The organism is Nonomuraea guangzhouensis, from assembly GCF_019396345.1.
Lineage (GTDB): Bacteria > Actinomycetota > Actinomycetes > Streptosporangiales > Streptosporangiaceae > Nonomuraea > Nonomuraea guangzhouensis.
In genome coordinates this window covers 56,300-113,478 of record NZ_JAHKRM010000029.1, presented here as the reverse complement: position 1 = coordinate 113,478, position 57,179 = coordinate 56,300, and the positions used below count along the sequence as shown (strand labels likewise).

Annotated in this window: 50 protein-coding genes (2 of these 50 running past the window's edge); 19 read left to right on the top strand and 31 right to left on the bottom strand. The window is 70.5% G+C overall.

Annotation, left to right across the window (positions count from 1 at the left end):
• Positions 1-524, top strand: partial view of an ABC transporter ATP-binding protein gene (locus KME78_RS46165; protein WP_219536303.1) — the 3' end only. It extends 613 nt beyond the left edge of the window; the window shows 524 of its 1,137 coding nt (coding positions 614-1,137); its start codon lies off the left edge, out of view; the stop codon is at positions 522-524.
• On the top strand, positions 521-1,303 hold the full coding sequence (locus tag KME78_RS46160) for a FadR/GntR family transcriptional regulator (RefSeq protein WP_219536302.1): 783 nt from the start codon (positions 521-523) through the stop codon (positions 1,301-1,303). The genes KME78_RS46165 and KME78_RS46160 overlap by 4 nt, the downstream gene beginning before the upstream one ends.
• A 53-nt stretch (positions 1,304-1,356) precedes the next feature.
• On the opposite strand, the gene KME78_RS46155 is transcribed toward KME78_RS46160, so the two are convergent.
• The 3 genes from KME78_RS46155 to KME78_RS46145 all read right to left on the bottom strand — a co-directional run bounded on the left by KME78_RS46155 (position 1,357) and on the right by KME78_RS46145 (position 3,730).
• The gene (locus KME78_RS46155) at positions 1,357-1,641 is read right to left on the bottom strand and encodes a hypothetical protein (protein WP_219536301.1); all 285 of its coding nucleotides are present in this window, start codon (positions 1,639-1,641) and stop codon (positions 1,357-1,359) included.
• A 190-nt stretch (positions 1,642-1,831) separates the two neighbouring features.
• A complete protein-coding gene (locus KME78_RS46150) occupies positions 1,832-2,422 on the bottom strand; it encodes a hypothetical protein (RefSeq protein WP_219536300.1) in 591 nt (196 codons plus the stop codon).
• Positions 2,423-2,800: 378 nt separating this feature from the next.
• Complete coding sequence (locus KME78_RS46145; RefSeq protein WP_219536299.1) at positions 2,801-3,730, bottom strand: dihydrodipicolinate synthase family protein; 930 nt, start codon at positions 3,728-3,730, stop codon at positions 2,801-2,803.
• Between the two features lie 538 nt (positions 3,731-4,268).
• Between KME78_RS46145 and KME78_RS46140 the strand changes: the two genes are divergently transcribed.
• On the top strand, positions 4,269-5,174 hold the full coding sequence (locus tag KME78_RS46140) for a hypothetical protein (RefSeq protein WP_219536298.1): 906 nt from the start codon (positions 4,269-4,271) through the stop codon (positions 5,172-5,174).
• 12 nt (positions 5,175-5,186) lie between these two features.
• Here the strand turns inward: KME78_RS46140 and KME78_RS46135 are convergent, their stop codons facing one another.
• The 4 genes from KME78_RS46135 to KME78_RS46120 form a co-directional block, all read right to left on the bottom strand.
• Positions 5,187-5,384, bottom strand: a complete 198-nt coding sequence (locus tag KME78_RS46135) for a hypothetical protein (RefSeq protein ID WP_219536297.1) — start codon at positions 5,382-5,384, stop codon at positions 5,187-5,189.
• A 2-nt stretch (positions 5,385-5,386) separates the two neighbouring features.
• A complete protein-coding gene (locus KME78_RS46130) occupies positions 5,387-5,995 on the bottom strand; it encodes a hypothetical protein (protein WP_219536296.1) in 609 nt (202 codons plus the stop codon).
• 84 nt (positions 5,996-6,079) lie between these two features.
• The gene (locus KME78_RS66700) at positions 6,080-10,324 is read right to left on the bottom strand and encodes an AAA family ATPase (RefSeq protein WP_219536295.1); all 4,245 of its coding nucleotides are present in this window, start codon (positions 10,322-10,324) and stop codon (positions 6,080-6,082) included.
• Complete coding sequence (locus KME78_RS46120) at positions 10,325-11,437, bottom strand: exonuclease SbcCD subunit D (protein WP_219536294.1); 1,113 nt, start codon at positions 11,435-11,437, stop codon at positions 10,325-10,327. It lies immediately after the preceding gene.
• A gap of 225 nt (positions 11,438-11,662) precedes the next feature.
• Here KME78_RS46120 and KME78_RS46115 point away from each other — a divergent pair, with 225 nt between their 5' ends.
• Positions 11,663-13,036, top strand: coding sequence for an alpha/beta hydrolase family protein (locus tag KME78_RS46115; RefSeq protein ID WP_246653391.1), 1,374 nt, complete (start codon positions 11,663-11,665; stop codon positions 13,034-13,036).
• On the opposite strand, the gene KME78_RS46110 is transcribed toward KME78_RS46115, so the two are convergent.
• Both KME78_RS46110 and KME78_RS46105 read right to left on the bottom strand, forming a co-directional pair.
• On the bottom strand, positions 13,009-13,944 hold the full coding sequence (locus tag KME78_RS46110) for an alpha/beta hydrolase (RefSeq protein WP_246653390.1): 936 nt from the start codon (positions 13,942-13,944) through the stop codon (positions 13,009-13,011). The genes KME78_RS46115 and KME78_RS46110 overlap by 28 nt on opposite strands.
• 1 nt (position 13,945) lies before the next feature.
• Entirely contained in the window at positions 13,946-14,806 is an 861-nt protein-coding gene (locus KME78_RS46105; RefSeq protein ID WP_219536291.1) for a crotonase/enoyl-CoA hydratase family protein, read from the bottom strand.
• 120 nt (positions 14,807-14,926) lie between these two features.
• Between KME78_RS46105 and KME78_RS46100 the strand changes: the two genes are divergently transcribed.
• On the top strand, positions 14,927-16,390 hold the full coding sequence (locus KME78_RS46100) for an LCP family protein (RefSeq protein ID WP_308127385.1): 1,464 nt from the start codon (positions 14,927-14,929) through the stop codon (positions 16,388-16,390).
• Here the strand turns inward: KME78_RS46100 and KME78_RS46095 are convergent.
• From KME78_RS46095 to KME78_RS46080, 4 genes are read right to left on the bottom strand one after another with little or no spacing between them, the layout of a single operon-like run.
• Entirely contained in the window at positions 16,365-17,321 is a 957-nt protein-coding gene (locus tag KME78_RS46095; protein ID WP_219536290.1) for an asparaginase, read from the bottom strand. The genes KME78_RS46100 and KME78_RS46095 overlap by 26 nt on opposite strands.
• Positions 17,314-18,141, bottom strand: coding sequence for an amino acid ABC transporter permease (locus KME78_RS46090; RefSeq protein ID WP_219536289.1), 828 nt, complete (start codon positions 18,139-18,141; stop codon positions 17,314-17,316). Before KME78_RS46090 ends, KME78_RS46095 begins: the two co-directional genes overlap by 8 nt.
• Complete coding sequence (locus KME78_RS46085) at positions 18,138-18,782, bottom strand: amino acid ABC transporter permease (RefSeq protein WP_219536288.1); 645 nt, start codon at positions 18,780-18,782, stop codon at positions 18,138-18,140. The genes KME78_RS46090 and KME78_RS46085 overlap by 4 nt, the downstream gene beginning before the upstream one ends.
• On the bottom strand, positions 18,782-19,699 hold the full coding sequence (locus KME78_RS46080) for a glutamate ABC transporter substrate-binding protein (protein ID WP_246653389.1): 918 nt from the start codon (positions 19,697-19,699) through the stop codon (positions 18,782-18,784). Before KME78_RS46080 ends, KME78_RS46085 begins: the two co-directional genes overlap by 1 nt.
• Positions 19,700-19,805: 106 nt before the next feature.
• Here KME78_RS46080 and KME78_RS46075 point away from each other — a divergent pair, with 106 nt between their 5' ends.
• Positions 19,806-20,942: an ROK family protein gene (locus KME78_RS46075; RefSeq protein ID WP_246653388.1), complete on the top strand. Its 1,137-nt coding sequence runs from the start codon at positions 19,806-19,808 to the stop codon at positions 20,940-20,942.
• A gap of 278 nt (positions 20,943-21,220) precedes the next feature.
• Here the strand turns inward: KME78_RS46075 and tnpA are convergent, their stop codons facing one another.
• On the bottom strand, positions 21,221-21,637 hold the full coding sequence (gene tnpA, locus KME78_RS46070; protein WP_219536286.1) for an IS200/IS605 family transposase: 417 nt from the start codon (positions 21,635-21,637) through the stop codon (positions 21,221-21,223).
• Between the two features lie 66 nt (positions 21,638-21,703).
• Between tnpA and KME78_RS46065 the strand changes: the two genes are divergently transcribed.
• Both KME78_RS46065 and KME78_RS46060 read left to right on the top strand, forming a co-directional pair.
• A complete protein-coding gene (locus tag KME78_RS46065) occupies positions 21,704-23,038 on the top strand; it encodes an RNA-guided endonuclease InsQ/TnpB family protein (RefSeq protein ID WP_246653387.1) in 1,335 nt (444 codons plus the stop codon).
• Positions 23,039-23,600: 562 nt separating this feature from the next.
• On the top strand, positions 23,601-24,239 hold the full coding sequence (locus tag KME78_RS46060; RefSeq protein ID WP_219536285.1) for a class I SAM-dependent methyltransferase: 639 nt from the start codon (positions 23,601-23,603) through the stop codon (positions 24,237-24,239).
• 239 nt (positions 24,240-24,478) lie between these two features.
• Here the strand turns inward: KME78_RS46060 and KME78_RS46055 are convergent, their stop codons facing one another.
• Genes KME78_RS46055 through KME78_RS46045 form a run of 3 tightly spaced genes read right to left on the bottom strand, consistent with a single transcriptional unit; the run spans position 24,479 to position 26,858 of the window.
• Positions 24,479-24,757 carry a hypothetical protein gene (locus tag KME78_RS46055; RefSeq protein ID WP_219536284.1) on the bottom strand — a complete coding sequence of 93 codons (279 nt, stop codon included), beginning with the start codon at positions 24,755-24,757 and terminating at the stop codon, positions 24,479-24,481.
• Positions 24,754-25,317 (bottom strand): SigE family RNA polymerase sigma factor, encoded by a 564-nt coding sequence (locus KME78_RS46050; protein ID WP_372455089.1) that lies wholly within the window; start codon positions 25,315-25,317, stop codon positions 24,754-24,756. Before KME78_RS46050 ends, KME78_RS46055 begins: the two co-directional genes overlap by 4 nt.
• A complete protein-coding gene (locus KME78_RS46045; protein WP_246653386.1) occupies positions 25,314-26,858 on the bottom strand; it encodes a sodium:solute symporter family protein in 1,545 nt (514 codons plus the stop codon). Before KME78_RS46045 ends, KME78_RS46050 begins: the two co-directional genes overlap by 4 nt.
• 93 nt (positions 26,859-26,951) lie before the next feature.
• Here KME78_RS46045 and KME78_RS46040 point away from each other — a divergent pair, with 93 nt between their 5' ends.
• The 3 genes from KME78_RS46040 (at position 26,952) to KME78_RS46030 (ending at position 29,614) form a co-directional block, all read left to right on the top strand.
• Positions 26,952-27,197: a DUF3311 domain-containing protein gene (locus KME78_RS46040; RefSeq protein WP_219536283.1), complete on the top strand. Its 246-nt coding sequence runs from the start codon at positions 26,952-26,954 to the stop codon at positions 27,195-27,197.
• A gap of 75 nt (positions 27,198-27,272) precedes the next feature.
• Complete coding sequence (locus KME78_RS46035; RefSeq protein ID WP_219536282.1) at positions 27,273-29,429, top strand: carbon starvation CstA family protein; 2,157 nt, start codon at positions 27,273-27,275, stop codon at positions 29,427-29,429.
• Positions 29,426-29,614: a YbdD/YjiX family protein gene (locus tag KME78_RS46030; RefSeq protein ID WP_308127384.1), complete on the top strand. Its 189-nt coding sequence runs from the start codon at positions 29,426-29,428 to the stop codon at positions 29,612-29,614. Before KME78_RS46035 ends, KME78_RS46030 begins: the two co-directional genes overlap by 4 nt.
• A 111-nt stretch (positions 29,615-29,725) precedes the next feature.
• On the opposite strand, the gene KME78_RS46025 is transcribed toward KME78_RS46030, so the two are convergent.
• The 4 genes from KME78_RS46025 to KME78_RS46010 all read right to left on the bottom strand — a co-directional run bounded on the left by KME78_RS46025 (position 29,726) and on the right by KME78_RS46010 (position 35,038).
• Positions 29,726-31,546, bottom strand: coding sequence for a class I SAM-dependent methyltransferase (locus KME78_RS46025; RefSeq protein WP_219536281.1), 1,821 nt, complete (start codon positions 31,544-31,546; stop codon positions 29,726-29,728).
• 315 nt (positions 31,547-31,861) lie between these two features.
• Positions 31,862-32,866: an enolase C-terminal domain-like protein gene (locus KME78_RS46020; RefSeq protein WP_219536280.1), complete on the bottom strand. Its 1,005-nt coding sequence runs from the start codon at positions 32,864-32,866 to the stop codon at positions 31,862-31,864.
• 12 nt (positions 32,867-32,878) lie between these two features.
• Positions 32,879-34,252: an MFS transporter gene (locus tag KME78_RS46015; protein WP_246653385.1), complete on the bottom strand. Its 1,374-nt coding sequence runs from the start codon at positions 34,250-34,252 to the stop codon at positions 32,879-32,881.
• A gap of 63 nt (positions 34,253-34,315) precedes the next feature.
• Positions 34,316-35,038, bottom strand: a complete 723-nt coding sequence (locus KME78_RS46010) for a TetR/AcrR family transcriptional regulator (protein WP_219536279.1) — start codon at positions 35,036-35,038, stop codon at positions 34,316-34,318.
• A 100-nt stretch (positions 35,039-35,138) separates the two neighbouring features.
• On the opposite strand from KME78_RS46010, the gene KME78_RS46005 reads away from it, so the two are divergent.
• Complete coding sequence (locus tag KME78_RS46005; RefSeq protein WP_219536278.1) at positions 35,139-36,584, top strand: MFS transporter; 1,446 nt, start codon at positions 35,139-35,141, stop codon at positions 36,582-36,584.
• A 46-nt stretch (positions 36,585-36,630) separates the two neighbouring features.
• Here KME78_RS46005 and KME78_RS46000 read toward each other — a convergent pair whose 3' ends face one another.
• The 5 genes from KME78_RS46000 to KME78_RS65265 are packed head-to-tail and all read right to left on the bottom strand — an operon-like array spanning position 36,631 to position 44,610.
• Positions 36,631-37,794: a VWA domain-containing protein gene (locus KME78_RS46000; protein ID WP_219536277.1), complete on the bottom strand. Its 1,164-nt coding sequence runs from the start codon at positions 37,792-37,794 to the stop codon at positions 36,631-36,633.
• Positions 37,787-40,309, bottom strand: coding sequence for a DUF5682 family protein (locus KME78_RS45995; protein WP_219536276.1), 2,523 nt, complete (start codon positions 40,307-40,309; stop codon positions 37,787-37,789). Before KME78_RS45995 ends, KME78_RS46000 begins: the two co-directional genes overlap by 8 nt.
• A 46-nt stretch (positions 40,310-40,355) precedes the next feature.
• On the bottom strand, positions 40,356-41,420 hold the full coding sequence (locus KME78_RS45990; protein ID WP_219536275.1) for an ATP-binding protein: 1,065 nt from the start codon (positions 41,418-41,420) through the stop codon (positions 40,356-40,358).
• Positions 41,417-42,751 carry a DUF5691 domain-containing protein gene (locus KME78_RS45985; RefSeq protein ID WP_308127383.1) on the bottom strand — a complete coding sequence of 445 codons (1,335 nt, stop codon included), beginning with the start codon at positions 42,749-42,751 and terminating at the stop codon, positions 41,417-41,419. The genes KME78_RS45990 and KME78_RS45985 overlap by 4 nt, the downstream gene beginning before the upstream one ends.
• The gene (locus KME78_RS65265; protein ID WP_308127382.1) at positions 42,748-44,610 is read right to left on the bottom strand and encodes an SWIM zinc finger family protein; all 1,863 of its coding nucleotides are present in this window, start codon (positions 44,608-44,610) and stop codon (positions 42,748-42,750) included. Before KME78_RS65265 ends, KME78_RS45985 begins: the two co-directional genes overlap by 4 nt.
• A 210-nt stretch (positions 44,611-44,820) precedes the next feature.
• Between KME78_RS65265 and KME78_RS65260 the strand changes: the two genes are divergently transcribed.
• From KME78_RS65260 to KME78_RS45965, 3 genes are all read left to right on the top strand, one after another.
• A complete protein-coding gene (locus KME78_RS65260) occupies positions 44,821-45,378 on the top strand; it encodes a cupin domain-containing protein (RefSeq protein WP_308127381.1) in 558 nt (185 codons plus the stop codon).
• Between the two features lie 58 nt (positions 45,379-45,436).
• Complete coding sequence (locus tag KME78_RS45970; RefSeq protein ID WP_219536274.1) at positions 45,437-45,994, top strand: NUDIX domain-containing protein; 558 nt, start codon at positions 45,437-45,439, stop codon at positions 45,992-45,994.
• A 150-nt stretch (positions 45,995-46,144) separates the two neighbouring features.
• Positions 46,145-46,816, top strand: coding sequence for a response regulator (locus KME78_RS45965; protein WP_246653384.1), 672 nt, complete (start codon positions 46,145-46,147; stop codon positions 46,814-46,816).
• Here the strand turns inward: KME78_RS45965 and KME78_RS45960 are convergent.
• The 5 genes from KME78_RS45960 to KME78_RS45940 all read right to left on the bottom strand — a co-directional run bounded on the left by KME78_RS45960 (position 46,813) and on the right by KME78_RS45940 (position 52,797).
• Positions 46,813-47,940 (bottom strand): MFS transporter, encoded by a 1,128-nt coding sequence (locus tag KME78_RS45960; RefSeq protein ID WP_219536272.1) that lies wholly within the window; start codon positions 47,938-47,940, stop codon positions 46,813-46,815. The two genes, KME78_RS45965 and KME78_RS45960, sit on opposite strands and share 4 nt — an antisense overlap.
• The gene (locus KME78_RS45955; protein WP_219536271.1) at positions 47,937-48,701 is read right to left on the bottom strand and encodes an SDR family NAD(P)-dependent oxidoreductase; all 765 of its coding nucleotides are present in this window, start codon (positions 48,699-48,701) and stop codon (positions 47,937-47,939) included. Before KME78_RS45955 ends, KME78_RS45960 begins: the two co-directional genes overlap by 4 nt.
• Positions 48,702-48,714: 13 nt before the next feature.
• Positions 48,715-49,512, bottom strand: a complete 798-nt coding sequence (locus tag KME78_RS45950; RefSeq protein ID WP_219536270.1) for a family 3 encapsulin nanocompartment shell protein — start codon at positions 49,510-49,512, stop codon at positions 48,715-48,717.
• 27 nt (positions 49,513-49,539) lie between these two features.
• Positions 49,540-51,324 (bottom strand): carbamoyltransferase family protein, encoded by a 1,785-nt coding sequence (locus tag KME78_RS45945; RefSeq protein WP_219536269.1) that lies wholly within the window; start codon positions 51,322-51,324, stop codon positions 49,540-49,542.
• A gap of 117 nt (positions 51,325-51,441) precedes the next feature.
• On the bottom strand, positions 51,442-52,797 hold the full coding sequence (locus tag KME78_RS45940; RefSeq protein ID WP_219536268.1) for an FAD-binding oxidoreductase: 1,356 nt from the start codon (positions 52,795-52,797) through the stop codon (positions 51,442-51,444).
• 160 nt (positions 52,798-52,957) lie between these two features.
• Between KME78_RS45940 and KME78_RS45935 the strand changes: the two genes are divergently transcribed.
• The 4 genes in view from KME78_RS45935 to KME78_RS45920 are tightly spaced (at most 8 nt apart) and all read left to right on the top strand, a layout consistent with a single transcriptional unit that may run on beyond the window.
• Positions 52,958-54,238: a DegT/DnrJ/EryC1/StrS family aminotransferase gene (locus tag KME78_RS45935; RefSeq protein ID WP_308127380.1), complete on the top strand. Its 1,281-nt coding sequence runs from the start codon at positions 52,958-52,960 to the stop codon at positions 54,236-54,238.
• Between the two features lie 8 nt (positions 54,239-54,246).
• A complete protein-coding gene (locus KME78_RS45930; protein WP_308127379.1) occupies positions 54,247-55,143 on the top strand; it encodes a sulfotransferase in 897 nt (298 codons plus the stop codon).
• Between the two features lie 8 nt (positions 55,144-55,151).
• Positions 55,152-56,714, top strand: coding sequence for an AMP-binding protein (locus KME78_RS45925; protein WP_219536266.1), 1,563 nt, complete (start codon positions 55,152-55,154; stop codon positions 56,712-56,714).
• Positions 56,715-56,716: 2 nt separating this feature from the next.
• Positions 56,717-57,179, top strand: partial view of an acyl-CoA dehydrogenase family protein gene (locus KME78_RS45920; RefSeq protein WP_219536265.1) — the 5' portion only. The gene runs 677 nt beyond the window's last position; the window shows 463 of its 1,140 coding nt (coding positions 1-463); it begins with the start codon at positions 56,717-56,719; the stop codon falls past the right edge of the window.

The window sequence follows — 57,179 nt, the reverse complement described above, 5'->3', positions numbered from 1 at the left end:
TGGCGGTGCTCAACGAGGGCGAGTTCGCGCAGATCGGCACCCCGAGCGAGATCTACGAGAGGCCGGCCACCGTGTTCGTCGCCACGTTCCTCGGCAGCCCCCGGATGAACCTGCTCGACGCCACCGCGCACCCGTACGAGGACGAAGTGGAGCTGACCAGCGGCGAGCTGAAGTGGCGGCTGCCGCGCAAGGGCCTGCCGGCGGACCTCCCGGAGTCGGTGCGGATCGGCTTCCGGCCCGAGTCGGTCCACGCCCGCGTCGACGACGGGACGCCCGCCTGTCCGCTGGCGGCGACCGTGTCGTACCGGGAGAACCTCGGCAACGAGAGCATCCTCCACCTGCGCGACAGCACCGGACGGCCCATCGTCGCCCGTCTCCCGCCCCGCACCGGACCGCGCGACGGAGAGCACGCGACCTTCCAGGTGCCGCTCACCGATCTTCACCTCTTCGGCCCGGATGGGCGGGCGTGCTGGCACGGCATCGAACTCGCCGCCGACGGCCAGCCGCTACCGTGGTCGGCATGACCGCTGGGCGTGCGTCGGCGACGAACCTGAGTACGCTCATCGCCGTACTCGAGAACCGGATCCTGACCGGAGGCTGGGCCCCCGGGGTCCGGCTGCCGTCCGAACGCGACCTGGCGACCGAGTTCGCCGTCAGCCGTCCCGTCATCCGGGAGACGCTCAAGGCCCTGCAGGAACGCGGGCTCGTCGAGGTCTCGCCGAAACGCGGCAGCTTCGTCCGCCACTACACTGCCGAGAACCTGATGCGGCCGATGAACCTCGCGGCCCGCGCGGCGGGCGTCACCGCCCGGCAGCTCATGCGCGCCCGCGTCATGCTGGAGACCGAGGCCGCCGGCCTGGCCGCGACCAACGCCACCAAACAAGACCGCACCGACCTGCTCCGCATCCACCAGCTCTTCGCCCAGCCGGGCAACCTGCACGCCAGGGCCCGCGTCGACCTCACCTTCCACGAGACCATCGCCAGGGCCTCCGGCAACCCGGTCATCCACATGATGTTCACCGCGATCCAGGACCTCACCTACGGCCTGATGCTGCGCAGCCTCAGCGACCGCGAGGTCCGCGCCGCCGGCGAACCCCTGCACACCGTGATCCTGGAGCACATCCTCGACCGCGACCCCGACGGCGCCCGCGAAGCGATGCGCCGCCACCTCGACCTCGCCGAGGAGCTCTACGGCCCAGACCTGGACACCAACCTGGCCGAAGTCGTCGAACACCAGCTCGCGGCGCCCTTGGCCGAGACCCCGTTCGGCGACAACATACCGGCGGACCCCACACTCGTCTGAAGCGCACCGGGAGTGGCAAGTGCCCCAGGGCCGCGTGAGGCGGCCCTGAAGCCTCACCGTGTGACCCGCAAGGCCCATTCGACCGAGTCGGGGGCCTGAACACGGATCATCAGCGCCTTCTTGGACTTGAGATCGAGCTTGTTCAGGGTGGGAGTGAGCGACTTCGCCAAACAGGTGAACGGCATGTTCACCACCGACTCCACGATGATCTCCGCCTTACCCGCCCCCCGGCAGTCGAACAGCACCCAGACGCTCCCCTTACCGCCGGGGATGACGCCGACTTGGCGAGATCCCTTGGCCGGCCCCGCAGCAAGCAGGGACTTGGTGCCTGCGTCCATGCTCGGCACCCGCAGCGAACCGGTACTCGCTTCAGTCTGAGACGGACCGGTCTGGGATGGATTGTCCGGCGAGGCGGCATCCCGTTGCGATGACCGGGCCGTCGGAGGCTCGAAGGTGCAGGAAGCCACCGTGCAGGCCAGGATGAGAGACGCTGTGACGGGCGCCATCTGCCGGATTCTCATGTCCACCTCAATGTTGTACGACGTACCAGCCGACCCTCCATGGAGTCCACGCCTTCACCCCTCTCTGCATGCGTACGGCGCAGATCGTGTACGTGCCGATGGTCTTCTTGCGCCAGACGCCGTACGTGGCGGTTACGGTTTTGCGAGGTTGAGTGGAGACCGAGACGCTGTTGCCCAGAGAGGCGGTCAGGCTCGCGCTCAGGTTGACGCCGGTGCCCAACTCCGCGCCGGCGATGAGCCTGTCCACCTTCACACTGACATTCGCGCTCCAGGTCATGGATACGGTTCCGCTCACGGTCGCGGAAAAGGTCGAAGTGATGACGTTGGGCGTGCCATTGTGGTTGGACTGCCGCGCCCCGATCGCCTTGTGACTGTTGCTGTAGCTCGTTACCTCGTAGTGGTGGTCGCCCCGGTGACACGCTCGCGTCTCGACTGGACCGGCCTTGGCGCGGAACACCTCTGTCTCGTTGTCGTAGCCGACTACGACATCGGGATTCCCGGGGAGTGGCTGTGGATCGTCGGCGTATGCGGGCGAGGCGCCCAGCGCTCCGAGCGTGATGATCGTGGTCGCCCCTAAGAGGGTGCATTTGATTGGCATGGCAGGTAAGCTCCCTTGCGCATCGAATGGTGCCCTCGGACGGGGGATCGTTGGGAAGCGGCTCCCGTCCGGGTGACAGGTGAAGCATCCTTTTCTGGATGGCAGGGGCGACGGTACTCACGCCATACAAGTCAAGCAACTATTACATCTCGCCTAAGCGTGTAGTTATTGACATAAACAACAGGAATAACTTTCTGTTCTGCCAGCGCAGAGCCGCTGATCGATAGCGGATTGCAACTCCCTCAACAGCATGCTTTCGTCATAATGGCCGCGAACGAATCAGGCTTTTCCCCAGTCCGCAAACTTTCGCATATGGGCGTCCATTCGCTCGTCGAAACCGTCATACCCGACGGCTATCGGCGACGGCACCCCGGGGCGCTACGGCGCGGGGAACAACTCCGGCAGGGCGGTCCTGGCGATCGGGCGAAGTCGTTCGGCGTGGTGCTCGTCTACCGAGCGGTAGGGCCAGCGGACCCGGGTGCCTATGTCCGCCCAGCCGCCGACATAGGCCAGGAACTTGTCGAGTGCCGGGTTGGCGTAGCCCTCGGCGGCGAGTGGCTGGATGTGTTCAGCGAAGAACAGGCCGATCCGGCGTTCCACCTCGCGCGCGGCCACCGGGTCGGTGCGCATGAGGTGCTGCCAGGCCATGGCGCCCGTCGGGCTGAACGCCGCGATGTTGGAGTAGGACCCCGCCGCGCCCAGTTCCATGCCGGTGGCCAGGGTGTGCCCGGCCACGAACACCGGCAGGTCGGCCGCCTCGGTCCGCATCTGGCGATACCACCCCGCGTCGCCGCCCGCGACCTTCACCCCGACCAGCGCGGGAATCCGGGCGGCCAGCAGGCCGAAGTCGGCGGGCGTGAGGCGGGTCTTGGCGTGCGGCGGGTTGTACAGCACCAGCGGCACGGGGTCGGCGACCTCGGCGACCCGCTCGAGGAAGGTCACCACCTCGGCCGGCGACGGTGGCGCCCAGTCAGGCAGGATCACCTGGATGGCCCCGGGCCGGAACTCGCGGGCGAGCTCCACCCGCCGCAGGCACGTGGTGACGCTCATGTGACTGGCGCCTATCTGGTACGGCAGGCCGGCGCAACGCTCCGCGAGCAGCTCGTTGACCTGCTGGTATTCCTCGTCGGTCAGCGCGTGGAACTCTCCCGCCGTGCCGTGGGCGTACACGCCGTCCAGGCCCACGGCGGCCAGCCGGTCCAGCTCGTCGGCCAGCCGGGCGAAGTCGATGGAGTCGTCGGGGCGGAGCGGCAGCAGGACGGTGCCCCACGTGCCACCGAGGGTTTTGCGCGTAAGAAAGGACGGCATAGATCGAAATATAGGCACGGAACGGGAACGACCAAACCACTGGCCCCACAGGGTCGGAGCGATCATGAATGCCGGGCGCGGACCCCTGGGCTTCAGGCATGGGGGTAAGCCCGGTGCGGGAGTGCCCGCCAGGGCGCGAGCGTGTATGGGCGGGAACAGGCTACGGCAGCGCATCCCGCTCAGGTAGAGTCGGTCATGGTCGAACACGTGAGTGATAACCAAGCTCGCGAGTGAGGCCACTGCAGTTCCTACCCGCCGCCGGGAGGGCGGATCCCGCGTCACCCAGAACGGGATCACGGGCTGGGGCGTGGAAACCCGCGCAGACGGGGCCAGAAGGTGAACCGCCAAGCAACAGCGTCGCGACCATGTGTGTAGCCGCAAGGTTGGGACGGCTGGAATCCTCCGGAATCATCCGTGGGGAGCGCTTCAACCAGGATGTGGAGTGTGACAGCAGCGGCTGGCCGGGATGAGTCCTGAGGCGCTGAGGCGATGGGTGGACGATGCCGGGCCCGTCGCGACACGGCACGGACACGGTGCCGTGGCGGAGCCCGCCGCCCCGCCGACCGGCTTGACCGTCGAGGACTGCGTGGGCGCGGGCTTTCGGCCGTACGGCAGATACCTGAGGCGTTCCCGCGCGGGCGTCACGTTCCGCGTCTACTTCTCCGCGGACGCGCGGCACCAGGCCGTGCTGCTCGAAGCGCGCGGCACGCTGTTGTGGATCGACGGCCGCCGGGCGCCGATGCCGGTCGATCTCGACGGCGCCGTCAAGCGCGCGTCCCTGGCGCACTGGCTGGAGCATCGCTTCACCACAAGGTCCTTGGGCGACGATCCGGCGCGGGCCCTGTCGATGTGGGCGTGGATGGGCGAGGCCGGGCGCATCGCGGCGCGCGGCCGGGACGGATGGACGCAGCCGTACCCCACGGTACCGGCCGGGATGACACTTGCCGACTATCGGGAGCTCGGCTTCGAGTTCTCGGACGAGCGGTGTGCGTTCAACTACCTCGACGAGACGGGCAAGAGCACGATCCGTCTGGTTTTCTCCCCCGACCTCCGGCATCAGGCCCTGTTGCTTCAGGGACCGAACTGGATCGGCGCGCTGCTCTGGGTCGACGGCGAGCCGGTGCCGGTGCCGTGTGACCCGGACTTGGGTCCCCTGTGCGAGCAGTTCGCCGAATGGCTGGACGACCGCTTCGTCCATGCCGAGGTCGGCGGCCTGTGGGACCATCCGCTGTACGATCCGACCAAGATCAATCTGCTCGGTAACGTACGCGGACTGCTGATCTGGGACGCATCGGAACGGGTCCGGCGCATGGAGCTTCCCCGGCCGACCGAGGCATGGACGAGCCCGATACTGCTGGCGTCGGGCGACTCGTGGCGTATCTATCCGGATGGCGAGGCGTACCGGCAGGATCGCCCCGACCGCGTGCTGCCGATTCCCCGCTGAGACACCGCGCCGTCAGTCTTCCGCGGCCCCGGTCCGATCTTCCGCGGCCTGGATCAGGGCCGCGTCCTGGTAGGCCCGGATAACGGCGGCGACCACGGCGACCAGCGCGACGACCGGCACCAACCGCAGGACGAAGTCACCTGAGATGAAGTAGGCGGGGACCAACTGCGCGACGGCCACGAAGATCCACAGGGACGGCTTACCGGGCACTCTCAAAATCTACTCACCCACAGGTACCAGGGGCCGTCCATGTGCGTGTATCTCGTGTGGCTCTCTTCTGGCGGCGGCCCCTTCGGGCTCCAGGCGAACCCGTAGTGGTCCAGGAAACCGGTGCCACTCACCAGGAACCGCGCCCCGCCCTCGTTCGGCTCGATCTCCGTCAGCGGATAGAGGCCCACCCACGTGTCACCGATCTCCGCGTCCTCTGGCTGCGCGGCGACCGTGCGCGCGAAGTCCTCCAGGCTCGACTCGGACAGCGCGAACCGGGCAGTGGACGGCACATCGAAGTACGTCAGCCCGATCACGGCCACCCCCATGATCGGGGCGGTCACCCAGCGCAGCCAGCGCTCGCGCAACCTGGGACGGCCGTCCGAACGCAGCAGACCCACCCCGAAACGGGCGGTCCACACGATGGTGGTCCCGAGCGCGATCGAGAGCGCCAGCAGCAAGCGGATGAAGTCGCCGCCGCCAGGCAGACTGTAATTGCTCAGTATGATCAGCCCGGCCAGCGCGACCAGTGAATGCAGCACCCATCCCGGGGGGCCGATCAGCACCCGGGTGAGCACCGGTAACGGTGGTGGTGCGGAAGTGATTTCTGACACGCCCGAGAGTACCGCGCCTTGCGGGGAGCGGGAGATCGTCAGCCTACGCCGACCCTCTCGCACGCCATGCGGAGCAGGAGATCGTCAGCCCACGCCGACCGCCGACAGGGTGGATCCGGTGCGCGTCTTGGAGACCCTGAGCTGGGCTGGGACCCGGGAGCGGAGCTCGGCGACGTGGCTGATGATGCCGACCGCCCGGCCTCCGTCACGCAGCCCGTCGAGGATGTCCAGTACGCCGTCGAGCGTGTCCTCGTCGAGCGTGCCGAAGCCCTCGTCCACGAAGAGCGTGCCGATCTCCGCCCCGCCAGCTTCGGCGGTGACGACATCGGCCAGGCCGAGCGCGAGGGCCAGGGACGTGATGAAGCTCTCCCCGCCCGACAGCGTGGCCGGATCGCGATCGACGCCCGTCCACCCGTCCGCCACCCGCAACCCCAGCCCGCCCCCGGAACGCCCTCTGGCCCCGGCCGTCTTCCGCAGGTCGTGCCGGAGCAGGTAGCGTCTGGCCGACATGTGGTCGAGGCGCTCGTTGGCGGCGTCGACCACCTGCCGGAGCCGTTCGCCGAGCACGAACGACGACAGGCTCATGCTCCACTGGTTGTCGCTCGAGGTGCCGCTGGCCAGCGCCGCCAGCCGCTCGGCCAGCCGGTGCCGGTCGGCGGCGGGCTGCCACCGGTCGATGCACTCTGCCAGCTCCGCCCCCAGCTCCGCCACCCGCCGTTCACGCTGTGTGGCCTGGTCGCGGGCCGAGGCCAGTGCTGTGTGCGCCCGCTCGGCCGCATCGCGTGCCGCCTCGGCGGCGGTCAGATCGGGTGCCTCCTGCTGTGCGGCGGCGACCAGTTCGGGATCGGCCAGAGTGCTGGTCACGGCCGCGTGCTGCGCGTCGAGCCGCCGCAGCAACTCCGCCTTGCCGTCCCGCTCGTACTCGGTCCTGGCGGCGCTCTCCACGTCGGCGACGTCGTCGAACCCCGCCTCCAGAGCCGCCCGCCCGGCCGCCTCCACCGCCCTGACCCGCTCGGCCTCGGCGGCGACAGCCGCCTGCGTGGCTTCGAGGGCCTCACGCAGCAGCTCGGCCTCGTCGTTCAGCCTGGACAGGCGGGCTGTGAGCGTCGAGTCGTCGCCGCGCGCGCTGTCGAGCCGCGCGGTCAGGCGGCTGGCGTCGCCGCTGAGCTCCTCGTGTCTGGTACGGCCGGCCGCCAGGCGGGCGCTCACGCGGCGGACTCGCTCCTCCAGCGCCACCCGCTCCTGGCTGAGCCCGGCGGCCTCCCGCGCCAGCCCGGCCTCCAACCCGGCCGACGCCCGAAGCCTCCTCAACTCTTCCTCGGCCGCCGCCAACACGACCGGCGCCAACTCGGGACCGATCTCCGCTCCCCGGCCATCACCGGGAACCGTCCCCTCAGAAGCGGCACCTCCGCCGGCCTGCGCCGAGACATCGGACCCGTCCTCGGCCTCGCCATCGCCGACCGAAACCGACCAGGCAGAGACCGCGCCCCGCTCGCTCCTCGAGGCATCGGATCCGTCCTCCGCCCTGACGTCCGCTCGGGGGTCGGGGTGGACGACGAATGCCCACTCAGGACCGACCTCCGCTCCACCACCGTCGGCCACCTCGCCAGAGGCCACGCCCCGATCGGTCCAACCCTGCGCTGAGCCGTCAGCCCCGTCCTCTGTCCGGAGGTCGACTTGGGAGTCGGGCTGGGCGGACCCCGTGGGTCGGCCGGTGTCAGTGGCGGGGCGACCGGTGTGAGTGGCGGGGCGACCGGCGTCCAGGCCGACGGTGTCAGTGGCGAGGCGACCGGTGCCGGTATCCGGGCGACCGGTGCCGGTGCCCAGGCGGCCGGTGTCGGTGGTGGGGACGTGGGTGTCGAGGAGGCCGCTCTGGATCAGGCGGGTGACGAGGCGGGTGCGTTCGGCTTGGAAGTGGGTGCGGTGGGTGCGGTGGGCCGTGAGGAGTTCGCCGAGGTCGCGGGACTGGTCGCGGACGCGGTCGCGTTCCGTTTCGATGCGGTCCAGTTCAGCGGCCAGGGCGGGCTCGCGTTCGGCGATCGACTCCAGGCGGGTCAGTTGCTCCTGTGCCTGGAGGGTCGCGGACTCCGCGGTGCCGGGGTCGAGGCCGCCGGCGGCTGACACGGCGTCGGTGTGGCGGGATTCGAGGGAGGCGAGTGCGCGTTCGGCCGCCTCACGTTCGGACAGGGCCGCTTCGTGGGCGCTCTCCGCCGCCTGCTCGTCGTCGGCGGAGGGGGCGCTGGGGGCGGGTGAGGCCGGGTGGGGGTGGTGGTCGGAGCCGCACACGGCGCACGGGCTGCCGTCGGACAGGTCGCGGGCCAGCTCGGCGGCCATGCCGTCGATGCGTGCCTGCCGTACGTCCAGCCAGTGTTCGCGCAGGCCCTGCGCCCGGTCCACGAGGGACTGGTGCGCGGCGGCGGCCGATTCCAGCTCGGCGGCGAGGGTCTCACCGCGGTGGGCGGCATCTCGTACGGCCCTGGCGGCTTCCAGGGTCGCGGCGGCTGCGGGGATGGCGGCCGCCTCGGCTCGTACCTCGGACAGGCGGGTGTTGACGTCGGCCAGCCGGGCGGGCAGCTCCGCGTCGGCGGCGGCCACCTCGGCCTCCCGCTGGGTCAGCTCCTCGAGCTCCATGGCCAGCCTGGACAGCTCCCGGTCGACGCCGATCAGCTCGGCCGCCGCGGTCCGTACGGCCTCGGCCGCCGGGATTCTGGCGGCGTCCAGCCGGGCCTGGGCCAGCTTCCGTTCGGCCTCTTCGACGAGCGCGGGCAGGGCGGCGAGGCGGGTGGCGGCTCTCTCGTCCTCGGCGACCAGCCCGGTCAGCTCCTCCTCGACGCGCCGGAGGTCCCGTCGGACCACCAGCAGTCTGGCCTCCTCAGTGAGCAGCTCGGACAGGCGGGCGATCTCCGCCTGCCGGTCCCGCTCCATGGCGCGAAGCCGCTCGGGCTCGACCCGTCCGACCAGACTCGCCCCCCGAGGCGGCGCCGGAGCGTCGCGGTGGGACATGCCCTCCTCGTCTGAGGGTGCGTGGGAGGGATCGGTGAGTGGCCAGTCAACGGGGTAGGCCGCTCGCGTGGGGGTGGAAGCGACTGCGGGCGCGTGGGCGGGCGGGCCTTCGAGCGGCCGATCAACGCGGTACGCGGCGGGCGCGGCGGGGATCTGGGCAGAGGGGGTGGCGGGCGCGTCGTTGGAGGGGGTGGGGGCGGCTGCGGGCGTACGCGTGGAGGTGGGGGTTCTCAGGAGGGGGTGGGCGCGGGCGACGGCGTCGGTGGCCAGGGCGTGGGCCTTGGCGGCGGCTTCGGCGCGCTGGCGGGCGGCTCGGATGAGCGGGAGTACGCGGTCCGCGCGGGCGGCGTCGTCGAGGATGGCCTGGAGCTCGGCGCGTTCTTCGGCTCGCTCGTCGAGGGTGCGGCGCAGTGTCAGGGCCTCGGCGTGGCGGCGCTGGCGGTCGGCCAGCGACGTCGCCTGCTCGAAGCGGGAACGCGCCGAACGCAGCGCGTGCCCCGCCGCCTCGTGTTGGTCGGTGGTACGGACGACGACGGCGCGGGCGGCAGCGAGCAGCGCTCCGGCCCACCCGAGCGGGTCGGTGTCCACGTCGGGCGGCTCTGCGTCGGAGCCGGGCGGGACGGTGGCGTCCGGCGTCGTGATGGCGGTCGGTGTGAGGTCGCCCGCCGCCTCCTCCAGGCGCTGGATCGCGAAGTCCACCTGCTGTCGCAGCTCCTGCTGCTCCCGCCAGGCCGTCTTGCGGTGATCGGCCAGCCAGGACTCCGTCTGGGTGAACACCTTCACGGTGAACAGCCGCTCCAGCAGCCGCCGCCGGTCATCCCCATCCGCCCGCAGGAACCTGGCGAAGTCGCCCTGCGGCAGCATCGCGACCTGGCAGAACTGGTCGGCGTTCATACCGAGCAGCCCGCCCACCAGGTCCCCCGCCTCGTCGGAGCGGGTCGTCAGGCCGTGCCAGGAGGAGCCGACCCGCTCCTCGACGATGACCTTGGCCTTCTCCTCGGTGAATCCGGCCCCGCGCAGCTTGGGCCGCTGCCACACCGGAGAACGCTGGATGCGCAGTAAACGGCCGCGCACCGACACCTCGAGCGCGACCGAGGGCCCCACGGACGGCGGAGCGTGGTCGCAGCGCAGCGCGCGGGCGCTGTTGCGCTGGCCCGGGACCTGGCCGTAGAGGGCGAAGCAGAGGGCGTCGAGGATCGTGGTCTTGCCCGCGCCCGTGGGTCCGTGGACGAGGAAGAGGCCCGCCTCGGTCAGCGCGTCGAAGTCGACCGTCTCCGAACCGGGGAAGGACCCGAAGGCCGTGAGCGAGAGCCGGTGCGGCCGCATCTACGCCATCGTCTCCTTCACCCGGGATGCCTCGATCGCCTGTCTTAGCAGGTCTTCCTCGTCAGGTGCGGCAGGCTCGCCGCGTACCTCCCGGACGAAATCGAGCGCCACGTCCGCCTCGGGCCGCCCGCTGAGCCGTGCGGGCTGGGCGGCGGGAGCGCCGCCTGCGGGCTCGAAGGAGAGGGCCAGGGTGTGGGGGAAGCGGGCGCGCAGCCGGTCCATGGCGGATTTGGGGCGGATCGGGTCGGTCAGGATGACCTGGAGCCAGTGGTCTTCCAAGGCGGCATATTCCGGAAACGTCAGGAGATCCTCCAGCAGGCCGCGCAGGCGGCCGACCGGACGGGGCACGGGCGCGGGTACGAAGTCAACGGTGGCGGAGCCGAGCGTGACCAGCCACGACCCCTTCTTCTGGTTGACCTCCGAGAAGGAGTAGGCCAGGGGCGAGCCGGAGTAGCGGACCGTCTCCGACATCCGCTGGCGGCCGTGCAGGTGGCCGAGCGCGACGTAGTCGACCCCGTCGAACGCCGACAGCGGCACGTGCGCCACCCCGCCCACGCTGATGTCGCGCTCGCTGTCGCTGGCCTCTCCCCCGGTGACGAAGGCGTGGGCCAGGACGACGGATCGGCGGTGTCGTGCGGCGTCGGCTCGTACGTGCGCCATGGCGTGGGACAGCGCGGCGGTGTGACTGCGGTCGGGCAGCTCCCACGGGCCGCGGACCAGCTCGGGCTCCAGGTAGGGGATGCCGTAGAAGGCGACGTCGTCCACGACGATCGGCTCCCAGGCGCGGGACGGGTCGGTGCGCAGGTGGACTCCGGCGGCGTCGATCAGGTCGGCGCCGAACCCGAGCCGCCGCGCCGAGTCGTGGTTGCCGCTGATGAGCACGGTGCGGGCGCCGGTGCCCATCAGGCGGCGCAGCGCGTCGCCGCACAGCGCGACCGCGTCGACCGGCGGCAGGGCGCGGTCGTAGACGTCGCCCGACACCACCACCACGTCGACCCGCTCGGCGCGCACCGTCTCGATCAGGTGATCGATGAACGCGGCCTGGCCTTCGAGCAGACTCTCGCGATGGAACGATCGCCCCAGGTGCCAGTCGGAGGTGTGCAGGATCCGCATTCGCAGGAAGCTAACAGTTCCCACCGACAAATGTGGTCCCCTGGGTCACAGAACACGGGAGTAGGCTGAAAGATCAGCGGGCAAATCACCCACATGGGGAGGCCGATGCGCACTGGCCGTGGCACCTTGAGCGTCGCCGCCGGTTTGGTCCTGGTGGCCCTTGCGTCGGTCGGCTACGTTCTGCCACCCGCGTTCAACCCTCCGCCGCTCCAGGCGGATCATACGATGCAGGCACTTCCGCCGCAGCCCGCGATCGAGCTGCGGCCCGTGGCCGCGGTCGATCCCATACGGCGTCAGGAGATCTCGGTCCCGGCCGAGGGTCAGACGCTGTTCGGAACGGTCCGCGCGCCGACGACGCCGGGACGGCATCCGGCGATGGTGTTCGTGTCGGGGTCGGGCAACGGCTCGCGGACCGAGTTCACGCCGCAGGCGGAGTTCCTGGCCAAGGCGGGCGTGGTGACGCTGGCGTTCGACAAGCGGACGGTCGGCTACAACTTCCGCGACCGGGACTTCGGGCTGCTCGCGGACGACGCGCTGCGCATGGTGGAGTACCTGCGTACGCGTCCGGACGTGGACCCCCTGCGCACCGGGCTGTGGGGGGTCAGCGAGGGCGGCTGGGTGGTGCCCATCGCGGCGGCCAAGAGCCTCGACGTGGGGTTCACGGTGCTGGTGTCGTCGCCGAACGTGTCCCCGCTGCGGCAGGTGGCCTGGGCGCTGAACGAGCAGTTGCAGCGCCTGCACGCGCCGATCGGCGTACGCGACCTGCTGACCAGGGCGATGGGCGGGGTGGGCTTCGACTTCCTGCGCTATGACGCGAGGCCGGCGCTGCGCCAGATCAGGCAGCCGGTGCTGGCGTTCTACGGGACGATGGACCCGTCCATCCCGTTCGTGGAGTCCAGCCAGTCCCTGATCACCTCGCTCAAGGTGGCGGGCAACGACCAGTACACGGTCCGCTTCATGGACAAGGCCGACCACGCCATGCGGATCAACGGCGGCCCGTTCGCGCACGGCTACCTGGAGACGCTGGCGAACTGGATCCTCGGCCTGCCCGGCACGGCGCGGCCCGCCGTGCACGTGGCGGGCGCGACGCCGGTGCAGCGCTTCGAGGCCAGCGACATCCCGGCCGCTCCGTGGTACGCGGGCGGCACTATGCTGGGGCTGACGATCTGCCTGGCCGCCGTCGGCTACGTGGCCGGTCCGGTCGCCGCGATGGTCGTGCGCCTGCGCGGCCGCCGGCAGACTCCGGCCGACACGAACGCCCGGCTCTGGCCGCCGATCAGGCGCCGGCTGCGCCGGATGGCGTGGACCGGGCTGGGGCTGCTGGCCTCGGTGGTGGCGTTCATCACGGTGCTGGTGCTGTTCTCGGTGAACCAGGCGGGGGCCTGGCCCGCCGTGCTGGCCGGCTGGCTGGTGGTGCGCCTGCTGGCCGTACTCATGCTGGTGCAGGAGGTCACGGCGGTCGCGGCGGTCGTGGCGGGGCTGCGTGAGGGCATGCGGCCGAGCCGCTGGCAGCACGTGGCGATCGCGGGCGTCCTCGGCGGCACGGGGCTGCTGCTGGTGGCCGCGGCCTATTACGGGTTGTTCGCCTTCCCCTGGTGATGATCCTGGTAGACGAACGCGGTCAGCCACCGGTCGATCTCGGCGAAGACCTGCTTGCGCACCGGCTCGGCCGACAGCACCAGGTCGTGCATCCCGTCGGGGATGCGGACGCAGGTGACGTGCGGGCCGACGGAGGTGGCCCAGCGGGCGATGTGGCGGGGATCGAGTACGGTGTCCGCCGAGCGGGCTTCGGGGACGAAGTCGCGGATCCGTAGCCCCGTGGCCGAGGCGAGCACGAGCACCGGCACGTCCACGGCCAGCCCGGCGTGCAGCCGCCGCTGCGCCCTGCGGATGGCGGCCAGCCAGGTGGCGTGCACGGAGAAGCCGCCGAGTGGCTTGAGCTCCAGGTCGTAGTCCCATTCGCCCTGTTCGGTGCGGTGCAGGCTCTGGCCGTACGCGACGCTGACGCCCAGCGGCAGCGCCCGGCTGGAGTACGACAGCGGCGTCCTGAGCAGGTCGGCGGCCAGACGGAGCGGCGCGGGCACGTTCAGGTCGAAGAACGGGCTGTTGAGCACGAGCCCCTGCACCAGGCCCCGGCCGCGGACGCGGTCGGCCCACAGGGAGGCGACCAGGCCGCCGGTCGAGTGCGCGTTGATCGTCAGCTCGTCGTGGTCCTGCCTGATGACGCGGACGGCCTCGTCGATCTCGGGGAAGTACTCGGTGACGCTCCTGACCAGGCCCCTGGTCTGGTGCGGCAGCAGCGATCTGCCGTACTTGCGCAGGTCGAGGGCGAAGAAGTCGACGCCGCGGCCGACGTAGTGGTCGGCGAGGTGGTCCTGGAAGAAGTAGTCGGTGAAGCCGTGGAGGTAGAGCACCGCCCTGCGGGAACCGGCTCGTCTGGAGATCAGCGTCGCCACGACGTCGCCTTCGAAGTCGGGCGGCATGGTCAGAACGGTGGTGTCGTACATGTTAGCCACCATAAGGATTTACCGGCCAAGTCGGCACACCGTCCGGCAGGTCCTCGCTGATCTTCATCGGGAACTCGGCCGGCCGTTTCTCCAGGAACGCCGTCACGCCCTCCACGGTGTCGGGCGCGGACCCGAGCTCGGCCATCAGCCGGGAGTCGGCGGCGTGCGCCTCCCACGGCGACGCCGCCGACAGCCCCGACCACATCAGCCGGCGGATCGCGGCGACCGACACGGCGGAGGTGTTGCCGGCGATCTCCCGGCCGAGCGCGTAGGCGGCGGGCAGCAGTTCTTCGGCGGGCAGCACGCGGGACACCAGACCTCCCGCCAGCGCCTCGGAGGCGGGGAACACCCGGCCGGTGGCGGCCCACTCCATGGCCTGCGCGATGCCGACGAGCCTGGGCAGGAACCAGCTCGACGCGGCCTCGGTGACGATCCCCCTGCGGGCGAAGACGAAGCCGAACTTGGCGGTGTCGGCGGCGAGCCTGATGTCCATCGGCAGCGTCATCGTGACGCCCACGCCCACGGCGGGGCCGTTGATGGCGCCGATGACCGGCTTGAGCGACCGGGCGATGCGCAGCGCGACCGTGCCACCACCATCACGCGGTGAACCATCCACCAACTCGCTGGGCTCCCGGTGACTGAAGGTGTCGCCGCCGCCGCTCAGATCGGCCCCGGCGCAGAAGGCCCGGCCCGCGCCGGTGACCACGACGGCGCGTACCTCGTCATCGTCATCCGCGAGGTCAAAAGCCTTTACCAACTCTCCGCGCATCGTAAAGGTGAACGCGTTGAGCCGTTCGGGACGCTTCAATGTGATCGTGGCGATCCGGTCCGTCACGCCGTACTCGATCTGGGAGAAGGACATGTGCCGAATCTTATTCGGCGACTAATGTTCACTCTCCCCTCGAGACATATTTCGTATTCTGTCCATAGGCTGCCGCCTCGACTCGGCCTACGGTGAAGTTCGCGGGGAAACGGGGATGGCGTGAGGCAGGCAATGAAACCGGTGCGGGCGTGGGCGGTTCTCGGCTGGCTGGCGCTCGCCGTGATCGCACCGGGAGCGGCGCATCTGCGCGCCGGATGGCGTAAGACGGGGCTGACACTCCTCGGCTGTTACGCGGCCGGCCTGCTCGCGTTGCTCGCCGTCCGGCTGAGCACCGACAACCTGCTGGGCGAGTTGCAGCAGAACAGCTGGCTGACGGGAGTGGCCGCCGGCGCCGTCGTGCTCGGGGTGGCATGGTTCGCCCTGATCGTCCACTCGTTCATCGTGCTGCGGCCTGGCAGCCTGCCGCAGAGCGGGCAGATTCTGGCGGGCACCTTCGCGGGACTGCTCGCCGTCGTGGTCGTGCTGCCGTTCGGGGTGGGCGCGAACTTCGTCTGGACGTATCGGCAAGCTCTCAATGACATCTTCGTGAACGACGGCAGCGACGACGGCGGCCCCGACCCGCAGGCCGGGGAGAAGGTCCGCCCCGAGGACCCGTGGGCGGGCCGCACCAGGGTGAACATCCTGCTGCTCGGCGGCGACGCCGACGACAACCGGATCGGCGTGCGCACCGACAGCATGAACCTGGCCACCATCGACGTGAAGACCGGCAACACCGTGCTGGTCAGCCTGCCGCGCAACCTGGAGAACGTCCGGTTCCGGCCGGGCACGCCGATGGCCCAGCACTTCCCGAACGGCTTCCGGCTGCCGCCCGATCCGGGCGGTGGCCGCAGCGACCTGCTCAACAGCGTCTGGGAGTACGCCGACGCGCATCCGGAGATCTTCGGCGGCAAGCAGCACCAGGGCCCCCGGGTGCTGATGGACACGATCGGCTACACGCTCGGGCTCAAGGTCGACTGGTACGCGCTGGTCAACATGTGGGGGTTCGCCCGGCTGATCGACGCGATCGGCGGGGTCCGGATCACGGTCGAGCAGGACGTGGTGTTCGGCAAGTACAACGAGGGCCTGGTCAAGGCGGGCACGCGCAAGCTCAAGGGCGCCGACGCGATGTGGTACGCCCGCTCGCGCACCTTCAGCGATGACTTCACCCGGATGCGCCGTCAGCGCTGCGTGATCGGGGCGCTGCTCGACCAGGCCGATCCGGCGACGGTGCTGACCCGGTTCAACAAGATCGCGTTCGCCACCAAGGAGCTGATCAAGACCGACATCCCGCGGCCGATGCTCAAGCACCTGGTGCCGCTGGCGCTGACGGTCAAGAACGCCAAGGTGACGAGCATCCAGTTCGTACCGCCGCTGATCAGCACCGCCTACCCCGACTGGGAGAAGATCCGCACCATCACCGACAAGGCCATCCGCGACTCCGCGGCCAGCCGTCCCGTGGCGGCCACGGCCTCCGCGGCGCCCTCTTCATCGCCGTCGCCGTCGAAGTCCCCATCGAAGGCTCCCAAGAAGCCGAAAGAGAGCGACCCCACCAAGACCCTTACCGAGGGTTGCGGCTCGGCGTGACGATCCGGCCGACCGGCGCGCCACCGCCGAGCACGGCCACGCTCTCGAACGCGGCGGCCGAGGACACCTCGCAGCCCATCTCGCGGAGCACGGACAGAGCGATGACCGTGGTGGCGCGCGGACTGCCGTCGATGACCTTGACCGCGACCGAGTGCCCGGAGTCCGTCGCCACGACCAGCACCCCTTCCGCGCCGCCCTTGGCCAGGGAGCCGGGCAGGGCGCGCATGAGCTCGGTGTTCTGGTGGCCGGTCCCGCCGACGTACTCGGGGTGCTCGCGCATCGCGTCGGCGACCTGGCGGGGCGCGCTGCCCGGCGCGGCGAGCACGAGCGCCTGCACGGCGCGCGCCAGGCCGGTCAGCGAGAGCCCGAACACCGGCGCCCCGCAGCCGTCCACGGCCACGTGGGCGACCTTCTCCCCCGCCAGGTCCTCGGTGATCGAGCGCACCTTGCGCTGCACCGGGTGCTCGGCGGCCAGGTAGGAGTCCACGTCCCACTCGTTGGCCACGGCGGCGGCCAGCATCGCGGCGTGCTTGCCCGAGCAGTTCATCCGCTCGCGGGAGACGCCCTGGCCCTGCCTGATCAGCGCGTGCAGGGTGGCCTCGTCCTCCGGCCAGCTCGCCGGGCAGCCGAGCGCCCCGAAGTCCAGGCCGTAGTCGGCCAGCAGCTCGCCGACCAGCCGTACGTGGAAGTCCTCCCCCGTGTGGCTGCCCGCGGCGATCGCCAGGCTCGGTCCGCTCAGGGCGGCGCCCGCGACCAGGCAGGCGAGCGCCTGGAACGGCTTGCCCGACGAGCGGGGCAGCACCGGCGCGTCCACCCGGCCGAGCGCGACCTCGGGCCGGCCCGACGGGTCGAGGCCGACGGCGCTGCCGTAGTGGACGCTCTCGACGAACCCGGAGCGCACGACCTCGGCGAGGAGGGCGAGTTCAGGCACGGGTGAAACTCCTTCGGGGGATGCCGGGGGCCGCGCGCCGGCGGGCCTCCAGCGTACGGGCCAGTTTGGACAGCGACGCGTTGACCACCAGGTAGACCAGCGCGACGACGAGGTAGGTCTGGATGAGGTACCCGTTGTACGCGGCCAGGACCTTGCCGCTGTAGAGCAGCTCGGCGTAGCTGACGACATATCCGAGTGCCGTGTCCTTGAGCAGCCCCACCGACTGGCTGACGATCGAGGGCAACACCCGGCGGGCGGCCTGCGGCAGCACGATCAGGCGCATGGCCTGCCCGTGGGTGAGGCCGATCGCCAGGCCCGCCTCGCCCTGGCCGCGCTCGATGGAGCGGATCCCGGCGCGGAAGATCTCGGCGAACGCCGCCGCGTTCGACACCGACAGCGGCACCACGAGCTTCCAGAACAGCGGCAGGTCCAGCCCGTACTTCGGCAGCGCGAACAGCACCACGTACACCAGCAGCAGGGCCGGGATGGTCCTGACCACCTCGACGTAGACAGCGGCGGGGACGCGCAGGAACCGGTGGCGCGACAGCCGGCCCAGGGCCAGCACCAGCCCGAGCGCCATCGCCAGCGCGGCCGAGACGACCGCGGCCAGCGCGGTGGACCGCAGCCCTGTCAGGAGATATCGCCACATGGGCCAGGTGGCGTACGGCTGCCAGCGCGCGGCGTCCAGCTGTCCGTTGGCGGCGAACTGCCGGACGGCCAGCGCGAGCAGCGCCAGGGCGGCGAGGGTGCCGACGACGGTCGCGATCCGGATGCGCCGCCGCGCCCGGGGGCCCGGCTCGTCGAACAGGGCGGTACTCATCGCAGGATCACCAGTCGTCGTTCGAGCCGCCCGGTCACGAAGCCGGCGCAGGCGGCGATCAGCGCGTACGCCGCGCCCGCGCCGACGAAGATCGGGATGGGCTGGGCTTCGAGGAGGTTCACCCGGTTCGCCGCCGCGGTCAGGTCGACGACACCGACGGCCGCCGCGAGCGCGGTGTTCATGGTGAGCGCGATGAAGATGTTGCCGATCGGCTGCACCACCGTACGCAGCGCCTGCGGCAGGATGACGTGCCGCAGCGACTGGGCGAACGTCAGCCCGATCGCGCGGGCCGCCTCGCCCTGCCCCTTGGCCACCGAGTTCACGCCGGACCGCAGCGCCTCGCCGATGTAGGCGGCCTCGTACACGGCGATCACCGCGATGGCCGTCACCCGCAGATCGGCCTGGATACCGATCTCCGGCAGGCCGAAGAACGCCAGGACGAGCAGGACCAGCAGCGGCAGGTTCTGGAAGGTCTCCACGTAGGCGGTGCCGAGGGCGCGCAGCACCCGTACCGGGCTCACCCGCAGGGCGGTGACCAGGACGCCCAGCACCGCCGCGCCGAGGAACGACGCGGCGGTGAGCTGGAACGTCACGAGCAGTCCCTGCCACAGCTCGGGCAGGTGGTCGAGGAGGACGGACATCAGGACCCCGGCACGGAACCGATCTGGGGCGGCTGCGGAGCATCACCCACGACGACGGTGCCGATGGAGTTCTTCCAGATCTTCTGCCAGGCCCCGGCGTCCTGCATCTTCTTCAGCCAGGCATTGGTGAAGGTCTTGAACTGGTCGTCACCGTGCTTGAGCCCGATGCCGTACGGGTCGACGGTGAAGGGCTTGGTGACGATCTGGATCGACGGGTCCTTCTTGGCGTCGGCGATCAGCAGCGTCTCGTCCTGGACGTAGGCGACGCCGCGGTCCTGCTTGAGCGCCTGAAGGCATTCCGGGTCGCTGCCGAACGTGATGATCTCGGCCTGCGGCGCGAACTTCTTGATCGCCGGGATGGCCGGCGTGTTCGCACCCGCGAGGACCTTCTTGCCGTTCAGGTCCTCGGGCTTGGCGATGCCCGTCGCGCCCTTCTTCACCGCGATCGTCAGACCGGAGGTGTAGTAGGGCCCGGCGAACGCGACCTGCTTCGCCCGTTCCGGCGTGATCGTGTACGTCTGGAAGACGACGTCCACGGTGCCGTTGGCGAGCAGCGCCTCGCGGGTCTCCGAGGCGGAGTTGACGATCTTCACTTTGGGCTGGCCGATGATGTACTTCGCCAGCGCCTTGCCCAGATCGGCGTCGAAGCCCTCGACCTGGCCGGTGGCCGGGTTCTGCTGGGAGAGCAGCGGCGCGTCCAGCGAGCCGCCGACGATCAGCTCGCCGCGCTGCTTGATCTTCTCCATGGTGGAGCCGGGCAGGATGTCCGCGGCGGCCGCGACAGGTGCCTGCGCGAGCACGTCGTCCTGCGCCTTGGCCTGTTCGGGTACGGCTCCGGGTACGGCGGGGCTGCTCGTCTCGCCGCAGGCCGCCAGGCCTAACAGGGAAACGGCGACGGCAGCGACCAGTCTCTTCATGAGCATCCACTTCCTTCGAAATCGAAGATGAAGCGGAACGTAGTGGGAGATTTCGTACTAAGTCAATACGTTGTCGCAGGAAGTCTGGACATGGTATTCCTCTCACATGGATCAGCGGCTGCCCGTGAGCGGGGCACAGGGGGACCTGCTGCGGCTCGTGGCCACCGGCCAGGCCGAATCCCGGGCCGACCTCGCCCGCTTATCGGGCCTGGCCGCCTCCAGCGTGTCGCTCCGGGTCGAGGAGCTGATCGCGCTGGGCCTGCTCGGCGAGGAGGGCTCGGGCACGTCGCGGGGCGGGCGGCGGCCCAGGCGGCTGCGCCTGTCGCCGTCGGCGGGGGTGCTGGCGGTCGCCGACCTCGGCGCGCACCATGCCCGGCTCGGGCTGCTCGACCTCAGCGGCACCCCGCTCGTGATCGAGGAACGCCCCTGCGAGATCGCCCGGGGCCCGGAGGCCACGCTCGACCTCCTGTCGGACGCCTTCGACGAGTTGCTGGCCGTACATGTGGCCGATGACGTGCCGTTACGCGGGGTGGGCACCGGCATCCCCGGCCCGGTGGACCCGGCGACGCGCCGGGTGGTCACGCCGTCGCGCATGCCGGGCTGGAACAACTTCCCCGTCGCCGAGCACCTGGGGCTCCGCTACGACCTGCCGATCCTCGTCGAGAACGACGCCAACCTGATGGCCGCCGGCGAGGCCAGGCACTGGCCCGGCTGCGACAACCTCATGGTGCTCAAGGCCGGGACCGGCATCGGCTGCGGCGTGATCGTCAACGGCCACCTGCACCGGGGCCGGGGCGCGGCGGGCGACATCAGCCACGTGCGGGTCCGTTCGGACTCCTCCGTCCTGTGCGCCTGCGGCCACCCCGACTGCCTGGAGGCGTACGCCAGCGGTGCCGCCCTCATGTCGGCCCTGGCGGACTCCGGGATCAAGGTGGCGCGACCGGCGGACATCGTGGGCCTGGTGAACGACGCGATCCCCGAGGCCACCAGCCTGGTACGGGGCGCGGGCCGGCGGATCGGCGAGGTCCTCACGGTATTGGTCAACTTCTTCAACCCGGACGTGATCGCGGTGGGCGGCAGCCTGTCGGCCGCGGAGCCGCTGATCACCGCCATCAGGGCTGCCGTGTACGAACGCTGCCTGCCCCTGGCGACCCGCGACCTGGAGATCGCCCCGGCCCGCGCCGGCCGGGACGCCGCCCTCCTGGGCGCCGGAGCGCTTCTGCTGGAGGCGGCGCTGGCTTAGGCGGGGGTTCCAACGAGAACGGCTTCACCCACGTTTGATACCGGGTGAAGGGAGTTTCATGGACCCATATGAGGGCTTCCGCGAGTTCGTACGCCTGCGCCAGCCCGCGCTGATGCGCACCGCGTACCTGCTCACTGACGACAGCCCACAGGCCGAGGACTTGTTACCGAAGGTCCGTAGAAGGCCTCGGCCTTCAGCTCAGGCCGGGAATGAATGCAGTCCCTCTTTGGGGGGTGGCCTGCCGTTGGCGGGGCATTCCGGAGCGTGGAGCCGGAACCTCAGGTGGGGCGGCGCTGTTGATCGATGTACGCCTTGATGATCGATAGTGGCGCTTCGCCGCAGGAGGCGGCGAGGTAACTGGGTGACCAGAAGGGGTCGTGCGTGATGGCGGGGTTGGCCGGGCTGGTGAACTCCTTGCGGAGGTAGTGCGAGGAGACGCCCTTCAGCGAGTTGACGAGTTTGCTGATCGCGACCTTGGGCGGGTAGTGGATGAGCAGGTGGACGTGGTCGTGTTCGCCGTTGAACGCGCGGAGTTCGGCCTCGAAGCTGTCGCACACCTCGATCATGATGTCTTCGCAGCGGCGCAGCATCGCGTCGTTGAACACGTTTGTGCGATATTTGGTGACAAAGACCAGATGGACGTGCATCGCGGTAACCACGTGCCTGCCTCGTCGATATTCCACTTCCTGGCTCATAGACCAGATGATAATGTGTTCGAGTCGGTGAGATGCGAGCGCCCCGTGGGGCAGGGGGTGTTGCGCATGTTGGCGGGCCGGAAGTACCGCCTGGAGTTCGACTTCGGGCAGCGGGCGTTCGCCGAAAGGCTGGGCGGGATCTGCCGGGCGGTGTGGAACACCGGTCTGGAACAACGGCGGGAGTACCGGCGGCGCGGGCAGTGGATCAACTATGAGCAGCAGTGCAAGCAACTCACCGACGCCAAGAAGGACCCGTACTGCGACTGGCTCGCCGACGCCCCCGCCCAAGTGATCCAGCAGACGCTGAAGGACCTGGACCAGGCGTGCCGCAAGCACGGCACCTGGAAGGTCCGTTGGAAGTCGAAGACGAAATGGCGGCCCTCGTTTCGGTTCCCCACCGCCAAACACCTGCCCGTCGAGCAGATCGGCCGCAAGTGGGGGCGGGTGTTCCTGCCCAAGTTCGGGTGGGCGCGGTTTCGGATGTCGCGCCCGCTCGGGGGGAGCGTCAAGTCCGCGACCGTGTCCCGGGACGGCAAGCACTGGTTCATCAGCTTCCTGCTCGACGACGGGATCGCCGAGCGGGAGCGCCACGCGTGCCCTCAATGGGTGGGCGTGGACCGGGGGGTGGTCACGGCCGCCGTGACGTCGGATGAGGAGTTCTTCGACCGCCGCCACGCCGGAACCGGCGGTGTCTCTTCCAGGCAACTGCCAGGGGAGACGAAACAGGACCGCAAGGACGACCTCGGGTATCTCACGCCCGGCGAAGCGGAACGGTATCTACGGCTGCAACGCCAACTCGCCCGCACGAAGAAGGGATCCAAGCGGCGCAAGACGGTCATGGCCGCGATGAGTGAGATCATGCGGCGAGTGCGGTGGCGGCGCGCTGACTTCAACGCCCAAGCCGCGCACCGACTCACCCGCAGGTACGGGCACGTGGTCATCGAAGACCTGAACACCAAGGGCATGAGCGCGGCCGTCAAGCCCAAGCCCGACCCCGACCGGCCGGGCCGGTTCCTGCGCAACGGCACGGCCGCGAAATCCGGGCTCAACAAGGCGATTCTCGACAAGGGCTGGAACGGCCTGGAAGTCGCCCTGCGCTCCAAGGCGCGCTACACCGGCAGCGTCATCCATAAGATCAACCCCGCGTACACGTCTCAGACGTGCCCGGAACCTGCGTGCGGGAAGGTGGACGAGAAGAGCCGCAAGAGCCAAGCGATCTTCTCCTGCACGTCTTGCGGGCACACCGAGCACGCCGACATCGTCGCGGCGCAGAACATCAAAACCAAAGGACAGGCGGCCGGGCTGGTCGTCTCAGGGCGTGGAGACCCACCCGGGTCCGAGAAACGTCAAGCACCCCGTTCCACAGCACGAGCCGCGCAACCGGCACGAGCTGCCGCATAGCGGCACGGGAATCCCCATCCCCTTCAGGGCGGAGAGCATGTCAAAGACCGTGCTGATGCGGACGCCAGGCACGGAAGCCGTTGTCCTGGTGGCAGCCGCCGAGCCGCGCTCGATCAATCGATCCTGTTTCCGAGGACACGACAGGTGCGGGTCACGCGTCCAGAGCGGCCAGGACGGACCGGATAAGAACGCGAGCTGCTTTGCCGTACACCGCAAGCCCTGCCAGGTTGTAAACACTTCGCCGTACATGCCGATCTCGTACGGCTGAGTGATCGTCAGATGGCCTGAGATGAGTTCGACGGTGACATCGGCGTCATCGAACATGAAGAACGCCTCCGTTGGTCAGACGCTAGAGCAGTCGGCACCGAGGGGGATGGTGCCGAGAGACACCGATGGCAGCGCGCTTACGGTAGGCAGGTGGCCGAGGCCGTATCTCTGATCAAGATGGGGTCTTTGACGTGCTCAGCCGTCCTCCCAGCCCGGTCTCCACCGGGCTCCCTCATTGGCCGGCGGCGATCGTACCCACGCCCGTCCCGCGCCTGAACATGGCAGTCTCAGCGGCATGAGCGAGCCGATCTTCCCCACCGCCGGGAGCCCGAGCGACCCGATCGCGGTCACCACCGCCGGTTACGACCGCATCGCCTCTGTGTTCGATGCCCGCACCAAGCGGCCTGACGACGTGTTCGTCCAGCACAGGCAGCGTTTCGCCGACACGATCTCCTCCAGCGGCACGGTGGCCGACCTGGGCTGCGGGCCCGGCCGCGACGCCGCCTGGCTCGCCGGGCTGGGGCACCGGGTGGTCGGGGTGGATCTCTCGCCCGGGATGGCCCGCCTGGCCGCAGCCCGCGGCGTGCCCGTTCTTCTCGGCGACCTGCGCCGGCCACCGCTCGCGCCCGGCTCGCTGACCGGCTTGTGGTCGTCCGCGGCCCTCCTGCACGTGCCCCCGCAGGACACGGAGGACACGCTCCGCACCTGGTCGCAAACCCTACGTCCGGGTGGAGCGCTGGGCCTGAGCACCTCGGCGGGCGACGGCGAGGGCTGGGAGTCCGTGCCGTACGCGACCGAGGTTCGCCGCTGGTTCGTGCACCGCGACCCGCGGGCGCTGCTGAATCTGCTTGCCAGGACCGGCTTCGAGGTCGTCGGGCACGGGCTGCACACCACCTATCGCACGTGGCTCAGCGTGATCGCCGTACGCCGTTGAGGTTAGGCGACCATCACGGGAAACATGAAGAGATTCGCCGCGAGGAAGAGGAGAGCGAAGAGGAGCATTGCACCACGACCATCAATAACGAGTGCGTCGCCACCAACGAGTGTACGGAAACGGTGAATGGCGTCTGCACCAGGACCGAGGACGGTTATCTCAGTACGCCGTCCAGCAAATGCCGCAATGTCTGGGCACGAAAGCGCTGGACCCGCCGCTGCTGAGCCAACGGATGCGCCTCAGGGCCGGACGGCCGGGGCGTGCTCCTGTGTCTGGACCGGGCCATTGAAGATCACCTGAGGGTGGTCCGGCGCCTGGTTCAGCGCCCACAGCCCGATGATGTTGGCCAGCGCGAACACGATGGTCACCAGCGTGGCCAGCACCAGCCGACGCCGCCGCTCGCGCCGTTTCCAGTCCGCCCGGGCCTGCCGGTAGGCGTCGGGCTGCGGCTGCACCTGGGAGGCCAGCACATTCAGCGTCTCGCGCAGCCGCTCCTCACCGACCGAACCCCCTGTCATGACCGTCCCTCCATCGCCCGCGTCAGTGCCGCCATCCCGCGGGCCGTGTGTGACTTGACCGCACCGCAGGAGATGCCCATCGCCGTGGCGATCTCGCTCTCCCGCAGGCCGAGCCAGTATCGCAAGACCAGCGCCTCTCGTTGCCTGGCGGGCAGCCGTTTGAGCGCGGCGACGACCTCCCGCTGATCGTCGCGGAGCAGCGCCTCGCTCTCGGCGGAGACCGCGTCGTCGTCCACCGAGCCGGTGTGCTTGCGCGCGACCTGCAGGTGGCGCACGCGCATCCGGATCAGGTTGACCACGACGCCGCGCAGGTAGGCCAGCGCCGCATCGGCGTCGCGCAGCTTGTTCCAGCGTCGGTAGAGCTGCCAGAACGCCTCCGCGACCACGTCCTCGGCATCGTCGGCGCCGAGGAGCACCGCCAGGCGGAGCATCGGCGTGTAGTGCCCGGCGAACAGTTCGGCCAGCGCCGCGTCCCGGTCCAGGGCACCGAGGGCCCGCATACCGGTCGGCGGGACCGCCGTCGGGTCGGCCACATGGATGGCGGATGGCTCTGGGTTCATACCGGCCTCACGGGCAGGGGACGGGACGGAAGGGAGCGGGCGAAAGGAGTGAGCACCAGCGTTACGACGACATTGACGGCCAGCGCGACGACGCCGGCGTACGCCGGTACCCCCAGGGTGATCACCGCCGAGAACCCGTCCCACACGATCATCAGCGTGCCGGCGACCATGCCCGCCAGCCAGCCGCCGAGCAGCGCCCACCCGTGCGACCAGCGGGTGAACAGCCCCAGCGCCACGGACGGGAAGGTCTGCAGGATCCACACTCCGCCGAGCAGTTGCAGGTTGATGGCGTCCTGGTTGCGCAGCCCCAGCACGAACGCGACGGCACCGACCTTCGTGGTCAGCGAGACCCACTGCGCGACCCGTGTCTGGTACTTGGGCGTGGCGAAGGGGTTGAAGTACTCCACGTAGACGTTGCGGACGAACGCTGTGGCCGCCGCGATCGACATGACCGCCGCCGGCACCAGGGCGCCCACGGCGAGGGCGCCGAACAGCGCACCGGTGAGCGCGGCAGGCATGAGCCGCTGGATGAGCAGCGGCAGCGCGGCCTCGGCGTTGCCCGGCGGCGCCTGCACCCCGGCGGCCAGCGCGATGATCCCCAGCAGGCCGAACAGCCCGAGCACCGCCGTCCATACGGGAAGCGCGATCGTCACCTTCCGCAGGGCTTGCGCGCTGGCCGCGGCGAAAGCGGCGGTGAGCACGTGCGGGTACATCAGCAGCGCCAGCGCCGACCCCAGCGCGAGCGACGCGAACGCCGGGAACATCTCCGGCTCCAGCACCAGCGACGGCGCGCCGGGGCGCCCCGTCAGGTTGCGCTCGGCAGCCTCGAAGATCCACCCGGCTCCGCCCAGCCGGCTCAGCACGACCGCGACCACACCGATCACGGCGCCAAAGATGGCCGCCCCCTTCACCAAGGAGATCACTGCGGGAGCACGCAGGCCATAGCGGTAGGTGGCCGCGGCGAGCACCGCGAAGACCGCGACCAGCGCCAGGTCGCCGGCCCACCCGCGCGGGTAGAGGCCGCCCGCGCTCAGCACGGCGCGGATGCCGACGAGCTGCAGAGCGATGTACGGCATCGTGGCCAGGATGCCGGTGAGCGCGACGACGAGAGCGAGCGGCGCCGAACCGTAGCGGGCCTTGACGTAGTCGGCCACCGTCACGCACCCATGCTGTTTCGCGGCCCGCCACAGCCGGGGCAGCAGCACGAACGCCAGCGGATAGACGATCACCGTGTACGGCAGCGCGAAGAACCCGAGCGCCCCCACCCCGTAGACCAGTCCGGGCACCGCGGCGAAGGTGTAGGCGGTGTAGATGGTGCCGCCGAGCAGGAACCAGGTCACGACCGCGCCGAACCGCCGCCCGGCCAGCGCCCAGTCCTCCAGCGTCGGAAGGTCGTCCACCCGCCGGAACCACCGGGCGGTCAACGCGACCAGGGAGGTCCCCGCGAGCACGGCAAGGAACACCGCGATCATCGCCGGGTTGTTCGTCATAGCCACCGCCATGGCATAGAAGGTCACCTGGAAGTTGCGCACAGGTGCCATTTGGTTGACTCGCAACTTAGGCGAAATTTCGCGTAAACCAAAACATGGGTTCCAGCAACAAGCAGGAAACGTACGAGACGTCCTGGAGGATCCATGACGAGTGACCCGACCAGCACGCCGCGACGGTCCGCACCGGCGCTGCCGGCGCGCATCGCGGCGGGCCTGTGCCTGGTCGCGCCGTTCGTGGCGCTCCTCTGGGTGCCGTCATACGCACGGCAAGGACCGGTCCTGGCCGGCATGCCGTTCTTCTACTGGTACCAGTTCGCCTGGATCCCGGTCAGCATCACGCTGATGATCGTCGCCTATCTCCTGCTCCGTGGCGGCACGCGCCGCCGATAACCCCTGCCATGTCCATACGCGGAAGGCCCGAGGGCCGCCGCGCGATGCCGCACGCCCGAAACCCCGGAGGACAACGTGACGGGTGTCACCAGAGCCAAGCCCAATCTCAGATCCATCCTCGTCTGGACCGGCGTCGCCGTCGCCGGTGCGGTCGCGTGGGGCGTGGTCGCCCTGTCACGCGGCGAGGACATCTCCGCCATCTGGCTTATCGCGGCCGCACTCGGCTCGTACGCGATCGCCTACCGCTTCTACGCCCGCTTCATCGCCCGGCGCGTGCTGAAGGTGGACGACAGGCGCGCGACACCCGCCGAACGGCTGGACGACGGGGTGGACTTCCAGCCCACCGACCGGCGGGTGCTGCTCGGCCATCACTTCGCGGCCATCGCCGGGGCCGGGCCGCTGGTCGGGCCGGTGCTGGCAGCCCAGATGGGCTACCTGCCCGGCACCATGTGGATCATCGTCGGGGTCATCTTCGCCGGCGCGGTCCAGGACATGGTGGTGCTGTTCCTGTCGATGCGCCGCGACGGGCGCAGCCTCGGGCAGATGGCCCGGGACGAGATCGGCCGGGTCGGCGGCACCGCGGCGCTGATCGCGGTGTTCTCCATCATGATCATCCTGCTCGCGGTGCTGGCCATGGTCGTGGTCAACGCGCTGGCCAAGTCGCCATGGGGCACCTTCTCGATCGCGATGACCATCCCGATCGCCGTCTTCATGGGCCTGTACATGCGGGTGCTGCGGCCCGGCCGGGTGGTCGAGACCAGCGTGATCGGCGTGGCGCTGCTGCTGCTCGCCATCGTCGCGGGCGGCTGGGTGCAGAGCTCGCCGCTGGCCGAGATGTTCACGCTCAGCCCGCAGACGCTGGTCATCTGCATGGTGGTGTACGGGTTCTTCGCCTCGGTGCTGCCGGTATGGATGCTGCTCGCGCCGCGCGACTACCTGTCGACGTTCATGAAGCTCGGCACGATCGGCCTGCTCGCGGTGGGCGTGCTGATCGCGGCGCCGGTGCTGCGGACCGAGGCGATCACGAAGTTCGCCGTCACCGGGACGGGGCCGGTCTTCGCGGGGCACCTGTTCCCGTTCGTGTTCATCACGATCGCCTGCGGCGCGCTGTCCGGCTTCCACGCGCTCATCGCCTCAGGGACCACGCCGAAGATGATCCAGAAGGAGTCGCAGGTGCGGCTCATCGGGTACGGGGCCATGCTCATGGAGTCGTTCGTGGCCGTCATGGCACTGGTCGCCGCCTGCATCCTCGACCCGGGCCTGTACTTCGCCCTGAACTCCCCGGCCGGTCTGCTCGGCACGTCCGTCGAGAGCGCGTCGGCGGCCGTGGCCCACCTGGGCTTCACCATCTCGCCGCAGGAGCTCCAGGCCGCCGCCGCCGCAGTGCAGGAGCAGACCCTGGTGGCCCGTACTGGAGGGGCCCCGACGCTGGCGGTCGGTATGTCGGAGATCTTCTCCACGGTCCTCGGCGGTGACGCGATGAAGGCGTTCTGGTACCACTTCGCGATCATGTTCGAGGCGCTGTTCATCCTGACCACCGTGGACGCCGGCACCCGCGTCGGCCGGTTCATGCTGCAGGACACGCTGGGCAACCTCTGGAAGCCACTCGGCCGCGTGGGCTGGAAGCCGGGCCTGTGGGGGGCGAGCGCGGTGGTCGTGCTCGCGTGGGGCTACTTCCTGTGGGCCGGGGTGAACGACCCGCTGGGCGGCATCAACCAGCTCTTCCCGCTGTTCGGCATCGCCAACCAGTTGCTCGCCGCCATCGCGCTCACCGTTGCCACCACCGTGCTGATCAAGAGCGGGCGGCTGAAGTGGGCCTGGGTCACCGGCCTGCCGCTCGCCTGGGACGCGGCGGTCACGCTGACCGCGAGCTGGCAGAAGATCTTCTCCGCCGACCCGAAGATGGGCTTCTTCGCGCAGCGGGCCCGCTTCGCCGACGCCATCGAGCAGGGCAAGGTTCTCGCGCCCGCCAAGGACCTGGACGGCATGCGCGCCGTCGTCGTCAACTCCACGGTGGACGGGGTGCTCGCCGCCCTGTTCGCGATGCTGGTGATCCTGGTCATCGGCAACGCCGCACTGGTGTGCCTGCGGGCCGTACGCTCCCGCGAGCCGCTCCCGACAACGGAGGCGCCGTACGTGGAGTCGCGGCTGGTGGTTCCCGACGGCCTGTTCTCCTCCGAGGGGCAGGAGTTGGTGGGCGCCGGCATCGAGGGGAGGCCGGACCGGTCGTGACACTGACCCGCCTGCTTCGTCTCGCCCGGTGGTACCTGCGGGAACTCACCGGCGAGAGCCGTTACGACCGCTACGCCGAACGTCACCACCGTACCCACCCGGGCTCGCCCGCCCTATCGAGACGCGAGTACGAGCGGCAGCGCACCTCCCGCCTCGACGAGAACCCCGGCGCCCGCTGTTGCTGAGGAGAACTGGGGCGATCATGTTCCGGCATGATCACCCCAGGCTCGCTGACCAACCCCCACTTCAGCGCCGAACGCGACCGCACATGGAGATCGTCCAACGGGCGGTCGGTTCTATGTCCGACCACCAGCGACAGGTGCGGGGTCAGGAGGCGGCGGGCGGCGGAAGGTGGCGCGGCAGCGGTGGCGTTCCGGGTCGCGGAGGTCCTCGATCTGGTCCGCGATCAGGCCGTCCGATGCGAAGGACGCGATCTCGGACGGGGTCAGGGGCCACGGCGGGGCGAACACCGGGCCGCCCTCCTCGCGGGCCGAGGCGATCACCAGGAGCGTGCCACCCGGCCGGACGAAGCCGGCGACCGAGGCGATGGCCGGTGCGTGGAGGTGTTCCGGAAGGGCTTGGACGGTCATGATCTCCACCACCAGGTCGAACGCGTGGCGCCACTCCTTGGGCGGGGCGAGCAGGTCGGCGGCACGGTAGTCCACCGTGGAGGCCGGGAAACGCTCCATGGCCAGGCGTACGGCCGACTCGCTGACGTCGAAGGCGACCGTGTCGTAGCCGAACCGCGACAGGTACTCGGCGTCGTCGCCCAACCCGCACCCGACCACCAGCGCCCGGCGGCCCACCCCGGCCTCCGAACCCAAGCGCCACTCGGCGAGCAGCGGGTGGGGCCTCTGCGAGTCCCACGGGACGATCGCCTCGCCCGTCTCCGACTCCGCGTACAGGCGCTCGAACCAGCCCGTCGGGTCGCCGGCCGCCAGCGACTCCGCCGCCAGCCGCCGGGAATCCGCGTCCGGGTCCCGATCCGTCATAGTCACTCCAAGTTCGAGTCCGTACGGCAATCCCTGCCCTGCTCTGTCAGCCAGTGCCACCACATCGACCGTATCGCCCAGAGGCCCGACGAGGCTGCGGTGCTGGAGGGCATCGGCCACATAGCCCATCCGCCGCAGCGCGCCGTCGAAGAACGGGATCAGCACGCAGGCGGCCGGGCTGGGGTGAGGGCACGGATCAGCGTGCCCCCAGGAGAGCTCGCCCGCCCGGCCGTCGACGGCCAGCTGGACGACGTCGCGTGTGGTGGCCTCCCGCCCGAGCAGCGTGCGCGCGGCGGCGATGATCTGGTCCCGGCCGTGCGCATGGATCGAGCCCCATGACTCCCAGGGCACGTCATGCAGGGAGAGGGGCGGGATGCGAGGGTTGGCGGCCTTGGTGCGCTCCCACAGGACGACCTGCCCGAGCCGGCGTTCCAGGTTCTCCGTGACCCCGGAGACGACCGGGTCGGTCACCACCTCGACGGGCTCGCCGGCCTTCCAGCCGAGCTCCTGGAACAACCTCGCCTCGTAGCGGTCCATCCCCTCCGCCATGGAGGCGTCGACGTTCGGCTGCATCCGCGCGAGCAGGCCATCGTCCCTGATCTTCCAGAGGAAGCCCTGGTAGATGTCTGAGAGGTAACCCCATTCAGGCGACATCGCGGGGAATGCGTACCTCTCAAGGTGCCAGAAGAAGGCGCGGTTCACCATGCACTCGCGCCGCGTGGCGCGGGCCAGCACGTCATATCCCACCAGTTCGGCGGTCGCCGACCAGAGATCGCTGCGGATCCGGTGAGCATGTACGCGCAGCCACTCCCGTTGTGACAACGACTTGCCTTCCTCCTCCCGACCCCGGTCCAGGAGATTGAGGAGGAGGATCCAGCGCATACGCCAGGACACCGACCGTGCGAGGTTGATCTCCCTGATGACCAGAGCACGCAGATCGTCCTCGTCCAGCCCCATGAGCAGCGGCAGGCCCAGGTAGAAGAGGCATCCGTCGCGGCGGACGCGCCATGCCACCATGCGAGGCCAGGCACTCAGCCTGACCTTGACCGAGGTGGGCCGCCAGCCAGCCTCCTCGAACGCCGAGTCGAGGATGCGACGGAGCCGCGGCTGATCGTCCAGAGGCAAGCGCGGGTATCTCCACCTGCCCCGAGGCCACCAGGCCATGGCTCCGGCAATCAGGCATGTGGCGAGGGTCGGCACTGCCAACAGCGACATCGGGAATTGGAGGGGCCAGAGCACATACAGCAGCGCGCCCCCCACAGCACCGACCGCGGCCAGACGGATGAGCAGTTGCAGCCACTCCGGTCCCAGGCCACCGGGGTTCACGCGCAGGATGACGACAAGCGTCCGCCACCTGGTTAACGCCGGTACATCCCCCACTACAAGCCCCTTTATCGCGAAATTTCGGGATAAAGGTAGAGGGGCTAGATCACGTAGCCGTCACGCGCGAAAGGAGTCCTTGGCCATCCGGTGTACCCGGGCCTCGTCGATGACGTGTCCCAGGCCCGCCTGGGTCAGCGGGACCGCCACCACCCCGCCGTTCGCCCCCACGATCGGAGTCACGATCTGGTTGTTGCGCGGCGGCTGCGTCACGTCGCACGGCAGTGTGCATCCCGGCAGGCTGGCCACCGCCACCGTGGCCGCCCGCGCCAGCCCGGCGCCCTGGCCGCCCGCGCACTGGATGTCCCAGCCGGCCGCGGCGGCCCGGTCGTGCGTACGGCGGACCTCGCTGAGCGAGCGGAAAGCGGTGGGCCGCAGCAGCAGCACCCGCCCGGCCCGCAGCGTCAGGTAGTCGTCGAGCTCCGCCGGCGAGCGCACCTCGACCGCCACCGACGCCGTCACCTGGTCCTGCAGCGCGGCGTGCGCGTAGACGTCGCCGATGGGGAAGGGCCGTTCGATGACCTCGACGCCGTAGGAGTCGAGCGCCGCGAGCTGGCCGCCCTCGGAATAGGCGCACCCGCCGTCGACAGCCAGCGTCAGGGCCGGATAGGCGAGTCGTACGGCCCGCACCGGCTCGACGTCCCAGCCGGGACGGACGTCGAGCGTCACATGGCCGTAGCCCGCGCAGACCTGCTGATTGACCCGTGAGACCAGGCTTTCCAGGGAGGGATCGGGTTCGAGCCGGACGGTCGCCACCAGGGAGGTGCGGGTGCCGCCGATCGCCTCGGCGAGCGGGACGCCGCGCATCCTGGTCCACAGGTCCCAGCAGGCCATGTCGACGGCCGGGTCGCTGATCGGGACGGCGTCGGGGTGCTCCCAGTCGACGCCGATGAGCTGGGCGCCCAGCGACTCCTCCAGCTGGGCCCAGGTCTTGGGCTGGGGGGCCAGCGCCTCACCCCAGCCGGTCATGCCGGCGTAGTCGGTGAGCTTGACGAGCAGGCTCTCCGTCCGCCTGCCGTACGGCAGGACCAGCCGGAAGACCTCTAGCTCCCGCACTCGCGGCATGTAACCCCACTTCTACGCAATGACTCCTTCCAGTGTGCCTGCCTTCGTGTGCTGGGCAAAACGCGGAGCCACGGCCGCGGCCAGGATCGCGAGGGTGAAGGTGAAGGCCAAGCCCACCAGATAGGTCTCGCCGGTGGCCGTGAACAGGGCTCCGGTGACCGCGACGGCGACGACGGTGAACACGGACTCGCCGACGCCGAGCGCCGCGGTGTTCTGGCCCTCCTCCCCCGACGCGGACATCTCCAGCACCATTACGGACACCGTGGGGTGCAGCGCGCCGATGCCGAGCCCGGAGATGGCCATGGCCACGTACGCCAGAGCGATCGGCACGGAGTCGATCAGCACGAGCGAGATCAGCGCGATGCCGGTGGCGATCATGAGGGCGCCGCCGCGCAGGGCGGCCAGGTGGCTGATGCCGCCGCGGCCCTTGATCCAGGACCCGGTGGACCAGCCGAGCGCGCCGACGGTCAGGACGATGCCCGCGCCGGTGGGCGTCAGGTCACGCTCGTTGATCAGCATGAGCGGGATGAGGACCTGGGCCGCCATCAGCGAGCCGTAGGCCAGGCCGCGGAGCACGGGGGCGGTCGGCAGCCCGCGGGCGGCCCTGAGCGAGCCGCGGGGCAGCAGCCTGGGCAGGGACACGGCCAGCAGGACGATCCCGGCCGCGAGCAGGGGCAGGCCGCGGAGCTGGAGCGCGCTGCCGTACTGGATCAGCGCGGCGGCCACGGCGGTCAGCGTGGCCCAGATCAGCTTGCGCCCGAGGCCGGGGGCGGGCTCGGCGTTGCCGCCGGTCAGGCCGGCGCCCGCGGTGCCGCGCCAGAGCAGCAGCGCGCTGGGCACGACGATCAGGGAGACGCCGAGGAAGATCCACCGCCAGTCGGCGTTCTCCACCACGAACCCCGCGATGGCCGGGCCGATCATGGAGGGCACCACCCAGGCGGCCGAGAACAGCGCGAACACCTTGGGATGCATCTCACCCGGATAGACCCTGGCCACGAGCACGTACAGGGCCACCTGGATCAGGCCCGCGCCGAGCCCCTGGATGAACCGCCCGGCGACGAACACCTCCATGTTCGGCGCGAACCCGGCCACCAGCAGCCCCGCCACGAAGGCCGCCACCCCGGACCCGACCGGCACCAGCGGGCCCTTCACGTCACTCCATCTGCCGCCGAGCACGGTGGCGATCACACTGGCGGCGAGGGTGGCGCTGAAGGCCAGGTTGTACAGGTGCATGCCGCCGAGGTCGCGCGCCACGACGGGCATCGCCGTCGCCACCGCCATCGCCTCGAACGCCACCAGCATGACGAGCGCCACCAGCCCCACGCTGAGCGCCCGATATTTCGCCGACACCACGCTGACGGGAGGTGCTTCAACAGTTGTGGTCATGCCCGGCACGCTATGGCGAACACCCTGGTCAGCACATCGGGCGGCGGCCCTAGGTCATTGGGCCTAAGGCATCCGGGCCTCGAGTCCGTCGAGGAGCAGATCGAGGCCGTACTCGAAGCGCGCGCGGCCATCCCCGGCCATCAGGTCGTCGAGGTGCTTGGTGATGTGCGGGAACCGCTCGGGAGGCAGTGAGCGGTAGTAGCTCTCGATGGTCCCGACGAACGTGGTGAAGTATTCCTCCATGCTGAGGCCAGCGGCCCGGATCTTGGCGAAGTGCAGCGAGCCCTCGAAGGCGTCCCCGGAGATGTAGAGGGCGAGCCGGTCGACGGCGAGCGCGGCGTCACGGGGTGGCATGCCCGCGTCGATGAGCATGCCGAAGACGTGTTCGCTGATCCGCAGCGCGTTCGGGCCGGTGGGGATGTTGGCCAGCCCCGCTCTGGCCACGTCGGCGTGGCTGCCCAGCACCCGGTACCACTCCATCGCGTAGTCGCGCAGTTGTTCCTTCCAGCGGGCCGGGTCGGGCTCGGCCAGCCGGATCTCGCCGAGCACCCGGTCGTAGATGAGCTCCAGGAGCTCCTCCTTGTTGGCGACGTGCGCGTAGAGCGAGGCGGGCCCGGTGTCGAGCTCCTGCGCGACGCGGCGCATGCTCAGCCCGTCGAGGCCCTCGGCGTCCATGATCCGCAGCCCCGTCTCGACGATCAGATCCTGACTCAGCTGCGGCTTGAGCGGGACCGGCTTACGCGCCTTGCGCCACGGCGGGGTCGGGACGTCTTCGTTGCTTCCCATGACGAACACTGTACTTGACACGAACGGCGTTCGCCACTAAAACGGTGTTCGTAGCGAACGATGTTCGTTGAAAGAACGATGTTCTAGCCAAGGAGTCCACATGACCATCACCGCCCCCCAAGCGGCCTCGGAGGTCCAGCCTTACCGCTGGCGCTGGGTCGCGTTGTTCGTCATCTTGGCCGCCGAGGTCATGGACCTGCTGGACGCGCTGGTCACCTCCATCGCCGCGCCGACCATCCAGAAGGATCTGGGCGGCTCGTCGAGCATGGTGCAGTGGCTGGTGGCCGGTTACACGCTGGCCATGGCCGTCGGCCTGATCACCGGCGGCCGGCTCGGCGACCTCTACGGCCGCAAGCGCATGTTCGTGATCGGCGCCTTGGGCTTCACCGCCGCCTCACTGCTGTGCGGGATCGCCGCCAACCCGGAGATGCTGATCGCCAGCCGGGTGGTGCAGGGCCTGTTCGGGGCCGTGATGCTGCCGCAGGGGCTCGGCCTGATCAAGGAGATGTTCCCGCCGAAGGAGATGGGCAAGGCGTTCGGCATGTTCGGCCCGGTCATGACGATCTCGTCCGTGGGCGGCCCGATCCTGGCCGGGTGGCTGGTGGACGCCGACCTGTTCGGCACCGGCTGGCGCATGATCTTCCTGATCAACCTGCCTCTCGGGCTGGCCGCCGCGCTGGCCGGGATGCGGTTCCTGCCGGAGTTCAGGCTCTCCAACGCCACCCGGCTCGACCTGGTCGGCATACTGCTGGTGTCGGCGGCAGCGTTCCTGCTGATCTTCCCGCTCATCCAGGGCCGCGACCTGGGCTGGCCCGCCTGGACGTTCGTGTCGATGGCCGCGTCGATCGTGGTGTTCGCCGTGTTCGGCCGGTACGAGAGCCGCCGCGCCGCGTCCGGGAAGGACCCGCTGATCACGCCGAGCCTGTTCCGCAAGCGCGCCTTCACCGGCGGGCTGGTGGCCGGGCTGGCCTTCTTCACCGGCATGATCGGCCTCAGCCTCGTCTTCACCCTCTACACCCAGGTCGGGCTCGGCTACAGCCCGCTCAAGGCCGGCCTCACCGGCCTGCCGCAGGCCATCGGCGGCGTGGTCGGCTTCGGCCTGGCCATGTCGGGCCTGCAGGAGAAGCTCGGCCGCGGCCTGCTGCAGATCGGCACCGCGGTCATGGCGGTGGGCGCGGCGGTGCTGGGCGTGACCATCCACCTGGCCGGGACCGACGTCAGCCCCTGGCAGCTGGCTCCCGGTCTGGCCTTCGTGGGCATCGGGATGGGCCTGACCATGGCGCCGTTCTTCGACATCGTGCTCTCGGGGGTCGAGCCGCACGAGTCGGGCTCGGCGTCGGGCACGCTGACCGCGACCCAGCAGCTCGGCGGCGCGCTCGGCAGCGCCCTGCTGGGCACGCTCTTCTTCGACCTGCTCAAGAGCCAGTGGAGCTTCGGCTCGGCGATGCAGGTGACCGTCTGGGTGGAGATCGGGCTGCTGGCGCTGACCTTCGTCCTGGCGTACCTGCTGCCCCGCAAGGCTCTCGCGGAGCAGACCGGGCACTGACCCCGCTGGAAAGGGTCGCGACCTCGCGTCGCGACCCTTTTCGCTTTCAGGAACCCAGGCCGACGTGCCGTTCGGCCCACTGGGCAATGTCGCGGCGCTCGATCGCGGCGGCCATCAGGTCCGGGAACGCGTCGGGCGTACACGCGAAGGCGGGCACCCCCATCGCGGCCAGCGCGGCGGCGTTCTCGTGGTCGTAGAAGGGCGCGCCCTCGTCCGAGAGCGCCAGCAACACGATCACCTGGACGCCCGCCTGAGTCATCGCGGCGACCCTGCGCAGCATCTCCTGCCGCACCCCGCCCTCGTAGAGGTCGCTGATCAGGATGAAGATCGAGTTGGCCGGGCGGGTGATGAGACCCTGGCTGTAGGCGATGGCCCGGTTGATGTCCGTACCGCCGCCGAGCTGCGTGCCGAACAGCAGCTCGACCGGATCATGCAGCTGATCCGTCAGATCGACCACCGCCGTGTCGAACACCACGAGCGACGTCTTGAGCGACCGCATCGAGGCCAGCACGGCGCCGAACACGCTCGAATACACCACCGAGGCGGCCATCGACCCGCTCTGGTCGATGGCCAGCACCACCTCGCGCTGCACGGACCGCTGCCTGCGCGCGTAGCCGACCAGCCGCGACGGCACGACCGTGTTCTTCTCGGGCAGGTAGTTCTTGAGGTTCGCCCTGATCGTCCGGTCCCAGTCGATGTCGGACACCCGCTTGGGCCGGTGGGTCCTGGCCGAGCGGTCGAGCGCGCCGGTGACGGCGGCCCTGGTCTTCTGGGCGAGCCTGCGTTCGAGCTCCTGTACGACCTTGCGCACCACGGCCCTGGCCGACTCGCGGGCCTGATCGGGCATGACCCGGTTGAGCGCGAGCAGCGTGCCGACCAGGTGTACGTCGGGCTCGACGGCCTCCAGCATCTCGGGTTCGAGCAACAGCCTGGTGAGATTGAGCCGCTGGATCGCGTCCTTCTGCATGACCTGGACGACGGTCGACGGGAAGTAGGTCCTGATGTCGCCCAGCCACCGCGCCACCTTGGGCGCGGACGCGCCGAGGCCGCCGTCGCGGTCGTACACGGCGGCCAGCGCCCGGTCCATGTCCGCGTCGGACCCCTGGAGACCGCCGCTTTGGTTGTCGGCACAGATGCCGTCGGCGTCGCCACCGCCCAGCACCAGCCGCCACCTGCGCAGGCGCTCATCCATCGGCTCATGCTCAGCCATGGTCTCTCCCGTCGATCCGCGCTCTCCCGTCGATCCGTGCTCTCCCCAAGATCGCCAGTACGGTCCGCGCGGCCGGCTCCGCCCGCCGTTCGTCCACGTCCTGCTCCCCCGTCCGCTCGGACCGCTCCGCCGATCGGACGCGCTCGCCGATCGCCCGGCGTTCGGGCGCGGCGAAGCTCCCGAACGTACGGCGGAGCAGCGGCAGCACGTCGATGAACTGATTGCCGTCCAGCCCGGTCAGCCAAGTGTCGACCAGGCCGAGCAGCCTCGGATCGTGCACGAGCAGCAGCCCGCCGCCGCCCAGGAAGCCCTCGATCCACGAGGCGGCCCTGGTGGGCGCGTGCCCTCTGGACATCGCCCGCGACATCCGGGCGTCGGCGTCGTCGAGTTCCCCCGCGTCGAGCAGGATCCTGGTCAGCCGTCCCTCGATCAGCCCGTGCAGGTCGGGACGGTCACTCACCCCACGCAACGTCACCAGCCACCGACTACGCGGCGACGCCTGACGAACAACCGCCACCGTCTGCCCGAGGGCCGGCTCCGGCACCGCGGGCGGTGACCCGGCAGGCCTATCGGGCGACAACGCTGCGGTCTGGTCCGGCGGCGACCCGGCGGCCGCCTGTGGCGAGGGACCAGCGGTCTGATCCGGTGGCGACCCGGTGGCCTCCCCTGGCGTCTCCTGCCCAGCGGCCTCTCCAGGCGGTGGCCCGGTGGGCTCCTCTGACATCAGGGCGACCGCCGTGTGGACGGCGTCGACGCCGGTGAGGAGTGCGGCCGCCGCCTCGTCGTCGAGGCCGGTGACCGCGACCGGCAGGCCGACGCAGATGCGGTCGAGCATGGACCGTACGATCACCGCCAGCCCCTCGGCCGAGGTGCCACGCACGTCGCCGTAGCGGTGGGCGCGGACCATGGCCGGCAGCGCGGCCATCAGGTGGGTGACGTCGGTGTCGAGCGCGGCCTTGGCCGAGAGGGCGGCCAGCACCTCGGGCAGCGCCTCCGGCAGGTCGGCCAGCAGGCAGCGTTCGACCAGCCCGGTCAGGTCGGCCAGCGTCACCGACTCCGCCGAGGCGAGGTCGCGGGCCCGCTGGGCGGCGGCCGAGGCGACCGTGATGCCGAGGGCCGCCGCCTCGACGAGCGCCAGGTCGAACTCGGGCCGCCACTGCAACGTCCACGTCTCCCTGAACGTCCCCTTGCCCCTGGACTGCCCCAGCACCCCCCACTCGACGCCGAGCAGCCGCAGCCGATGCAGCAGGCGGCTGCGGTCGAGGTCGAGCGGCTTACGCAGGTCGAGGCCGAACTCGCGGTCGAGCGCCTCCGGCTTCAGCTTGAGCCGCCGCTGCTGCTCACGCAGGTCGCGCTGGAGCGGCACCATGGGCGTCCCGTCGGAGACGTGACCGAGCCGGTCGCCGACCACCATGCGCCGCTGGATCAGCTCCACCGCCAGGTCGTCACCCTCGCACAAGACCGCCCTGGCCGCCTCGGTGACCTCGCCGAGCCCGGCCAGCGGGCGTCCGCGCAGGGTCGCCAGGCTGTGCGCGAGCCGTACGGACTCGATGACGTGCGCGGACGAGACCGGCAGGCCCTCGTCACGGAGCACCGCCGCCGCCTCGGCCAGCCAGCGTTCGACGGGACGGTCGGGGGCGGTGAACAGGTGGTGGTACCAGCCGGGCGAGGAGATGCCCGCGCCGTAGCCGCTCCACGAGGCCAGCCGCCCGTACGTCCACGGCACCCACGTCAGCTGGGCCTTCACCTTGGGCAGGCCGCGCAGGAGCGCGTCGTCGGCCTTGGCCGGGGGCAGGGGGGCGGTCAGGGCGGGCACGTGCCAGGCGCCGCAGATCACCGCGATGCGGTCGTGGCCCTGTCTGATGGCGGTGCGGAGGGTCTTGCGCATGTACGCCTCGCGCCTGGCCTCTCGCTCGCCGGGCTCGTGACCCTCGCGGACAGCGGCCATGGCCTCGGCGATCACCTCGAACGGGGTGTCGCCCCGGTGCTCGACGACGTCCTCCCACCAGCGCTCGGGATCGTCGTAACCGGCCGCCTTGGCGAGCGCGCCGATCGGATCGACCCGCAGGCCCTCGGGATCGTCGTCGAGCGCGGGCTCGGAGCCGGGAGTGGGCTCGGGTCCCGTCAGGGGGTCAGGGCCGGGGTCGGAGGCAGCGTCGGGTCCCCCCTCGGAGCCACGACCACGAGCGGGTTCGAGCTCGGGTTCGGCCAGGCTGTGCGACGCCGGGAGGTCGCAGAAGCGGACCGGGATGCCGGCCGCCGTACCGTACAAGATCGCCTGCCACTCGGGCGAGAACCCGGCGAACGGCCAGAACGCCGCGCTGGACGCCTTACCGGGCACGTGTGCGAGCAGCGCGACCGGTGGCTCCAGCTCGGGCGCGAGCGCGACCAGCGCGTCGGCCTCCGGCGGGCCCTCGATGAGGATCACGTCGGGACGGAGGCGTTCGAGCTCCGCCCGCACGGCGCGCGCCGAGCCGGGGCCGTGGTGCCGGACGCCGAGGATCGAGACGCTCACAGGTGCACCATCCTCTGGCCGGCGGCCGGGAGACCGCTGACGTACCTCATGAGACCTCACGGCAGGCGCGGTAGAAGTCGCGCCAGTCGGAGCGCTCGCGGACGACCGTTTCGAGGTATTCGCGCCACACCACCCGGTCGGACACGGGCTCCTGCACCACCGCGCCCACGATCCCGGCGGCCACGTCGGAGGGCCGCAGCACACCGTCGCCGAAGTGGGCCGCCAGTGCGATGCCGCTGGTCAGCACGGAGATCGCCTCGGCCGTGGACAGCGTGCCGCTGGGCGATTTGACCTTGGTCCGACCATCCTCCGTCACCCCCGTACGCAGCTCCCGGAACACCGTCACCACCCGGCGGATCTCCGCCAGCCCCGTGCTGGTCTCGGGCAGTTCCAGCGAGCGGCCGAGCTGGGTGACGCGGCGCGAGACGATGTCGACCTCCTCCTCGGCGGTGGCGGGCACCGGCAGGACGACCGTGTTGAACCGGCGGCGCAGGGCGCTGGACAGCTCATTGACGCCCCGGTCGCGGTCGTTGGCGGTGGCGATCACGTTGAAACCGCGTTCAGCCTGGACCTCGCGGTTGAGTTCGGGGATCGGCAGCGTCTTCTCCGACAGTACGGTGATCAGCGCGTCCTGAACGTCGGAGGGCATGCGCGTGAGCTCCTCGACGCGGGCGATCCGGCCCTCGGCCATGGCCCGCATGACGGGCGACGGGGTCATCGCCTCCACGGACGGACCCTCGGCCAGCAGCCGCGCGTAGTTCCAGCCGTAGCGGATGGCCTCTTCGGCCGTGCCCGCCGTGCCCTGCACCAAAAGGGTCGAGTCGCCGCTGATCGCGGCGGCCAGGTGTTCGGACAGCCAGGTCTTCGCCGTGCCCGGCACGCCGAGCAGCAGCAGCGCCCGGTCGGTGGCCAGGGTGGCGACGGCGACCTCGACGATGCGGCGGGCGCCCACGTACTTCGGGGTGATCTGGCGGCCGTCGCCCAGGATGTACGTGGTCACGGCCCACGGCGACAGCTTCCAGCCGGGCGGCCTGGTCCGGTCGTCGTCCTTGGCGAGCACCGCCAGCTCTTCGGCGTACTGGTCTTCGGCATGGGGCCGCAGAACGGTCATGAGAGCTCCTTCAACATGTCGGCACGGAAGCGCAGCAGGGCGGCGACCTGCTGAATGGGCGGCACGGGCGAATAGCCTTCGGCCAGCTCGGCGAGCGACGGGTCGATGCGCTCGCCGGCCAGTTTGATCAGCTCGCCGAGGTTCCACGGCTGGGTGGTGGCCACCTTGATGATCTTGCGGAGGACGGCCGTCGCCAGGCCCTCCCGCCAGTGCGAGGACACGCCGCCCAGCACCATGATCAATTGGCTGTCCAGGTCATGCTCTTTCACGAAATCGGCGGCGAGCCGCTGCTGCTCGTCCGGCCCCAGCGCCTCCAGCAGATCCGCGATCGGGTCCCACGCGAACATCGCCCGCGCCCACTCCGGATCCCGCTGCAGCACGGCCGCACGCACCCAGGCGGCTTTAACCTCGGCGTCCCAGTCGGGAATCTTCATCTGGAGCAGCCTGGCGGGCCTGCCCCAGAGCCCGAGAGGCGCGCGGGCGACGACCTGCTGGAGCCACCAGGCCCGCTCGCCGATCCCCCTCGGCGGCTTGGCCCGGATGCCGTCGCGCTCCATCGCCGCGTCGCACGCTTTGGGCGCCTCGACGGTGATCGTGCCCTTGGTGAAGGTCAGGCAACTTCGAGCGCGTACGGCCATGCGCTGGGCCAGCCGCGACTCGGGCAGGCGGGTGAGGAGGTTGGCGGCCTGCTGGCGCACCTCTCGCCTGCGGTCGTCGAGGGCCTGCTCCAGGAACGGTTCGTCGTCCATGGACAGGCCATCGGCCAGCACCTCGACGAACGCCGCCCGATCGTCGGGCTCCTCGCGCTCCCAGCCCGTCTCCAGCAATTCCCTGGCCTGCTTGGGCTCCTGCCTCCTGAGGTGGCTCAGGTAGGCGCGGCGGTCGGCCGAGCTGCCCAGCTCCCACGTCTCGCCGGTCGGCTCTTCGAGCAGGTAGGCCCAGGCCGGGTTCAGGGCGGCCAGCCACCTGCCGCGCTGCCCGGCGACCAGGCCGAGGTGGGACCTGATCGACTGGTCGCGCCTGCCTCGGTCCAGCAGCTCGGGCAGGACGTACGGGGGCACTCTGCGGCCCGACGTGGACGCGGCGGCCAGCCATTCGGGGAGCAGGCGGTCGTACTCGCCGCCCAGGATCCTGGCCAGCCGCTCGGCCGCCCGCGCGGTCACGGCGGGCAACTCCTCGTCGTTCGCCTGCTCCTGTCCGGTCGTCTCGCCGAGCCGCTGACCGGCGCGACGGCGCACCACCTCCACGGCGGCGCTTTCGAGCAGCTCTCCCTCGTACGGTCTGCGGTCGGTGCCGACCAGCGCCGTCGAGGCCAGGTCCTCCCAGGTCACAGGATCACCGCCGTTCCGTCGTCGGCCCAGGTGGTCAGCGGGCGCAGGCCCAACGGCGTCCACTCGGCGGCCACCGTCACCGGACGCCCGCCGGACACGGCGATCAGCCGCCACGGGTCGCGGCACCTTGGATGCAGCGGGAACCCGCCGACGGACGTGCGGCCGGGAACCACGCCTGCCAGCACGACAGGCCAGGAGTCGGTCCACGGGTCTGCGGTGACGGCGGCGGCGATCTCACCAAGCGCCTCCTCGGGCGACACCCCCGGCGGCACCCGGCCACCGAGACCACCCTGGGTGGCGGCTTCCCCCTGACCGTCCACCGCACTCGGGTCAGCGGCTTCGCTCTGATCGGCGAGCGCAGTCGGGTCGATGGAGACGCTCCGGTCGGCGGAGAGACCCGAGTCGGCGGCAGCACTCCGGTCGGCGGAGAGGTCCCGGTCGGGGGGAGGGTTTCGGTCGGCGAGGGCACCCGGATCGATGGAGACGCTCTGGTCGGCTGGGAGACCCAAGTCGGCGGCAGCCCTCCGATCAGCGGCAGCACTCCGGTCGGCGGAGCGCCTCCCGTCGGTGGAGAGGTCCTGGTCGGAGGGAAGGTTTCGGTCGGCGAGGGCCAGCGGGTCAGCGGGGCGCCCCCGATCGGCGGGGGCGCCGCGAGGGGCGGGGTGGCGGGTGGCTACCAGGGCGCGGAGGGGTGCGGCGCCCGGGTAGAAGGCGACGTCGGCGTCGATCGTGGTGCCGGTGACCAGTGAGGCGTCGAGCGGCTGGCCGGAGGCGGCGAACGAGAGGACCAGCGCCGCCCGGCCCGTGTCGTGGCCCCGGAGCCAGACCCGGCGAGCGATCAGCCGGTCGTGCTCCTCGTCGCGCCTGCCCACCACGTGCCACCGGTCGCGCACCACCGGCCGAGCCAGCACGTCCTCCCGTGCGACGGGGAAGCCCGCACGGATCAGGACGGTCTGGCGCAACGGCCCCGGCAGCTCGGCCCGCCGCCGGTAGGCGACCGCCAGCAGGTTGATCAGCGAGTATTCGGCCAGCAGCCGACTCGGCCAATCGTCGGCCATGCGCACCTCCCGCAGTCGGGAGAGGGTGTTGGCGACACCGGGCGCCTGGGCGTCGACGAGCCGCTTGGCCAGCTCGTCCCACTCGTCGGCGTCGGTCCCCGCCAAGCCCTGCCGCACCTGGTCGGCCAGCCACCGTTCGAGCTCGGCCAGCCCGGTGGCCACCCGCGTATGCCGTACGGACTCGGCCCCCGCACTCCGCATACCACCCGGCGTACCCGTGGCCGCCGCCCCCAGACCGGAGCCACCGCCAGCCGCCGTGCCCGCCGCAGCGCCCGAGGCCGCGCCCAGGTCGGAGCCCTCGCCCGATCCCAAGGCCGCGCCCGGACCGGAGGCCGTACCCGAGCCCGAACCCGGCCCACCGTCCGGCGCCGAGTCACTTCCCTGCCCGTCAGCCAACTCCGGGTCAGTCTCCGCTTCTGCGGTGGCGCGGGCGCGGGCGGCCTCGAGCTTGGCCGCCGCCTTGGTCGCGCGTTCGGTGCGCTGGGCGACCCACTCCGCCGCCCACGACGGCAGCGAGTCGGCGGCCGGCACCCCGTCCGCCGACCACATGAGCAGCAGCCCGAGCGCGTGCTTGCACGGGAACTTCCGGCTGGGGCAACTGCACCGATATGCGGGCTCGGAGAGGTCGACACACGCCATGTAAGGCGTGGCCCCGCTCCCCTTGCACGCGCCGAACAGCACGTCGTCAGTCACGCCGCGCAAGGTCCATTTGCCAGGCGCCGCCACACCCTGCGCCGCCTTCTGGGACGAGGCGTCGGGGGCGAGGGCGAGCACCTGATCACGGCTCCACCGTTCGATCACTTGCCGCAGACTAGCCAGCCAGACTGACAATTACCGCTGCTCTGCCGGATCCGCGAAGAAGATCCATCATGCTACGGCGACGTCGTCCCGTCGCACGGCTGTCAGCGGTACACGACCACGCGCCAGGGTGCCGACGACCCGCTCGCCGCAGAAGACGCGCCCGCCACGCCTCACCACAGCCGGAATACCGAACTCGATAGGATCACCCACGTGGAGCTGACGATCTATCCCAGCGGCCCGTCCGTCGAGGTCGCCGACGAGGCCACTGCCCTGGCCAGCGAGCTGGCCAAGGAGCTGGACGGCCAGCTGGTCCTCGACGGCACCCGCTTCCTGCGCCGTGACGTCACCGGCGCGGCCATCGCGTTCGTGGAACGCCCGCCCATCGCCCAAGCCCTGGACCTGCTGCCCCACCCCGAAGGCGGCTGGTTCCGCGAGACCTGGCGGGCGCCCGTCTCCTTCCTGCCCGCCGGCTACCCCGGCGCCCGCTCCTCCGCCACCGGCATCTACTTCCTCCTGGGGCCGGGCGAGGAGTCGGTCCCGCACGTGGTCCGGTCCGACGAGGTGTGGCTGTGGCACCGGGGCGGCCCGCTGAGCCTGACCATCGGCGACGAGACCGTCATCCTCGGCCCGCGGGTCGAGGACGGCCAGGTGCCGCAGGCCGTCGTCCCGGGCGGTGTGTGGCAGTCGGCCAGGCCGGCCACCGGCGAGGAGGTCCTGGTGAGCTGCGTCGTCTCGCCGGGATTCGACTTCGCCGACTTCACCGCGTGAGCCGAGAAGGCATCATGGACGACTTCGCCGACTTCACCGCGCGAACCGAGTAGGAGCCATGGACGTACGGCCGGACAGCGAGCATCCCATCAGGCGCCTCTCGACCGAGGTCGTCTATGAAAGTCCGTACCTGCTCATGCGCGAGGATCGCATCCGCCGCCTGGACGGTTCCGAGGGCATTTACTCCTACGTCGAGAAGCCCGACTACGCGCTGGTCATCCCGATCGAGAACGACGGGCTGCACCTGGTGGAGCAGTACCGCTACCCGATCCGCGCCCGTTCTTGGGAGTTCCCCCAGGGCGCGTTCCCCAACAAGGAGGCCGGCGACCCCGAGCACCTGGCGCACGAGGAGCTGCGTCAGGAGACGGGACTGACGGCGGCGCACATGCGGCACCTCGGGCGGCTCAACTCCGCCAAGGGCATGTCGTCCCAGGTCTTCGACGTGTTCGTCGCCACGGAGCTGGAGCCGGGGCCCAACGAGCTGGAGGTCGAGGAGCAGGACCTGCTGCACCGGTGGTTCAGTCGCGCCGACTTCGAGGCCATGATCCGTACCGGCGAGATCACGGACGCCGCGACGCTGGCGGCCTACACGCTGTTCCTGCTCTCCGCCCAGTAGGACGCCGTCACACGTCACTCATGACAGGACGCCTTACGAACCCCCCAGCTCACAGTCGAAAGAGGACCTAAACCCTGATTTTTGGCGTCGCGCCACGGCATAACCGAACAAATGTGACATGCTGCCCAGAAATCACGGAAAAGAGTTCGCATGTGCGGTGCGTCACTAAGAGTGATTATCTGTGATAAATACGCGATTACCCGGTTCGGCCTATTGACGATCTTGGCATCCCGGCACGACGTCAACGTGATCGAGACCACTGACAGCGGAGTCCATGCGATCATGCTCGCCCGCAAACATCATCCCGAGGTGGTGGTCACCGGACTGACGCTGGGCGGACTGTCCGGACTGGAGCTGATCCAGCGATTACGGGCCGAGAAGCTGGACCCCGAGCCCCGCGTGGTCGTGTTCACCGTCGACCACACCGATCAGACGGTCACCGACGTGCTCCGCGCCGGCGCGAACGGGCTGCTGACCCAGGATTCCACGCAGGACGAGGTCGTCGCCGTCATCAGGGCGGCGGGCCGGGGGCAGACCATGCTCTCACCCGTGGTGACGCAGCGGCTGGTCGACTGGTTCAGGCAGCGGGAGCCCCCGCCCGCCGAGCTGGACCAGCCCACGCTGGCCGGACTGACGCCGCGCGAGCAGCAGGTTCTGCTCCTGGTCGCGCAGGGCAGGTCGACCGAGGAGGTGGCGGGTGAGTTGTACATCGGGGTGAGTACGGTACGCACCCATCTGCACCGGCTCCGCGCGAAGTTGAAGGCCAAGGACCGGGCCCAGTTGGTCTCCTTCGCCTACCGCTCCGGCCTCATGTCCTCCTAGACACCGGACGACACCGGACGCGTCGCCAGCGGCCCGAGGGCCAGGGAGCCGAGCACCACGGCCGCCGCCAGCGCGAACGTCCCCGGATAGCTGATGTCCGCGACCACCCCGCCGACCAGCCCCGCGAGCCCGAAGAAGATGTCGTACAGCGAGCTCAGCGCCCCCAGCGCCGCCCCCCGCTCCGGCTCCGGCGCCCGGCTGATCGTGATCATCGCGAGCGACGGGTAGAGCAGGGTGAACCCGGCCCCCGAGAGCACCGCCCCCGCCGCCGCCACCCACCAACCGGGCGCGAATCCGATCATGGCCAGGCCGATGGCCTCCGCGAGGCTCGACACGACGATGACCGGCATCGGACCGAGCCGGTCGGGCAGGCGCCCGGCCACGAGCCGCGTGGCGATATAGGCGGCGCTGAAGACGCTGAGCAGCACAGGCCCGTTCGCGATCCCCCTGGTGGACAGGGCCAGCGCGCCGAAGCCGACGAATACGCCGTACCCGAACGCCCCCGCCCCCAAGGCCAGCCCCGGCAGCACCGCCGCACCCGGGATGAGCTTGCGCGACACGACGGGCACCCGCGCGCCGGCCGGCAGCCGGCTCAGTACCGCGGCGGCGAGGAGCGGCAGGACCACGGCGGCGGCCCATACCGCCGGGTAGGAGCCGAGGCGGTACAGCGACTCGCCCAGGGCGGGACCGGCCATGAAGCCACCCCACATGGCCAGGCCGTACCATCCGACGATCTGGCCCCGGCGGCTCTCGGGCGCCAGCTGCACCGTCCACACCGACCCCGCGGTGAACAGCAGCGCCTCGGCGACGCCCATGATCAGCCGGGTGGCGATGAGGCCCGGCAGGCCCCACGGGAGCGCGTACATGGCACCGATGACGGCGGCCAGCGCCGCCCCGGCCAGCATCAGCCGGCGGCTGCCGAACCGCTGCGCGAGCTGCCCGCCGTAGGGGCGCAGCGCCAGCGTCACCGCCGCGGTCGAGGTGAAGGCCGCGCCGACGGCGAAGGGGGTGCCGCCCAGTTCCTCCGTCACCAGCCGCGGGATCACCGGCACCGCCGCGCCGAACGCCGTGAACGTGGCGAACAGCGCGGCCACCAGCCCGGCGAACGTCCGCGCCCAGGTCATAGGCCGCGGGTGTTGCCGCCGTCCACCAGCAGCACCACGCCCGTGATGAAGGAGGTGTGCTCACTGGCCAGGAACGCGGCGATCGCCCCGAAGTCGCCGGGCCGCCCGATCCTGCGCATCGGCAGGCCCTCCGCCACCCGCGCCAGCGCCGCGTCCGCCTCGTCGCCGAACTGGTGGTCCAGGGCGGGGGTGCGGTGGAAGCCCTGGGCGAGGACGTTCACGGTGATGCCGCGCGGGCCGAGGCTCGGCACGAGCCCCTTGGCGAAGCCCAGCACGCCCAGCCGGGCGACGGCCGACAGCCCGGTCAGGGGCAGCGGCTGGCGTACCGCCTCGGAGGTGAGCATCAGCACCCTGCCCCAGCCGGTGTCCAGGTGGGGCAGGGCGGCCAGCACGACGCTCACGTGCGGGATCGTGTTGTCCTCCAGCGCCCGCCGGTACACGGGCACGTCGAACTCCTCCAGCGACCCGTGCGGCACCCCGCCCGAGCTGCTGACCACGATGTGCAGCGAGCCGAACTCGTCGACGGTGCGCCGCACCCACTTGGCGACGGCCGTCTCGTCGCGCACGTCCACGCTGGTGCTGAGCACCCGTCCCGGTCCGGCGGCGTCGATCTCGGCGTGCGCCCGGGCCAGCCGGTCGGGTTCGCGGGCGCAGATGGAGACGTGCGCGCCCTCGGCCGCCAGCGTGCGGGCCACGGCCAGCCCGAGTCCGCTGCTGGCCGCCGCCACGAGCGCGACACGTCCGTTCAGCCCAAGGTCCATGGCCAGACACCTCTCACGAGACGAGCAGGAAATGCTGCGGCAGGTGTACGGCCAGCCCGACCCGCGTGCTCGCCTCGATGACCTCGGCGTCCCTGCGCAGCCGCAGCGTGGACTGCGCGGGGTCGAGCACGGTCACGGCGGCGCGGAAGTCGCCGAGCAGCGCCTCCCCCGCGCCGATCATGCGGGTGCGCGAGACGCGGATGCCGGCCGTCGCCAGCCGGTCGAGCGCCCCGTCGCGGACGAGCTTCCAGTACAGGCCGGGATGGGTCACGATCCCGTCGCACGAGCCGCCGGTCTCCTCGACCTCGGCCGCCGCCGCCGTCAGCACGTCCTCGGGCTCGCCGTCGAAGGGTGCGTGCCGCGAGTCCGCCAGGTGCAGCAGCCCGTCGATCGCGCCGTCGCCGGAGCCGTGCAGCAGGATCTCGTTCTCGACCGTGGACAGCCGGACGAGCACACGGTAGTCGACGAAGGCGGCGAGCAGGCCGGGCTCGTCGAGCACCCCCTTCGGCACGGGCACGCCGACTTTGACCTCGGTCAGGTCGGCCACGCGGAGGCTGCCGGCGAAGGCGGACTCGGGGGTCTCGGCGTACGACGTCCCCGAGGGCTCCAGCCGGGACGGCGGCGCCTCGTGGACGTAGGGCACCTGCCCGTCGCCCACCTTCGCGCTCTTCAGCAGGTGCCGGACCGTGTAGCGGGGCCGGGTCTTGAACAGCGGGAACGCCTCGGTCAGCGCCAGCCGGTACGGTACCTCGACGTCGCCGCCGTTCCGCGAGCCGGCCACCGCCCACGCGAACTCCTCGCCAGGAGACATGCCTGTCCTTCCCCGTTGAAATGGTTGTCAACGCTGAGCTGATTTGGTGGCTACAAACCGTCCGAGCACGAGGTAATCCATCTCGGTCTTCAGGAAGCAGTCCATGGCGTCGGCCGGTGAGCACACGATGGGTTCGCCGGCCACGTTGAACGAGGTGTTGATGAGACAGGGCACCCCGGTCAGCTCGGTGAAGGCGCGCAGCAACTCCGCCAGCAGCGGGTTGTCGTCCTCGCGGATCGTCTGGATCCTGGAGGTGCCGTCGACGTGCGTGGCGCCGGGAATCAGGTCGCGGTAGCCGGGCCGTACGGGGAAGACGAACGTCATGTACGGCGAGGCGCGCTTCTTCCCCAGCTCGAACACCTCGGGAGCCACGTCTTCGAGGACGACCGGCGCAAAGGGCCGGAAGGGCTCGCGGTGCTTGATCCGGTCGTTGATGATGTCCTTGATATCGCCGAACCGCGGATTGGCCAGGATGCTCCGGTTGCCCAGCGCGCGCGGCCCGTATTCCGTCCGCCCCTGGAACCAGCCGACCACGCACTTCTCCTGAAGCAGCGCCGCCGTCTCCCGCGCGACGTCACCCGGAGCGAGCTCCCGCCATTCGACGCGCCCCGCGTGGGCGTCCAGCGTGGCGCGGATCTCCTCGTCGCCGTAGGCGGGCCCCAGGTACGGCGAGCCGCTGACCCGCGGCCTGTCGCCCGCCTCCTGACTGGCGTAGAAGGCGGCGCCGATGGCCACGCCCGGATCGCTGGCGCCGAAGCTCACGTCCATCTCGGCGAACCTGGACCCTTCGAGCAGCTTGGTGTTGTTGACGCAGTTCAGCGCCAGGCCGCCCTCGAACAGCAGCCGCGGCAGCGCGCTGCGCTCCTCCAGCGCGCGCAGTTGGTGGGCCGTCACCGCCTCGATCATCTCCTGGGCGGCCCCGGCGACCCGGACCCGCACGTCGAAGTCCTCCCGGCCGTCCGGGTCCGTGTCGAAGATCCGGTCGAACAGCGCGTAGTAGGCGCGTACGGCCCGCGGCGCGTAGGGGATGGTGTAGCGGCCGTCGCCCGTCAGCTCCACCACGTGCTTGAGCAGCGGGTTGGGCTCCGGCGGCGGGGCGTAGCCGGCCAGGCCCATGACCTTGTACTCGTCGTTGTTGGGGACGAAGCCGAGATACCTGGTCAGCACCGCGAACAGCAGGGCGAGCGAGTTGTCCCCGTCGACGGTCGCGTCGTCGAACACCCGCACCTTGCCGTCGCGCACCTCGCCGAGGATCGCCGACAGCCACTCAGCCCGGCCGTCGCTGACCACGAACGCCGCGTCGCCGCCGCCGGACAGGTGGTATCCCGTCATCAGGTGGGCGATGTGATGCGGCACCGTGACCAGCTTCTCGGCCGTCAGCGGGTATCCCGTGTGCTCGTGGAAGTCGGCGAGAATGGCCTGCTCGCTGAATATCCGGGTGTAGGTGTCGTCGAGCCGCCGCAGCCTGGCGAATTTCTTGTCCACCGGCGCGTCGGCGTCCACGATCTCGGCGATCATGTTGTTCATGACCTCCTGGGAGAAACGCCAGGAATGCGCGAATACATCGACGTCGTCGAATGACTTACCGGCCTCACGTAAAACCCATTCGATGGCGTTCACCGGAAACCTGGCGGTCTTCTTCTCGCGATTGAGCCGTTCTTCCTCGACGGCCGCGACCAATTCTCCGTCCACCATGAGGGCCGCCGAGGAATCGTGACCGTAGAGCATGTGCCGGTCGATTCCCGTCGACCCGTAATAACGTGCGAAGAGTTCGGCGACCTTACCGAACCCGTTGTATCCGAGGACGATCACGAGAACTCCTTGGCGGTGAAGGACCCGAGTCCCACCAGTGAAGGTCATGGCGCCCTGGACGGCGTCCACTGGACGATGACCCCGGAGGCGACGCATCGTTGAGCCGGTGGACGCGGCTCAGCGGACGGCCGAGGGCGCGACGTTGTAGTTGCCGCGGAAGAAATTGTCCGGGTCCAGCCGCCGTTTTACCGAGGTCAGCCGGTCGAAGGCCGTCTCGCCGAAGGTCTTCCTGGCCCGCTCGCCGGTGGACGCATAGTTGATGTATCCGTCACCCCAGCGGCCGTACGGCTCGACGGCGTCCGCGACGGACCGCGCCCAGGCGACCTGCTCCTCGTCGGCGGCCGGGTCGGCCCAGATCGCCGTGCCCGTGACGTTGAAGCCCGCGTCGCGGAAGGGCACGGCCGTGGCCTCGGCGGGCACCCGCCGCACCGCGCCGTGCAGCGCCTCGACGAGGATCCCGTCCCTGAAGGGCCCCAGCCACCGGCCGGCCAGGAACCGTTCGACCAGCGCCTCGGCCAGCTCGTCTGGCAGGGCGTCGGCGAAGCGGGCGCTCCAGTAGTGCCGCAGCCCGAAGGCCAGGCGGCCGAACGTGGCCTGCAGCGAGAGGTACGACCTGGGCATGAGCTGCCAGTCGAGGATCTCCGGCCCGCGCAGCCGCTTCTCCAGCGCCGCCCGGTATCCCTCGTCCTCGCCGCTGTAGGCCACGCAGATCACCGCCGCCGGAACCTGCGTGGGACCGTACCTCTTCAGCAGCAGCGTGCAGGTGAGCTCGTCGGGCGCGTCGGCCATGAGGTCGCGGAACAGGCGCACGGCCGGGCCGAGCTCGGCGCGCGGGTAGGCGACGCACCCCCCGTACAGCAGGCCCACCGGGTGCGTCCGGAAGCGGAAGGCCGCCACCACGCCGAAGTTGTGCCCCGCGCCGCGCAGCGCCCAGTCGAGCTCGGGATCGCGCTCCGCGTCCACCTCGACCACTTCCCCGGCGGCCGTGACGAGCTGATACGAGAGCACGTTGTCGCAGGTCAGACCATATCTGCCCATCAGATGGCCGAGGCCGCCACCCAGGGTCAGGCCGCCGACGCCGGTGGTGTCGAAGGTGCCGCCCGTGGTGGCCAGGCCGTACGCCGTGGTCGCCAGGTCCAGCTGGCTCCAGGTGGCGCCGCCGCCCACCGTGGCGACGCGTTCTCCCGGATCGACCGTCACCGAGCTCATCAGCCGCAGGTCGATGACCAGCCCGTCCTCGACGGAGGCGTACCCGGCGACGTTGTGCCCGCCGCCGCGCACCGCCGTGACCAGGCCGGCCTCGCGGGCGGTGCGGATCACCGCGCGCAGCTCCGCGACGTCGCGCGGCAGGCAGATCAGCCGGGGCCGCAGATCGTGCATGCCGTTGAAGAGCAGCCGCAACTCGTCATAAGCGGGGTGGCCGGGGCCGACCACCCGATCGGGACACGCGGCGTTCAGTGTGGAGACCGTCACGGGCTTGTTCCTTTCTCGGGCCTGGGTTCTTCGACGGCTTATCACGCATTTGTGACACACGCGAGGGGGGTTGCCTTTCCCGGGATCTAAGGCGATAGTCGGCTCTTAGCTCCATCGCTCAAATTCACTACGTTATTTGCACAACAGATTCGAGGGACCGGTGAATCCACCCCTGACCACCTGGCCCACTTATGACAAGGGTGATGTCTTCCTCAGCCCGGAGGACATCGCCGCAGCCATGGAGGCGCTCCGCGCCCAGCTGTTCTTCCGTTACGATTTCCGACCGCACGAGGAGACATTTACCGGGCTCTTCGAACGGCGGCTGTGCGAGGTGTTCGGCGCCCGGCACGCGCTGGCCTGCGCCAGTGGCACCACCGCGATCACATTGAGCCTGCTCGCGCTCCAGTTACCCGCCGGCTCGCCGATCGCCTGCCCCGCGTTCACCTTCGCGGCCACGCCGAGCGCCATCCTGCTGGCCGGGCACCGGCCGGTGCTCGTGGAGTGCGAGGAGAACCTGCACCTCGACGTGCGCGACCTGCGCCGGGTGCTGGACGAGGGCGCCAAGGCGGTCGTGGTCGTGCACATGCGCGGCTTCGCCAGCGACATGCCGGAAATATGCCGACTGGCTGAGGAGTACGGCGCCTTCGTGGTCGAGGACGCGGTGCCCGCGCTCGGCGCTCGGCTCGATGGCCGCTATCTGGGCACGTTTGGCCACTTCGGCGCCTTCAGCACCCAGTCCGACAAGTCGCTCAACACCGGAGAAGGCGGGTTCCTGCTCACCGACGACCCCGAGGCGTACGCCCGCGCGGTGGTCTACAGCGGCGCGTACGAAGGCCGGATGGCCCGCCACTTCCCTGGCCAGGTCCCGGACGTCGACGACCGGGCGTTCCCCATCTTCAGCTTCCGCATGGACGAGATCAGGGCGGCGCTGGCCGGGGCCCTGCTCCAGCGGCTGCCCGACCGGCTGGTGGCTCATCGACGCAACTACGACTACGTCGCCGAGCGGCTGGCGGACCTCGACGGGATCGCGCTCCGGCAGCCGGTGGCGCCCGGCGCGTACCTCGGCGAGGCGCTGGTCTTCCGGCTGCCGGGGGCCGCGCCACGGGAGTGCGCGGCCTTCGCCGGAGCCGTCATGGCCGAGGGGGTCGACGCCCGCGCGCTCGGCGACCGCGACGACGTCAACGTCCGCGCCTTCTGGAACTGGCGGTTCCTGCTCGGCGACGATCCCGACGCCGCGCGGAGCCTGTTCCCGGCCTCGGCGCGCTACGTCAGCGAGGCGATCGACATCCCGCTCTCGGCCAACCTGACCCTCGCCGACTGCGACCGCCTGGTGGCCGCCGTCAGAAAAGCCGCCGCCAGAAGGCCCGCCGCCGAGACCGCAACAGCCGCGACCACGACAACGGAGAAGGCCGTCGCCGCCGGACGGGCCGCGAGCCGATGACGCCTCGGGTGCTCTACGTCACGGGCTGGTGCAGGTCGGGCAGCACGCTCCTCGGCAACCTGCTCAACGAGCTGCCGGGCGTCGCGCACGTGGGCGAGCTCAACTACCTGTGGTCCAACGGCGTGCTCTGCACCGGCACCAACAGCACCTGCGGCTGCGGCAAGGACCTGCGTGACTGCGACGTGTGGCGGCAGGTGCTGCTCGAGGTGGACGGCCACGCCATCGCGACGGAGATGATCCAGCTGCACAACGCCTGCCTGCGCACCCGCTTCACCCGCGAACGCCTGCGCGAGGCCCGCGGCCTGGCCCCGCAGCCGCGCGACGTGCGGCGCGTCAGCGCGGTCAAGCGGCGGCTCTACACCGCGATCGGCGAGGCGCTCGGCGCCGAGCTGATCGTCGACACCTCCAAGTTCCCCGCCGAGGCGGCCCACCTCATGGGCCTGCCCGACCTGCGCCCCCAGGTCCTGCACATGGTGCGCGACCCCAGGGCGACCGCGTACTCCTGGCACCGCGCCAAGGGCTACATCCCGGCCATGAGCCCCCTGCGCAGCAGCACGTACTGGACCGGCTTCAACGCGGCGTCGGAGTGGATCGCGAGCGCCTTCCCCGAAAGGTGCCTCAGGCTCAGGTACGAGGACTTCGCCGCCCGGCCCGCCGAGACGATCGGCCGGGTCATGGCGTGGGCGGGTCTCCCACCGCCCGGCCCGGTGCTCGACGGCGGCACCGCCCGGCTCGGCGTCAACCACACCGTGACGGGCAACCCCGACCGGTTGCGTACCGGGCCCGTGACCATCAGGCCCGACGAGGCCTGGCGTACCGCACTGCCGGCCTCGAGCGTCGCGCTGAGCACCCTGGCCGCGCTGCCGCTCATGGGCAGGTACGGCTACCACCTGAACAACCGGTAGGAGGACGCATGGAGTGGCGAAGCGACGCCGAGCACTGCTACCGGGAAGGCTGGTGGCGCGACACCACGCCCCTGGACGATCTCCGGCGGGCGGTGGAGCGCTCCCCCGGGCGCGTGGCGATCACGGCGCACCAGGCGGGCGCCGACGAGCTGGTCAAACTGACGTACGCGGATCTGTCCCGGCTGGTGGAGCGGTTCGCCGGGGCCCTGACCGAGCTGGGCGTCGGCCCGGGCGACGTGGTCGCGCTCCAGTTGCCGAACTGGTGGCAGTTCCCGACGCTCGCGCTCGCCTGCATGCGGGTGGGCGCGGCGGTCAACCCGATCATCCCGATCCTCCGCAAACGCGAGGTCGGCTTCATGCTGGAACGTACGGAAGCGAAGGTCTGTGTCGCGCCCGCGTCGTTCCGCGGCTTCGACCACGCCGGGATGCTCGCGGAGATCGCCAAGGAGGTGCCGACGCTGCGGCACGCGGTGACCATCGGCGGCGGCCCGCTCGACTTCGACGACGTCTTCATGTCCGGCCGCGACGTCCACCCCGGGCCGCTGGAGGCGAGCCCGGACGACCTGGCCCAGGTGATGTTCACCTCGGGCACGACGGGCGAGCCCAAGGGCGTCATGCACACCCACAACACGCTGTACGCCGGCATCCGCACCGAGGCGGAGGCCCTCGGGCTGGACGAGGACCTGGTCGTCCACATGGGCTCGCCGCTCACCCACCAGGCCGGCTACCTCTACTGTTTCCTGATGCCGCTGCAGCTCGGCGGGCGGGCGGTGTTCCAGGACGTGTGGGACCCGGACGTCATGCTCGGCCTGGTCGAGTCGGAAGGCGTCAACTTCGGCATGGGCGCCACCACGTTCGTGGTCGACGCCATCGCCGCGCAGCGGGCCCGCCCCCGCGACCTGAAGACCCTCGACTCCTTCGCCTGCGGCGGGTCACCGATCCCGCCGAAGGTGGTGGAGGAGGCGGGCGACGTGCTCGGTGTGCGCATGTACGCGCTGTGGGGCATGACGGAGAACGCCACGGTCACGATCACCCGCCCCGAGGACCCGCCGGATCTCGCCGCGCGCTCCGACGGCCGGCCCGCGCCCTGGATGCAGGTCCGGATCGCCGGCGACCGGCTGCAGGTACGCGGCGCCAACCAGTGCGTCGGCTACTGGAAGCGCCCGGACCTGTACGGCGAGTCCCTCACCGCCGACGGCTGGTTCGACACCGGTGACCTGGCCAGGGACGACGGCCACGAAGGCATCCGGATCACCGGCCGGGCCAAGGACCTGATCGTCAGGGGCGGGGAGAAGATCCCCGTGGTCGAGGTGGAGGCCGCGCTGTGGCGGCACCCGCGGATCAAGGAGGCCGCGCTGGTGGCCTATCCCGACGAGCGGCTCGGCGAGCGGGCGTGCGCCTTCGTCGTCCCGGATGGCGAGCCGCCGTCGCTCGCCGACGTACAGGGGCATCTGGAGCGGCTCGGCATGGCCCGGCAGTTCTGGCCGGAACGCCTGACGGTCGTGGCCGAGCTGCCGAAGACGGCGTCGGGCAAGGTGCAGAAGTTCGAGCTGCGGGAACGGATGGGCTGAGCATGGACTTCGCCTTCGACGACGAGCAGGAGCGGCTGCGCGCCCGGGTGCGCGACTTCGCGGCCGAGCGCCTCGCCCCGCACTACCAGTCCGACGACCGCGCCGCCGCCATGCGCCCCGAGCTGCCCGGCGAGCTGGCCCGCATGGGCCTGCTCGGCCTGCGCGTCCAGCGGGAGTACGGCGGTACGGGCGCCGACGCCGTGACCACCGGCCTGGTGCTCGAAGAGCTGGCCCGCGCCGACGTGAACAGCTGCTACCTGGTGCTCAACGCCGCGCTCGTGGCCGACATCCTCCAGGCCAACGCCTCACCGGAGCAGCGCGGCGACTGGCTGCCCGCCCTGGCCTCGGGGGACCTGATCCCGGCCATCTGCCTGACGGAGCCCGAGCACGGATCGGACGCCGCCGCCATCGAGTTCCGCGCCACGCCGCAGAACGGCGCCTGGCTGCTGCACGGCGAGAAGACCT

Excerpts from the sequence above, each read along its gene's own strand:
- KME78_RS46160 (WP_219536302.1), top strand. The coding sequence starts at position 521 with ATGACCGCTGGGCGTGCGTCGGCGACGAACCTGAGTACGCTCATCGCC.
- KME78_RS46155 (WP_219536301.1), bottom strand. The coding sequence starts at position 1,641 with ATGGACGCAGGCACCAAGTCCCTGCTTGCTGCGGGGCCGGCCAAGGGA.
- KME78_RS46150 (WP_219536300.1), bottom strand. The coding sequence starts at position 2,422 with ATGCCAATCAAATGCACCCTCTTAGGGGCGACCACGATCATCACGCTC.
- KME78_RS46145 (WP_219536299.1), bottom strand. The coding sequence starts at position 3,730 with ATGCCGTCCTTTCTTACGCGCAAAACCCTCGGTGGCACGTGGGGCACC.
- KME78_RS66700 (WP_219536295.1), bottom strand. The coding sequence starts at position 10,324 with ATGCGGCCGCACCGGCTCTCGCTCACGGCCTTCGGGTCCTTCCCCGGT.
- KME78_RS46120 (WP_219536294.1), bottom strand. The coding sequence starts at position 11,437 with ATGCGGATCCTGCACACCTCCGACTGGCACCTGGGGCGATCGTTCCAT.
- KME78_RS46115 (WP_246653391.1), top strand. The coding sequence starts at position 11,663 with ATGCAGGCACTTCCGCCGCAGCCCGCGATCGAGCTGCGGCCCGTGGCC.
- KME78_RS46110 (WP_246653390.1), bottom strand. The coding sequence starts at position 13,944 with ATGTACGACACCACCGTTCTGACCATGCCGCCCGACTTCGAAGGCGAC.
- KME78_RS46105 (WP_219536291.1), bottom strand. The coding sequence starts at position 14,806 with ATGTCCTTCTCCCAGATCGAGTACGGCGTGACGGACCGGATCGCCACG.
- KME78_RS46090 (WP_219536289.1), bottom strand. The coding sequence starts at position 18,141 with ATGAGTACCGCCCTGTTCGACGAGCCGGGCCCCCGGGCGCGGCGGCGC.
- KME78_RS46085 (WP_219536288.1), bottom strand. The coding sequence starts at position 18,782 with ATGTCCGTCCTCCTCGACCACCTGCCCGAGCTGTGGCAGGGACTGCTC.
- KME78_RS46080 (WP_246653389.1), bottom strand. The coding sequence starts at position 19,699 with ATGAAGAGACTGGTCGCTGCCGTCGCCGTTTCCCTGTTAGGCCTGGCG.
- KME78_RS46075 (WP_246653388.1), top strand. The coding sequence starts at position 19,806 with ATGGATCAGCGGCTGCCCGTGAGCGGGGCACAGGGGGACCTGCTGCGG.
- tnpA (WP_219536286.1), bottom strand. The coding sequence starts at position 21,637 with ATGAGCCAGGAAGTGGAATATCGACGAGGCAGGCACGTGGTTACCGCG.
- KME78_RS46065 (WP_246653387.1), top strand. The coding sequence starts at position 21,704 with ATGTTGGCGGGCCGGAAGTACCGCCTGGAGTTCGACTTCGGGCAGCGG.
- KME78_RS46060 (WP_219536285.1), top strand. The coding sequence starts at position 23,601 with ATGAGCGAGCCGATCTTCCCCACCGCCGGGAGCCCGAGCGACCCGATC.
- KME78_RS46055 (WP_219536284.1), bottom strand. The coding sequence starts at position 24,757 with ATGACAGGGGGTTCGGTCGGTGAGGAGCGGCTGCGCGAGACGCTGAAT.
- KME78_RS46050 (WP_372455089.1), bottom strand. The coding sequence starts at position 25,317 with ATGAACCCAGAGCCATCCGCCATCCATGTGGCCGACCCGACGGCGGTC.
- KME78_RS46045 (WP_246653386.1), bottom strand. The coding sequence starts at position 26,858 with ATGGCACCTGTGCGCAACTTCCAGGTGACCTTCTATGCCATGGCGGTG.
- KME78_RS46040 (WP_219536283.1), top strand. The coding sequence starts at position 26,952 with ATGACGAGTGACCCGACCAGCACGCCGCGACGGTCCGCACCGGCGCTG.
- KME78_RS46020 (WP_219536280.1), bottom strand. The coding sequence starts at position 32,866 with ATGCCGCGAGTGCGGGAGCTAGAGGTCTTCCGGCTGGTCCTGCCGTAC.
- KME78_RS46015 (WP_246653385.1), bottom strand. The coding sequence starts at position 34,252 with ATGACCACAACTGTTGAAGCACCTCCCGTCAGCGTGGTGTCGGCGAAA.
- KME78_RS46010 (WP_219536279.1), bottom strand. The coding sequence starts at position 35,038 with ATGGGAAGCAACGAAGACGTCCCGACCCCGCCGTGGCGCAAGGCGCGT.
- KME78_RS46005 (WP_219536278.1), top strand. The coding sequence starts at position 35,139 with ATGACCATCACCGCCCCCCAAGCGGCCTCGGAGGTCCAGCCTTACCGC.
- KME78_RS46000 (WP_219536277.1), bottom strand. The coding sequence starts at position 37,794 with ATGGCTGAGCATGAGCCGATGGATGAGCGCCTGCGCAGGTGGCGGCTG.
- KME78_RS45990 (WP_219536275.1), bottom strand. The coding sequence starts at position 41,420 with ATGACCGTTCTGCGGCCCCATGCCGAAGACCAGTACGCCGAAGAGCTG.
- KME78_RS45970 (WP_219536274.1), top strand. The coding sequence starts at position 45,437 with ATGGACGTACGGCCGGACAGCGAGCATCCCATCAGGCGCCTCTCGACC.
- KME78_RS45965 (WP_246653384.1), top strand. The coding sequence starts at position 46,145 with ATGTGCGGTGCGTCACTAAGAGTGATTATCTGTGATAAATACGCGATT.
- KME78_RS45960 (WP_219536272.1), bottom strand. The coding sequence starts at position 47,940 with ATGACCTGGGCGCGGACGTTCGCCGGGCTGGTGGCCGCGCTGTTCGCC.
- KME78_RS45955 (WP_219536271.1), bottom strand. The coding sequence starts at position 48,701 with ATGGACCTTGGGCTGAACGGACGTGTCGCGCTCGTGGCGGCGGCCAGC.
- KME78_RS45950 (WP_219536270.1), bottom strand. The coding sequence starts at position 49,512 with ATGTCTCCTGGCGAGGAGTTCGCGTGGGCGGTGGCCGGCTCGCGGAAC.
- KME78_RS45925 (WP_219536266.1), top strand. The coding sequence starts at position 55,152 with ATGGAGTGGCGAAGCGACGCCGAGCACTGCTACCGGGAAGGCTGGTGG.